At 33.6% G+C, this 57,671-nt stretch carries 48 protein-coding genes and 1 pseudogene (1 of these 49 running past the window's edge); 4 read left to right on the plus strand and 45 right to left on the minus strand.

Annotated elements, in window-relative coordinates:
* The 17 genes from AACQ14_RS05745 to AACQ14_RS05825 all read right to left on the minus strand — a co-directional run.
* The coding region (locus AACQ14_RS05745; protein ID WP_339362625.1) for a hypothetical protein at positions 1-779 on the minus strand (779 nt) is incomplete at its 3' end.
* A gap of 821 nt (positions 780-1,600) precedes the next feature.
* Entirely contained in the window at positions 1,601-2,338 is a 738-nt protein-coding gene (locus AACQ14_RS05750; RefSeq protein WP_339362626.1) for an AraC family transcriptional regulator, read from the minus strand.
* A complete protein-coding gene (locus tag AACQ14_RS05755; RefSeq protein WP_339362627.1) occupies positions 2,305-2,487 on the minus strand; it encodes a helix-turn-helix transcriptional regulator in 183 nt (60 codons plus the stop codon). The genes AACQ14_RS05750 and AACQ14_RS05755 overlap by 34 nt, the downstream gene beginning before the upstream one ends.
* A 173-nt stretch (positions 2,488-2,660) precedes the next feature.
* Positions 2,661-4,076, minus strand: a complete 1,416-nt coding sequence (locus AACQ14_RS05760; protein WP_339362628.1) for an alpha-L-fucosidase — start codon at positions 4,074-4,076, stop codon at positions 2,661-2,663.
* Between the two features lie 10 nt (positions 4,077-4,086).
* A complete protein-coding gene (locus AACQ14_RS05765; RefSeq protein ID WP_339362629.1) occupies positions 4,087-4,920 on the minus strand; it encodes a carbohydrate ABC transporter permease in 834 nt (277 codons plus the stop codon).
* 12 nt (positions 4,921-4,932) lie between these two features.
* Complete coding sequence (locus AACQ14_RS05770) at positions 4,933-5,835, minus strand: carbohydrate ABC transporter permease (RefSeq protein ID WP_339362630.1); 903 nt, start codon at positions 5,833-5,835, stop codon at positions 4,933-4,935.
* A gap of 175 nt (positions 5,836-6,010) precedes the next feature.
* Positions 6,011-7,420, minus strand: coding sequence for an ABC transporter substrate-binding protein (locus AACQ14_RS05775; protein ID WP_339362631.1), 1,410 nt, complete (start codon positions 7,418-7,420; stop codon positions 6,011-6,013).
* 108 nt (positions 7,421-7,528) lie between these two features.
* Positions 7,529-9,388 carry a cache domain-containing sensor histidine kinase gene (locus AACQ14_RS05780; RefSeq protein WP_339362632.1) on the minus strand — a complete coding sequence of 620 codons (1,860 nt, stop codon included), beginning with the start codon at positions 9,386-9,388 and terminating at the stop codon, positions 7,529-7,531.
* Entirely contained in the window at positions 9,378-11,000 is a 1,623-nt protein-coding gene (locus tag AACQ14_RS05785) for a response regulator (protein WP_339362633.1), read from the minus strand. The genes AACQ14_RS05780 and AACQ14_RS05785 overlap by 11 nt, the downstream gene beginning before the upstream one ends.
* Before the next feature lie 154 nt (positions 11,001-11,154).
* Complete coding sequence (locus AACQ14_RS05790) at positions 11,155-12,288, minus strand: glycoside hydrolase family 88 protein (protein ID WP_339362634.1); 1,134 nt, start codon at positions 12,286-12,288, stop codon at positions 11,155-11,157.
* 28 nt (positions 12,289-12,316) lie between these two features.
* Positions 12,317-14,503 (minus strand): 1,3-beta-galactosyl-N-acetylhexosamine phosphorylase, encoded by a 2,187-nt coding sequence (gnpA, locus tag AACQ14_RS05795; RefSeq protein ID WP_339362635.1) that lies wholly within the window; start codon positions 14,501-14,503, stop codon positions 12,317-12,319.
* A 534-nt stretch (positions 14,504-15,037) separates the two neighbouring features.
* Positions 15,038-15,850, minus strand: coding sequence for a sugar phosphate isomerase/epimerase family protein (locus tag AACQ14_RS05800; RefSeq protein ID WP_339362636.1), 813 nt, complete (start codon positions 15,848-15,850; stop codon positions 15,038-15,040).
* A gap of 11 nt (positions 15,851-15,861) precedes the next feature.
* Complete coding sequence (locus AACQ14_RS05805) at positions 15,862-16,689, minus strand: carbohydrate ABC transporter permease (protein ID WP_339362637.1); 828 nt, start codon at positions 16,687-16,689, stop codon at positions 15,862-15,864.
* A 2-nt stretch (positions 16,690-16,691) separates the two neighbouring features.
* Entirely contained in the window at positions 16,692-17,582 is an 891-nt protein-coding gene (locus AACQ14_RS05810) for a carbohydrate ABC transporter permease (RefSeq protein ID WP_339362638.1), read from the minus strand.
* A 92-nt stretch (positions 17,583-17,674) separates the two neighbouring features.
* A complete protein-coding gene (locus AACQ14_RS05815) occupies positions 17,675-18,952 on the minus strand; it encodes an ABC transporter substrate-binding protein (RefSeq protein WP_339362640.1) in 1,278 nt (425 codons plus the stop codon).
* Between the two features lie 52 nt (positions 18,953-19,004).
* Positions 19,005-20,015 carry a Gfo/Idh/MocA family protein gene (locus tag AACQ14_RS05820; protein WP_339362641.1) on the minus strand — a complete coding sequence of 337 codons (1,011 nt, stop codon included), beginning with the start codon at positions 20,013-20,015 and terminating at the stop codon, positions 19,005-19,007.
* 20 nt (positions 20,016-20,035) lie between these two features.
* Positions 20,036-21,052 carry a zinc-binding alcohol dehydrogenase family protein gene (locus AACQ14_RS05825; protein WP_339362642.1) on the minus strand — a complete coding sequence of 339 codons (1,017 nt, stop codon included), beginning with the start codon at positions 21,050-21,052 and terminating at the stop codon, positions 20,036-20,038.
* Between the two features lie 263 nt (positions 21,053-21,315).
* Here AACQ14_RS05825 and AACQ14_RS05830 point away from each other — a divergent pair, with 263 nt between their 5' ends.
* The gene (locus AACQ14_RS05830) at positions 21,316-22,017 is read left to right on the plus strand and encodes a GntR family transcriptional regulator (RefSeq protein WP_339362643.1); all 702 of its coding nucleotides are present in this window, start codon (positions 21,316-21,318) and stop codon (positions 22,015-22,017) included.
* Positions 22,018-23,003: 986 nt separating this feature from the next.
* Positions 23,004-23,870: a sensor histidine kinase gene (locus tag AACQ14_RS05835; protein ID WP_339362644.1), complete on the plus strand. Its 867-nt coding sequence runs from the start codon at positions 23,004-23,006 to the stop codon at positions 23,868-23,870.
* Between the two features lie 115 nt (positions 23,871-23,985).
* Here the strand turns inward: AACQ14_RS05835 and AACQ14_RS05840 are convergent, their stop codons facing one another.
* The 6 genes from AACQ14_RS05840 to AACQ14_RS05865 form a co-directional block, all read right to left on the minus strand.
* Complete coding sequence (locus tag AACQ14_RS05840) at positions 23,986-24,849, minus strand: hypothetical protein (RefSeq protein ID WP_339362645.1); 864 nt, start codon at positions 24,847-24,849, stop codon at positions 23,986-23,988.
* A 471-nt stretch (positions 24,850-25,320) separates the two neighbouring features.
* A complete protein-coding gene (gene ccsA / locus AACQ14_RS05845) occupies positions 25,321-26,847 on the minus strand; it encodes a cytochrome c biogenesis protein CcsA (protein ID WP_339362646.1) in 1,527 nt (508 codons plus the stop codon).
* Positions 26,847-28,052 (minus strand): cytochrome c3 family protein, encoded by a 1,206-nt coding sequence (locus tag AACQ14_RS05850; protein ID WP_339362647.1) that lies wholly within the window; start codon positions 28,050-28,052, stop codon positions 26,847-26,849. The genes ccsA and AACQ14_RS05850 overlap by 1 nt, the downstream gene beginning before the upstream one ends.
* 103 nt (positions 28,053-28,155) lie before the next feature.
* A complete protein-coding gene (locus AACQ14_RS05855) occupies positions 28,156-29,022 on the minus strand; it encodes a carbohydrate ABC transporter permease (protein ID WP_339362648.1) in 867 nt (288 codons plus the stop codon).
* 23 nt (positions 29,023-29,045) lie between these two features.
* The gene (locus AACQ14_RS05860; RefSeq protein WP_339362649.1) at positions 29,046-29,933 is read right to left on the minus strand and encodes a carbohydrate ABC transporter permease; all 888 of its coding nucleotides are present in this window, start codon (positions 29,931-29,933) and stop codon (positions 29,046-29,048) included.
* 111 nt (positions 29,934-30,044) lie between these two features.
* Complete coding sequence (locus AACQ14_RS05865; protein ID WP_339362650.1) at positions 30,045-31,364, minus strand: ABC transporter substrate-binding protein; 1,320 nt, start codon at positions 31,362-31,364, stop codon at positions 30,045-30,047.
* Positions 31,365-31,927: 563 nt separating this feature from the next.
* Between AACQ14_RS05865 and AACQ14_RS05870 the strand changes: the two genes are divergently transcribed.
* Positions 31,928-32,614 (plus strand): response regulator transcription factor, encoded by a 687-nt coding sequence (locus AACQ14_RS05870; protein WP_339362651.1) that lies wholly within the window; start codon positions 31,928-31,930, stop codon positions 32,612-32,614.
* 123 nt (positions 32,615-32,737) lie between these two features.
* Here the strand turns inward: AACQ14_RS05870 and AACQ14_RS05875 are convergent, their stop codons facing one another.
* From AACQ14_RS05875 to AACQ14_RS05960, 19 genes and pseudogenes are all read right to left on the minus strand, one after another.
* Positions 32,738-33,820 carry a peptidyl-prolyl cis-trans isomerase gene (locus tag AACQ14_RS05875; protein WP_339362652.1) on the minus strand — a complete coding sequence of 361 codons (1,083 nt, stop codon included), beginning with the start codon at positions 33,818-33,820 and terminating at the stop codon, positions 32,738-32,740.
* A 94-nt stretch (positions 33,821-33,914) separates the two neighbouring features.
* Positions 33,915-36,515 carry a CBM96 family carbohydrate-binding protein gene (locus tag AACQ14_RS05880; RefSeq protein ID WP_339362653.1) on the minus strand — a complete coding sequence of 867 codons (2,601 nt, stop codon included), beginning with the start codon at positions 36,513-36,515 and terminating at the stop codon, positions 33,915-33,917.
* An 888-nt stretch (positions 36,516-37,403) separates the two neighbouring features.
* On the minus strand, positions 37,404-37,988 hold the full coding sequence (locus tag AACQ14_RS05885) for an alpha/beta hydrolase (RefSeq protein ID WP_339362654.1): 585 nt from the start codon (positions 37,986-37,988) through the stop codon (positions 37,404-37,406).
* An 80-nt stretch (positions 37,989-38,068) separates the two neighbouring features.
* Entirely contained in the window at positions 38,069-38,257 is a 189-nt protein-coding gene (locus tag AACQ14_RS05890; RefSeq protein WP_339362655.1) for a hypothetical protein, read from the minus strand.
* A gap of 364 nt (positions 38,258-38,621) precedes the next feature.
* The gene (locus AACQ14_RS05895) at positions 38,622-38,870 is read right to left on the minus strand and encodes a glycosyltransferase (RefSeq protein WP_339362724.1); all 249 of its coding nucleotides are present in this window, start codon (positions 38,868-38,870) and stop codon (positions 38,622-38,624) included.
* 159 nt (positions 38,871-39,029) lie between these two features.
* Positions 39,030-39,536, minus strand: a complete 507-nt coding sequence (locus AACQ14_RS05900) for a MarR family transcriptional regulator (RefSeq protein WP_339362656.1) — start codon at positions 39,534-39,536, stop codon at positions 39,030-39,032.
* Between the two features lie 86 nt (positions 39,537-39,622).
* A complete protein-coding gene (locus AACQ14_RS05905) occupies positions 39,623-41,557 on the minus strand; it encodes an alpha/beta hydrolase (RefSeq protein ID WP_339362657.1) in 1,935 nt (644 codons plus the stop codon).
* Positions 41,558-41,810: 253 nt separating this feature from the next.
* On the minus strand, positions 41,811-43,169 hold the full coding sequence (locus tag AACQ14_RS05910; RefSeq protein ID WP_339362658.1) for a glycoside hydrolase family 30 protein: 1,359 nt from the start codon (positions 43,167-43,169) through the stop codon (positions 41,811-41,813).
* A gap of 10 nt (positions 43,170-43,179) precedes the next feature.
* Positions 43,180-44,004: a carbohydrate ABC transporter permease gene (locus AACQ14_RS05915; protein ID WP_339362659.1), complete on the minus strand. Its 825-nt coding sequence runs from the start codon at positions 44,002-44,004 to the stop codon at positions 43,180-43,182.
* Positions 44,004-44,891 carry a carbohydrate ABC transporter permease gene (locus AACQ14_RS05920; RefSeq protein WP_339362660.1) on the minus strand — a complete coding sequence of 296 codons (888 nt, stop codon included), beginning with the start codon at positions 44,889-44,891 and terminating at the stop codon, positions 44,004-44,006. The genes AACQ14_RS05915 and AACQ14_RS05920 overlap by 1 nt, the downstream gene beginning before the upstream one ends.
* Positions 44,892-44,988: 97 nt before the next feature.
* Positions 44,989-46,272 (minus strand): ABC transporter substrate-binding protein, encoded by a 1,284-nt coding sequence (locus tag AACQ14_RS05925; RefSeq protein ID WP_339362661.1) that lies wholly within the window; start codon positions 46,270-46,272, stop codon positions 44,989-44,991.
* A 115-nt stretch (positions 46,273-46,387) separates the two neighbouring features.
* Entirely contained in the window at positions 46,388-47,458 is a 1,071-nt protein-coding gene (locus AACQ14_RS05930; protein WP_339362662.1) for a response regulator transcription factor, read from the minus strand.
* Between the two features lies 1 nt (position 47,459).
* On the minus strand, positions 47,460-49,268 hold the full coding sequence (locus AACQ14_RS05935) for a sensor histidine kinase (protein ID WP_339362663.1): 1,809 nt from the start codon (positions 49,266-49,268) through the stop codon (positions 47,460-47,462).
* 361 nt (positions 49,269-49,629) lie between these two features.
* Positions 49,630-51,909, minus strand: coding sequence for a glycoside hydrolase family 3 C-terminal domain-containing protein (locus AACQ14_RS05940; protein ID WP_339362664.1), 2,280 nt, complete (start codon positions 51,907-51,909; stop codon positions 49,630-49,632).
* 109 nt (positions 51,910-52,018) lie between these two features.
* The gene (locus tag AACQ14_RS05945; RefSeq protein ID WP_339362665.1) at positions 52,019-53,251 is read right to left on the minus strand and encodes a helix-turn-helix domain-containing protein; all 1,233 of its coding nucleotides are present in this window, start codon (positions 53,249-53,251) and stop codon (positions 52,019-52,021) included.
* Between the two features lie 182 nt (positions 53,252-53,433).
* A complete protein-coding gene (locus AACQ14_RS05950; RefSeq protein WP_339362666.1) occupies positions 53,434-53,661 on the minus strand; it encodes a hypothetical protein in 228 nt (75 codons plus the stop codon).
* 21 nt (positions 53,662-53,682) lie between these two features.
* A pseudogene (locus AACQ14_RS24895) lies at positions 53,683-53,796 on the minus strand (PadR family transcriptional regulator); the annotation flags it as partial.
* Positions 53,797-54,519: 723 nt separating this feature from the next.
* Entirely contained in the window at positions 54,520-54,639 is a 120-nt protein-coding gene (locus AACQ14_RS24725) for a helix-turn-helix domain-containing protein (protein ID WP_353514011.1), read from the minus strand.
* A complete protein-coding gene (locus AACQ14_RS05960) occupies positions 54,636-54,893 on the minus strand; it encodes a response regulator transcription factor (protein ID WP_339362667.1) in 258 nt (85 codons plus the stop codon). The genes AACQ14_RS24725 and AACQ14_RS05960 overlap by 4 nt, the downstream gene beginning before the upstream one ends.
* Positions 54,894-55,079: 186 nt before the next feature.
* On the opposite strand from AACQ14_RS05960, the gene AACQ14_RS05965 reads away from it, so the two are divergent.
* Positions 55,080-55,352: an IS3 family transposase gene (locus AACQ14_RS05965; protein ID WP_339362668.1), complete on the plus strand. Its 273-nt coding sequence runs from the start codon at positions 55,080-55,082 to the stop codon at positions 55,350-55,352.
* Positions 55,353-55,508: 156 nt separating this feature from the next.
* Here AACQ14_RS05965 and AACQ14_RS05970 read toward each other — a convergent pair whose 3' ends face one another.
* From AACQ14_RS05970 to AACQ14_RS05980, 3 genes are all read right to left on the minus strand, one after another.
* A complete protein-coding gene (locus tag AACQ14_RS05970; protein WP_339362669.1) occupies positions 55,509-56,246 on the minus strand; it encodes an MBL fold metallo-hydrolase in 738 nt (245 codons plus the stop codon).
* 272 nt (positions 56,247-56,518) lie between these two features.
* Positions 56,519-56,680 carry a hypothetical protein gene (locus AACQ14_RS05975; protein WP_339362670.1) on the minus strand — a complete coding sequence of 54 codons (162 nt, stop codon included), beginning with the start codon at positions 56,678-56,680 and terminating at the stop codon, positions 56,519-56,521.
* 190 nt (positions 56,681-56,870) lie between these two features.
* Positions 56,871-57,671, minus strand: the 3' portion of a protein-coding gene (locus tag AACQ14_RS05980; protein ID WP_339362671.1) for a sodium-dependent transporter. The gene runs 537 nt beyond the window's last position; only the last 801 of its 1,338 coding nucleotides appear in the window; the start codon falls outside the window, past its right edge — the gene reads right to left on this strand; the stop codon is at positions 56,871-56,873.

Genomic DNA, 57,671 nt, shown 5'->3' on the forward strand with positions numbered 1-57,671 from the left:
GTTACCGATTTGTTTCCGTCAAAGTCGGTGTCTGTACTGCCATCGGAATTTTTTACAGTTAGAGTTATCGTATTAGCATCTCCTACTAATGAATCTAAAGATGCCGCCTCTGAAATTGCAGTTTCATGAGCTGTAACAGATAAAACTGGATCACTAACACTGATATCATCAATACACCATGCAGCAATATCAGCTACTCCATCCTGTCTTTCCATTCTAATTTCATCAATACACTCCCACTCAGCTCCAGTAAAAGAAACTTCAGTATCAGTATTAACAGGTGCCGTTATTGCTTTTTCAGCTGTAACAGGACTTCCATCTCTATACCCAGTTATAGAAATTACTATACTATTTCCATCTCCGTCTATACCTCCATCAATATGAAAAGATATAATCTTAAATTCATCTCCTGAAGTAGACTTTATTTGAACTATTTTGCCATTATTAGATGGAGTAACTTCGTCATAGTACCCCGTTATGATAAGTATATTATCACCCGAAGTAGGTGATAGTGGTGAATTGACTTCAGGCTTACTTAAAACATCTAAATATGCTTCCTCATCATTACTTCCATCCGCTTTAAATACCGCAAATGTCCAGCTCCCTATTGTTCTCGGACTGGAACCATAACCGGTTGAGGTCGAATCAAAGTTTTCATCTCCCGGCGTTGCAGCATATACCGTTATCAATTCAACATCCATGCCTAATTGACTAAAAAACATTCCAAGCACAAGTACTATTATTACCATTATTTTCTTGCTCAGTATAATCTTTTTCATCCATTTAACCTCCCATAAAAAATTTTATTTTAATCTATACACTATCCATATATAGCGAGTATCTTTTTTATGTATTTAGTTAAGATATTATATGAATTATAAAACTAGGATCCGTTCCCATCATTAGGAGAAAAAATATAGGATAAATACAGTATATAAATATTTGAAAACTACTAAAACAGAATGCTGATGTTGTTAATATTAATCAGGTATGACCCGTATAGAGCTAAACGCTAAATCTATATGTTAAATAATGATTTAACACGTTGGTAGAAGATACGAAGATTGATTTTAACTTAACGTTAAATAATGCTTGTTCTTTGTATTACTACCAACATTTTACAATAAATCAACAATTATTTCAACTAATTTCTATGAAAATTGGTATAATTATGCTGAATTATGTATAATTATATACCTTTTTCATTAAATGGAAGAAAAATTATACGTTTAATCAAATTTCCTTTTTAAAATAATTCTCCATTCAAAAAGCTGACAAGATTATTAAAATCCTATCAGCTCTAATTTACAATAGACGGCTGAGTGATTATACTGGTTTAACTACATTGAAAGTTCTTATTTATCACAGCATATTATTGCAGTATAATCACTAACTTATTTATTTTTTTAACAGCCTCAAAAGTAATTACCTTTTCTCACATATATTTATAATATCTTTTGAACTATCGAATCCTTCAACATTTAATCCTTTTTCTAAAAGAAGAATTAATATTCGACCCGTTCCTGTTGCAGGTTCAAGAATAGGTCCCTTACATGATTCTAATCATGTAAAATTCTACATCCCCAAAAGATTGACCTAATTATTCCATATTTCTTACAGGAACATAAATATCCATAACCGTATCCTGCCTGTAATGACACCGTTCATCGTAAAATTCAAAATCAAGTTTATTCTCATCATAAACATATCCACTGTCTTTAAACCAATCTTCAAAAATATATTTCCATGTTCCTGCAATAATCTTAGCAAAATCCTTTTGTTCTTTGTCATGTGTAGTATCAACAGGAATTGTTGTAAAAACAGCATATTCAGCTTCTGGAATTTCTACTGTTAACATATCTTCTTCTACCTTTGAAAAGTCATCAACAATAACACCTAAAAGATATATTGCCTTTCCATCTTCCGATAATGGAACACACAATCCCACTTCACCATGTTTAGATGGATTTAAAATATTGTACATTTTGCTTTCTAAATTTTCACCATTATAATTGCACCAGAAAGATGCAATATCTTTTGTATAGGTGACCCCAGTAATATTGATATTAATTCCATAACCAGCAACTTTAAAGGAAGGTTTTTTTACAATAACAGGATTCATCATATATCTCCCAATTTTACATGTTGCTTTTGTATCCGCGTATCCAGCCATTCGTATCATATACTGTTTAGGACTATAACCAAATGCTTTACGAAATGCTCTGGCAAAGCCACTGTGTGTTTCAAATCCATATTCCAAAGCAATATCTATAATTCTTCTACCTTCAAATAATTCTGTAGCTGCTAAAGACAATTTGCGTCCTCGAATGTATTCCATAACAGACATACCTTTACATAGATTAAAAACTCTACAAAATGGTAGGGAGAATACCCAGATTGACTAGCAACTTGCTCAATAGTGATATTTCCCTTGATATGATCTTCAATGAATTGAATACAACTTTCTATATCTTTTCTATAGTTCAATGTCCACTCCACCTTCATCTATTTTATTATAACAATAAATTTACAAGGAAACTATTCCTATTTTGCTAAATAATGATATTTATAAAATTCCCAATATAAATATTTCCATAGAAAAAGCCGACAAGATTCATTAATATCTTATCAGCTTTGCTTTAATCCGATATATTCATTTCCTAGTAAACGCCAATAAAGGCAATAACAGGGGCTACTCTATAATCCCTTATGATCAGCATCAGTTCTTTGGTTTTCACCTGATCAAGGCGTACAATCTTCTTGTACCCTACAACAGTACCTTCATAAACTTTAATGGGTTCTTTATTCTCTACAGCATATAACTCAAAACTTTCTATACGCTGACTTTTCTGAATGTTCTCTTTTATGACCACAAATGAGATATCCTGTTCAGTCTTCCAGCTCATTCGTAGAATAACAGGTTCTTTTCCTGCTGGTACCTCAAAATAACAGTCGTAATTATCTTTTCTAACTTGACTGACATCATTGGATTCAGGCGAAATCTCTGCTTCTATCTCAGCCTCTTCCAACAAATTGATTTCAAAATTCTTCCTCAGCTGATGGCCCATTTCCTTAAGGCGCTCAACATCATTCTCATGAATCAGCCCTCTCCTGTCTGGTGGCAGATTCAATAAAAAGGTAGCATTGCCGCCAACTGAATTGTAGTAAATCTCCAGCAGTTCCTCCAGTGATCTAACCTGATTATCCTCATGCTCATGATAAAACCAGCCCGGCCGTATGGATGTATTGACCTCAGCGGGGTACCAGATCAGCTTAGATTCATTCGCTAGAGCCTGCCTGCTTCCCAGATCCAGATCCATTGAAGATAGCTTCTTGAATCGGAATTCTGATACGTCCTCTTTTTGGCTGGCATCAGAAACCTTTTCAGCATCTCTGAGCTTCTCCGGTACAACACTCCATTCCGAAGGGCGTGTATCACCAGCTTCATTGCCACACCAGCGAATATCCGGACCACAGACAGATATGCAGGCCTTAGGTTGCAGCTCTCTAACAGTATTATAGTAACGATTCCAATCATAAACCTGTTTTTTACCATTATTCCCTTCGCCACAAGCACCATCTAACCATACAGAAAATATCTCACCATAATCAGTCAGAAGCTCTTTCAACTGGCTCACAAAATAATCGTCATAGAGTTTGCCCTGTCCATATCGTTTGTCATGTCTGTCCCAGGGTGACAGGTAGATGCCAAATTTGAGGCCTTCTTTTTTACAGGCCTTACTAACCTCTCTGACTAAGTCCCCATTACCACCTCTGAAAGGGCTGGCTGATATATTATGATCTGTATAGCGACTGGGCCATAAACAGAAACCGTCATGATGCTTGCAGGTCAAAATAAGTCCTTTCATCCCTGCTGCCTTCACAGCAGTTACCCATTGATTCGCATCCAATTCTAATGGATTAAACAAGGAAGGAGATTCATTACCATCTCCCCATTCTCTGTCAGTAAAAGTGTTGATAGTAAAATGTATGAAACCATAAAATTCAAGTTGCTGAAAAGCCATTTGCCTTTCAGAAGGTTTAACTTTAATCAAACGTTTATCCAACTTAATCATCCCATTACCTTTACCCTTTCACTCCAGATGTACTTACACCTTCAACAAATACTTTTTGTGTTAAGAAAAATACAATTATTATTGGCAGCAATACAAGTGTTGCACCTGCCATCTGCAAACCGTAGTCTATGACCTGACCTGAAGAAAACAGCTTAATACCTACTGACAGCATTTGTTTGTTCAGATCGCTGATGTACAAGTATGGTCCCATATAATCATTCCATGCCCATACAAATGAAAACAGCAGCATTGTCGCAATGGCTGGTTTTGCCAATGGTAAAATAATCCTTGTATAGATACGTCCATGTCCACAGCCATCAATTCTTGCTGCCTCGCTAAGAGATGCAGGTATGGCGATGAAAGCCTGACGCAACAAAAAGACAAAGTAAACATCTACCGTTGCAGGCAATATCAGCGCCCAGGGCGTATTCAGAATATGCAGCTTCTTAAAGATCATGTATCTTGGCATAATCATAATATCGCTTGGTATCATCAGCGCTGCCAACAGTATCAAAAAGATAATATCTCTACCTGCAAACTTGATTTTTGAAAAACCATAGGCTGTATAGCTGATAAAAAATACTTTTATTAACAATATCATACCCGTTACAAAGATTGTGTTCCAGTACCATCTTATAAAGTTGTAATACTCACTTGCAAATAATCCTTTAATATTATCCAGTGTAAAATGTTCTGGAAGGATATGAAAAGGAACTTTAAGCACTTCCCCACTCACTTTGAATGTAGATGATATCATAAAAATGAAAGGGAAAATACCACCGATGCCAATAAGCAACATAATGATAGTAAAGGACCATTTATATATTAATGATTTCTTATTCACACTAAACACCTCCTAATAATTGACCCATTTTTTCTGACCTCGCCACTGAATCAGCGTAATGATCATAACAATTGCAAACATCAGCATCGCCTGCGCACTGGCATAACTAGTTTCATATTTTGTGAACGCTGATCTAACAATATTCAAAGACATAACCACCGTACTTCTTCCAGGCTTCCCTTCTGTAAGGGACTGTATGATCGTAAAGTTCTGAAGAGATGTTATAATGGAGCTGATTAACAGGAAGAAACTCGTTGGTGAAACATAAGGCAATATGACATTTTTAATTTTGTGCCAGCGATTTGCACCGTCCATTTCAGCAGCTTCAAGCAATTCTCCAGGCACTTCCTGAAGTGCCGCCAAATAGGTAATCATATTTAGACCAACACCTTTCCATACAGCAATAATAGCGACCGTGGGCAATGCCCATCCCATGTCCAATAGGGGTGGTCGTTCAAGCCCCATGTTCATTAAAAACTGACCTAAAATCCCCTTTGCACCCAAAAGAAGCTTAAATATGACTGCCACAGCCACCATATTGGATACATAGGGCAAAAAGATCATAGACCTCAAAGAATTTTTCATGAAAACTCCTTTATTCAGAATTACTGCCAGCATAAAGCCCAATACCATAATAAGCGGTACATATATTAAGGAATATTTGACTGTATTAAATAAAGCTTCCATTGTATCAGCATCCTGAAACATTCTTACATAATTGTCAAAGCCCACAAATCTGACATTCTCCAGATTATTGATAAATTTAACATTCACGAATGAAAGGATAATGGAAACAACAAATGGAATGCCTGTAAATACGATAAACATCAAAACATAAGGTAATATAAATATATATCCGGCAAGATTTTCATTGTCGGATTTTTTCTTCTTTTTCTTAGCTGTATACTTCTGCATCTCTGCCTCCTTATACTAACCTATATTCTATACATCATTTTTTAAGTAACACATCAGATTGTAAAATACATTGTCTAGAAACAAAGAAACTACATCTCGTTCTGCAAGTCAGATTTGTCTCCTATAAGAAATAAAGGGACAGGTACTATGACCAGTCCCTTATTCCTTATCTTAATTAATTGTCAGATGCCATATCTTCCTTAATAGCTTTATCAGATCTCTCTTTGATATGTGCAATGGCATCCTCAAGGCTTTGTGCACCCTGACCATACATTTGACCTTCTTCTGTCCAGATTTGAGAAATAACTGTGTCTGCAGTACCAATGATTTTCTCAGAAACGATTTTACGCTCTGGATTAAACCATGCATTAACAAAATCTTCTTCTGTCACGTTATCTTTTGAATAAGCTGGTACAAGTTCATTTGTTACATAGTCAGATATCTCTTGGTCTGTCAAGTCTGTTCTTGCAGGAATACGACCATGACCTAATTTATATTGGTTTTCTGCCATACATTTGATAGCTTCAAAAGCAGCATCTGCATTTTTAGATGAAGCAGATACACCATAAGCACCTGTAACAGCTAGAGTTGAAGATTCTTGTCCTTCTGGGTAAGGCATTGGAAGAATACCGAATTCCCAATCTCTTGGGTATTTCTCAAAGTTATTCATCATGGACATAACCCATCCTCCACAAACAAACATACCCATATTACCGCTTGCTACAAAGGAGTTCCATGGATAAGCACCTGATGCATACATAATGCTGTCTGGTTGGACTTTATCAACATTACCAAGATCATAGTAGAACTGTAGACCTTTAGCAAAAAGTGAATCATCAAAATTTGAAGTACCATCCTCATTATAAGCTTGAGCACCTGATTGCATTGCCCATAAGTAGTTATAGCAATCATAGTCAAGCATAAATGATCCCCATACATCTGCATCTGCATTAGTTAGTTTCTTAGCTGTTTCAATATATTTTTCCCAAGTCCAGCCTTCTGCTGTTGGGTATTCCACACCTGCTTCATCAAAAATCTTCTTGTTATAGAATGTAAGCCATATGTCATTAAAAGCTGGTAGTCCATAGGAAAGACCGTCATCAAAGACCGGAACACTGTCCCCAAACACTGACTGAATATCATAATTATCTGCTTCAGCAAGTTCATTAAGAGGCTCAAGAACACCTGCCTGATAATATGTTTTCAGTTTCTGTGTTGTACCATAGACGATATCTATGTCGTCGCCTGCCATTAATGATACAAGCTGTTTATCAACTTCTCCGGCATTCGTATTGGGAATAATTGTGAAGTCAATCTGAATACCAGTCTTTTCTTTAACTAGTTCCACTAGTTCTACAGCCTCGCCACCAGTAGAACTGGTTTCACTGACACCATAGTGTAGTACAACGCCTTCAAATGGCTTGTCCGTTTTTGAAGCACTATCAGCATTATCATCCGTCTTCTTATCTGTAGACGTTGAACCTGAATTATTTTCTGCCTTTTTACTGCCACAACCAGCCACAGAAAATGCAAGAATTAGTGTCAAAAGGATTGCCAAGCTTCTTTTTAAGTTTGAGTTAATCATAGGTGATACCTCCTCATTTATTGTATCTTCATTATACGCTTCTTCAACCCCTCTTTCTATAGGCGAGATTTTGACTTTATGGTCTAAAATTGTCTATAGCAGTATAGATTAATCATTATCTTCCAATATCTCAATATCCTTGAATGTCATTTTGGGAATGGTGATGATGCATACCGTTCCCAGACCTTTTTTGCTGTAGATTCTCACCCCATTTTCGACACCAAAATAGAGTCTTAGCCTGTCAGAAATATTGTGCAGTCCTATGCCGGTACTTTTTCTTGGTTGGTGATTTTTCTGCTGCAAATCCCGTTTCCCGTATCTAATCTGCTCACGTACTGCTACCAGCTTTTCCTTATCCATACCAATGCCGTTGTCAGTAATAACAAATCTCACCTCATCAGAACGGACAACAACTTTAATACGCAACTTCATAGTGTGCTCCTGTTCATCTAAAGCATAGAGGAAGGCATTTTCAGCCACTGGCTGTAAAATCAGCTTTAGGGAATACAGATCCCTAATTGCCTCTGCGTCCATTAGCAGCTCACATTCAAACAGATCATCATATCTACTTTTCTGGATATTGATATACGCCATCAAGTGCTCTATTTCTCTGGATATTTTTACCAAAGCTTCGCCATCACTAATGGAGAGCCGGTACATACGTCCCAGAGAGGCGGCTATCCTGCCAATATCCTGCCGTCCCGCTTCATTGGATTTCCATACGATAGTCTCAAGAGTATTATATAGAAAATGAGGATTAATTTGATTCATCAAAACCTCCATCTCAAGTTCCTTTTTTTTCTTCTCCATGAGCAGCTTTTCTTTAATGTTATGATTGATGCTTCTAAGCATGTCATTATAGGAATCAATCATATTACCGATTTCTGAATCTGCCTTCACCTGAACATATGCATTCAGATTACCGTGATTAACTTCCATCATAGATTCACTTAGCTCAGCAATAGGGTATGTAAAGCGTTTGAAAAAGTAAAGTATCATGACACCGCATCCCAGAATACTGATAATGATAATCCATGTTATTCTGAAATAAAGTTTGTTCACATCATCCACCGCATTCTCTATAGGAACCATCAGTACTGTCATCCAGTCATTCACATCAGATTCAGCAATTGACATAGAATACCTAACGCTGTCAACTGTCATAGAGAATTGATTCCCTGATCTGTCAAGAATAGACTTTAGAATCTCCGGTCTTATCTCCTTTGAGGCAATGACATTTAGATCAGAAGATGACAGCAAAACACCGCTGTTAGTAATGATATATATTTTGCCGTCTTCCTGTGCGGCAATATCCGCATATTTTAAATAAAGGGATTCCTCCCTCAAGGCAAAAATGTGGATATATGGATAGCCGGCTCTTAAGGCTGAATAAATTCTTCTCGTGCCAAAGATGACATTATCCTTACGCAAATCATCATATGGAGTTTCCTTCAAGAAATTTTCCTGTAGTGGATACCAGAAAAAATGGGTAAGGCGTTCCTTATTGGTAATCCCCATGTTTTCCAGTCTTTTGATTTGCTCGGAACCATCGTAATTGGCATCAACAATATTAAAAAGCTCTGTATCGCCATTTTTTCTAACTGTGTAAATTGCTGCAATTTGTTCATTGTTATTGAGCCTGTTATAACCATTAAATATCTGATTGGCAATTTTTAAGACGGCTACCCGTTTTTCTATGACTTTTTCTGGTCCATAGGACTGGTCCAGCTCCTTAATAAGCCGTTGGTCTTTAGCAAAACTGTCCGAAACACTGTAAATGTTATGGACCGTCTCATCAATCTTATCTTGTACCTCTCTAGCACTGAAATCCAAAGCTTTCAATGATCTCTGCTGCATAGACGCCTTTGTCTGAAAAAAAAGTATAGTTACAATAAACAATATGGGCACCAGTATAGCAAGGATAAACCCAATAACCCTATGAACAACTTTTGTATGCTTATATTTCATCTGTATTTTTCCTTCCTAAAGTGTTACGGAAATCATGGGGGCTCAATCCATAATACCGTTTGAATACTCTGATGAAGCCTGAAGCATCTGCATAGCCAGTCATATTGGCAATCTCATAGATCTTTTTAGTATGATCCAACAGCAGTACTTTTGAAAATTCCATACGCTTGTTGAGCAAATACTCTCTAAAATTAATACCAAATTCATTTTTAAACATCTTAGAAATGTAGGCAGGATTCTTTCTTAATAAAGATGCCACATAGTCAAGGGACATATAATTGTTGTAAAACTCCTCATTAATAATGTCTCTCACCTGACTTGCCACCGTATTGTTCTTCCTTAGATCACCTTTAACACTTTGGATTTCATCAGAAAGAGCCGACAGAATCTGATTGACATAGGCCTCCTTGTCTGTCAGTAAATCAATAGTATAGATATCCGTATAGGAAATCCCCAGCTTCTGCATGATTTTCTCAAGTTGCAGATAGTATCCAAGACTCCATTTGGACATATTAAAGAGTAGTTCCAAACAAATATGATCAATGATAAAGTCTTCTTTTATTGTCTTTCTTTGAAAATAGGAAAATACGGAGGAAATTTCCTCCCTAATAAGGTCTTTCTTGTTGGCCAGAATATGTTTTTGAAGTGCCGCTATGTCAAAGGCAACACTAAAATCAAACCGCTCCTCCTTTAATTCTGCATATAAAATTATCGGCCTTTGATCTTGGTGCATACTTATCTGTTTCAAGCTCCAGTTGGCTTGTTCATAATGTCTAGGCAGATTCATTGGCTGAAGACATGAATTACTTATTCCGATGAATAAGCAATAACCGGTTTTATCCTTGATATTTTCATAAAGGCCCTCTGAAAATGTCATAATATCCTCACCATCTAAAAAGTCTTCCGAAAGAATGCCGATAATTTGTTCTTCCCTATTCAGGATAAAACGGCCTCCTCTACCCTTCACATAGTCATTGCACAGTTTAATAAACTCCAGTATATCCTTGTGTTTAATAGACTGCTCAGCAAGTGTTGGATCATAAAGCCGGCAAGCCAGAACACAGCCCCCATTAATTCTAATATTACAATGCTCTTCTAAATCTTCCATATACTCTTCTAGCATCTCTTCATCCACGTAACCATTCAGTAGTGCCACCAGCTTCTTTTCGTATAAATAAGCTTCACTCTCTTCCAGTTGCTGCTGCATACGTAGATAAGCCTGTTTTTTTTCTGCCTCTTCGTCCAATTTCTGTTTCATTTTTCGGAACAAAGCTTCAAACTCGTCAAAATCCGTTGGCTTTAAAAGGTATTCTACAACGCTGTTCTTGATGGACATATTAAGATATTCAAAGTCACTATAACCACTCAATATAATGATTTTAATCTGTGGATAATGAGTATTCAAATACTGCATCAGCTCTACACCATCCATTTTAGGCATACGAATATCCGATAAAACGATGTCCGGCTGCTCTTTTTCAATGAGTTTTAGAGCTTCCAAACCATTGATGGCCTGCCCTATCACCTTAAATCCCCATTCATCCCATGGATTCCCATATGTCAAACCGTTACGAATGGATTTTTCATCATCAACAATCAATAACTTATACACTGTCATCACCACACTTTAGTTTTTTATGCCTGTTTCTATAAGTGTATTATAAACTTGAATCACTCCTGTAACAATACCAATCATCTCTCTCCAAAAAATAACAGTAAGGGGTAGTCTCAGTTTTCCACTAAAACAGCCCCTTTATACCTAGTCTTTACCAGTACATTTGCCAGTCTTTTGTCATCCGCATCAATCCTTCAATAAAGAAATAATCCCCCCAAATCACCATCTCATTTACACCCACATGATCGGGTTTTGAATAAACACCTTCAAAGAGTAAACCATTTGCTGATGTGTTGAAGGTTGTATAATGGCGTATTAACGATGCCATTGAAGTTTTTGCCAGTTCCTTGTAAGTTTTCTGCCTGCTGTCACCATGAATATATTTATCCATCTCAAGGATGCCACAAATAGCAATGGTCGCTGCCGACGTATCTCGTTCTTCCTCTCCTTTTGTAAAACAAAGATCCCAATAGGGTACCTTATCTTCAGGTAAATGATCCTTGTAGTAATCCGTAACTTGTTTATAGGCCTCAATAAAAACGTCGTCCTTCAGGTAGTGGTAGCAAAGGGCAAAACCATATATCGCCCATGCCTGTCCACGGGCCCAGCATGAGTCATCCCCATATCCCTGAGCTGTTACACCCCTTAAAGGTTCTCCTGTCAAAGGATCAAAGTAGTAGGTATGATAAGTAGATGAATCCTCACGCATTAATACCTGTTTAGCTGTATAGGCATGGTTCTTAGCAACCACCAGATATTTTTCATCCCCAGTTGTTTCATAAGCCCAAAAGAGTAGAGGCAAGTTCATATAACAGTCAATAATCAACCGGTACATTTTAGGGTCATCAATAGGTCCCCATGCCTGTATGAAACCTCCTTTTTCCTTATAGCGCTCCAGAAGACGGTCTGCTGCCTTAAGGGCTGTTTCTTTCCCTATTACACTACCTGTCACCTTATAGTCTGCAACACAGGAAAGGGAATAAAGAAATCCGATATCATGTGTATCCATCCCCCAATTGTTTTCCAGACGCTTCTTAAAGGAGAGTGTGTGTTTCTGTCCAAGTGCTTTATACCTTTCATCTGATGTCCATTCATAAGCCAGCCATATCAAACCGCTCCAAAAACTCTGTGTCCAGTCATTCCTATTGTCATGTAACTCATACTGATTATTATGACTACTGGACTCAGGAAATCTGTTACCGCATTGCTTCACATTTTTATTAATCTTAATTAAAGCCTCATCAATGGCGCCAGCCAATAGAGATTGGTCAAATACTTTATCCATAGTAACCTCCTATCATATCATGTTTGTGTCAAACTGTCAGATTATCACTGCAATTTCTTTCATAATGCTTCCACATAATCTCATTCCCTTTGAGAGCTAGTTCTTCTTTATGACCTCTGCCATCGTAGATTACGGTCTCCTGAAGAATATCCGTATTATTGACAAGGCAGTATTTACCTGTTCCGGGATAGTAATTAACTTCAATATTATAATTTTCGCTGAACCAACACTTTATTCGGTTTTCTTTCGATGCAGCCCAGAAGATTGCCTTGTAAAATAGACGACTGTTTTCAAAAGAATAGGGCAGTCCGCTGAAATACACACTTCTACCATTACCAAATTCGTTGACTGCCATCTGTACATTGTGCTTTTCCATAGCAAGGATTCTGGCACCATCTAGGGCATAGATATTCTTGATTTCCTCTCCAAAACTTATTTTGCTAAATCCCTTAGTGATAAAGTGGTCATGAATGTCCCAGTTATACTTATCAGTAGAGAGGCTAAAGCCGACTTCTTTGTTAACACCAAGAACATTGGCCATCTGGAAGTATCTTCCTTGATGCTCACTAGCCGTAGGTTCACCAACACCGATGAATCCTTTCCCTTCGGCAACAAACCTTTTAATGTGCTCAATCAGCATTGGGTTATCCCACACATTGCCACCGCTAGTTGCCGTGTAAGCGTCCCCTATATTGATAATGACATCACATTGTTCTAGAACTTCATAGGAATCCATTACTTCCTCAAATGAAAGAAACTTAACATCAAAAGGCATGCCACTTAGACTTTCCAATATGCCTGCATAAGAATAAGTTTGTTTATAATCAATAGCATGGGCAACCATATGGGTACCCCAAGAACGGACCTGACCCCAGGCATTCAGTATCCCTACTGTCATATGGCTGTATGGCTTTTCAGAACCAATGTTATCATAGAGCATTCTGAATTCGTCACAAACCTTCTCAATATAGTCAATAAAGCCTTCCTGCTCATAAGCCAGCTTTAGATAACCGCCATAACCAATCCTGTCCAGAGGTTTTCTAAGAATCGCTCGACGGGCTGTCACCCAGTTTTCTTTGGCTTCTTTGAGAGGATTCCCGTTCTCATTGAAGACATCTGGGAAGAAGTATGGTAGGAAACGACCTTCTGTATACTTGACACCAGGGATGTCTGATATCAAACGCAAGGTTGTTCCATTGCCAACAGATCCAACAACCGCATCCAGACCGATTTCCTTGAAATAAGGGCCGAATGGTTCCGTACCAATCCAGTGATCTCCAAGAAACATCATAGCTTCTTTACCATATTCATGACAAAGATCCACAAACTTTTTCGTCAGTTTTGCTACTTCTCTCATCTGGAAATTCATAAAATCTCTGAATTCTTTGCTAGGCATGCGGAAAGTGTTATTATGGTAACCTTTATCTATAATGAACTCAGGTCTAAATGTATAGCCGACTTCTTTTTCAAACTGTTCAAGGATATAAGGAGATACACTAGCACTATAGCCAAACCAGTCAACAAACTTTTCTTTACCCTTTTCATTGAAAACTAATGTAAACTGGTGGAAAAATGTCGTAAAACGAACCACGTCCGTCCCTGGGTTTGCTTCAAGCCATCTTCTCAGCTTTTCCAGAACATACTTCTGAGTTTTTGGCTGACGGACATCATAACCTATCTGATGTTCCACGTTTTCCCAGCTGTTTACAATAAAATTGTACATATGAACCGGGTCCCACATGATATACGCAAGGAAGCTGACAGTATAGTCATGAAACGGCTCTGGTTTTTTAATCTCCACAGTCATTGTATCCTCATGATAAAGCCATTTATCAGGATCAAGTCTCTCACCGGTAACACGATCTACCACTTCCCACCATTTCCTGATGTCATCATAGCTGTTTGGTTTCAACTGTTCACTATAAAACTCTGACATTAACGGAATGAACAGAGAATCCTCATTCATGGCCGTATAAAATCTAGTCATAAGATAAACCTGTTGAATCTCATCCCGGTTCTTCATAGCCCATTCATTATCCTTGCGTGTTGTGTAGTACGTAGAATATATCTTTACCGGTAGATGTTTTAATGTCTCAGGCATTTGTGTACCATCACAGTCTCGGATGGCATCGACACCTAGCCTATCAACGATTTCCTTGGTTTCTTGAATGATATCCATATCTGTAGGTAATGTTACCTGACCTTTTCTTTTCATCCTGTTTCCTCCAACTTCTCGTTTTGCAAATATTTTTATACTTTTAATGATACATGTTATGATTAGTTAATACAATCGTCTATAATTATGCTTTGTTTGCTTTTCTTTATTATAAGAATTTCCTTCAATCTAAAACAGTACATGCCTCCCCACTTTTTAATAATAGGAAGGCATGTACTGATGTTACTTTAAAGGTTTGACCATTTCACTTATCTTTTGACTGCTTCTCGAACATTTTTCATTTAATTAATGTTACTAGAGTTACAAAATATATATTAATCATAATACACCTTGCATTTCAATCATTTATTTAATAATGGCCACAATTATATAAGTATAATAAAGTTTTCAGCGATTATTCTTCAGCCATCAACAAAATATGTTCCATACTATTCAATGGTCTATGAATCATTAATCTGCTTATTAATACGTTAATACAAAATGGCTATATATATATCACTCAACTTTGAATACAAAGCAAATACTCAAAAGTAATTTATCTTAAGTTACAACGTATCAAATCTATTGATTTATTCAAAGTAATTTTTCTAGTATGGACTTAGCTAATTTAATATCTTCTTTCTGCTTTTCTCCTGATATTTCCCTTTCAATTGTAATATCACCTTGATATCTAATTTCTTTCAATTTTGCAACAAATTTTGGATAATCTACTTTTCCTTGTCCAAGCGGAACTTCTTTACCTAAATTTTTTCCATCAATTGGATATATACCATCTTTTCCATGGACTCCCATTACATACTTACCAAACACTTCTAATGAATCTACTGGGTTTGCTTTTCCATACATTATCAAATTAGCTGGATCTAAATTAATACCAACATTTGATTCACCAATATCTTCAATAAGTCTTAATAGTGTGACTGGGGTTTCTTGTCCTGTTTCAAACAAAAAATTCTGCTCATTTTCTTTACATTTTTGGACAATCTGTTTTAATGCGGCTACCGTTTCATAGTAGTTAGTTTCTCTTGGATTTTCTGGAATAAAACCAGCATGAGTAACAATATCTCTAATGCCTATAAGTTTAGCAAAATCAGATCCCCTTTTTAGAGTTTCAATTCTTGCAAACCTGTATGCTCTTGGTACAATACCTAATGTAATTGGCCCCTCATAAAAATCCCAAGTGACCGGTCCACTCCATCCACACCAAAAAGCAGTGATATTAATATCATATTTTTTAACGGCAGCATTAATAATATCTGCATTTTCAATAGTAAAATCTTCTTCATTCCAAGATACTAATTGACAACTATTCATTCCCATATCAATCAGCTCTTTAAACTTTTCTTCAACATTTTTTTCCATTCTGATGAGCACTCCAACGTTCATATAAATCCTCCTTAACCTTTTACCGATCCAGCTGTAACGCTTCCAATAATATTTTTTTGCATTAATAAAAAGAATATCAAACTAGGAATTGCGGCCATAATGATTCCTGGTAAAGCATGTTCCCAATCAGAAGTTTGTGCAGAAAACTGCATATATAATGCATTTTGTATGTTCATATATGATTTACTACCGCCAATAATTAATTGATTCACTATGACGTCATTCCATGTAGCAATAGCATCTAGAACTACTACCGTTGCAAGAATAGGCTTAAGTAATGGCAAAATTATTCTAAAATATACTGTCATCTTTGATGCTCCATCTATATTTGCAGATTCTTCTAGTTCTTTAGGGATACCTTTTACAAACCCATGAATCATAAATACCGCCAACGGCATACATAAACCAATATTTACTAGAACATACCCTAATTGAGTTCCATTCAATTTGAATATTGATGTGAATTTTGTTAATGATATCATATAAGCTTGAAAAGGTACCATCATGGGCATTATTATCAAAATAAAAAAAACACTACTTAATTTGGATTTTGTTCTGGACAATTTATAGGCTGCCATAGGTGCAAATAAAACCACACCTAATAGAGTCAAAATAGTATATATAAAAGTATTTAGTACCAGAATAGGAAAATCAAAAACTTTCCACGTTTCGAGATACATTTTAAAAGATATAGAACTTGGTAAAGATAAAAAATGTTGCATCATCTCATTATATGGCTTAAAAGAATTAATTAGTATCAAAAACAATGGCATAATCCAAAATATTGAGAGTGCAAATATAATCAGCCTGGGGATATTATTTAATACTCTTTTTCGCATATTTACACCTCTATTTCCCTAGATTTCGTAAGTTTTAATTGTAGTAGCGTAACAACCAAAACTGATACAAAGAATAATAACGATTTTGCAGTAGCTAATCCATAATTACTATTTATAAATGCCTCATTGTAAATATTATATGCTACTGATGCAGTCGAATTAGCAGGTCCCCCTTTTGTAAATACTAAAATAATGTCAAACAACTTAAAGGCATTTATTAGTGAAGTCATCACACAAATTGTTATGGATGGCATAATGCTTGGTAATAGCACATGTTTTAGCACTTGAAACTTTGAAGCCCCATCTATTGACGCTGCTTCAAGTATATCTTTAGGAACCACTATTATACCTGCAATATACGTAACCATATAGAATCCAAGACCTCTCCATACCTGCATTATTACAACAATATAAAATGCTAATTTAGGAGTTCCCATCCAACTCCAATCGAAGAATTCAAATCCAGTTGAGGTATACATAGCCTCAAAACCTGGTCCTACTAAAAATTTCCAAATTAAGCTAATAGCGGTTAAGCTTATAATGTAAGGAATATAATAAAATACTCTTCCAATTTTAGATGATCTCATTTCCTTTGCTAGAACAAGCGCAACTGCTAACGAAATGATATTAGCCAATATTACATAAAAAAATGTGAACTTCATTGTAAATACTGCGGATTTAAGAAATGTGGAATCATTAAATATCACATGAACGAAATTCTTCAATCCTACGAATTGCATATTTTTACTTATACCGTTCCATTTGAATACTGAATAGTAAATATTCATTAGAAATGGTATATTGGTCGAAAATAAAACAAATGCAAGAGCAGGAATCGTAAACAACAAGAATTCGAATACCCCAAGAATTCTTTTTGATTGCAATCTTTTCAATTCTAATCCTCCTACTTTCAAAACTGAATCAATCTCATGATTCCTATAGTCAAAATTCTGAAATCATGAGATTGTCAGTTTTAGTTTATTTTTTATTGTTGACGTCTGTTCATCCAGTCATCCTCAAGTTCTTTAATACTCTCCTCAACTGTTATTCCATTAATCATATAACTTTGCATCAATGGACCTAATGTAGTATCAAATCCAGTTGGCATTAAAGAATGTATCCATCCATTAGTTTTTCCTGCTTTTATGTAAGCAGCAGCATCGTTAGCTAATTTACCCTTAACCTTGTGGGCACCAGCCGCAGCAGGAACACTTCCAATGTAATTTGTTATCCAATCTATACCTTCATCAGAAGTTAGAATAAACTGAAGATATTGTTTTGCCAAATCAATATTATCGCTATCTTTATTTACAATATACGTCCATGAAACAGAAGATAATAATGTTACATCATCTGGATTGTCACTAACAGGGAATGGGAGAAAACCAACATTTGCATCTGGATTAAACTTATCTAATGTGGATTGACACCAATCACCCATATGAATAATTGCCGCTTCGCCATTGGCTAACATGTTTTCTGATGTTTCCCAATCAACTTCTAGCGGTTTCGCTGGTCCATATTCTACAGCAAGATCTAGGAACCTGAAAAGATTTTTAAAATTTGGCATAGTATCAAATGTTAAGCTTCCATTATCTATAGCTTCTACTACACCTTTCGCATCTAATTTTTTATCCATCATAAAATTAGTTGCTACTTGTTTGAGTACCCAATTTTCTTTAGCTGAAATTGCAAACGGAATATAACCTGCTGCTTTAATGTCAATACATGCTTGTTCAAGTTCATCCAATGTTTGTGGTAATTTATCAATCCCCGCAGCATTGAAAATATCTTTATTATATAACAAGCCCATATTTTCATATGTCCAAGGTAGAGACATTATTTTTCCTTCAGAGTTTAAGCCTGTTTTCAACGCAGACTGGTTGAACAAGTCAAGAACATCCTTATCATTCGACCAATCATATGCAAATTCATAATATGATTGTGCATACGATCCTACCTGAATGGCAAATACATCAGGTATATCATTTGAGCTGACTCTAGCACCTAGAAGTGCGTTAGTATCATTTGGTGCATGTTGTACTTCAACAGTTACACCAGGATGCGATTCTTCAAATGATTTCACTAATTCATCGTATCTTTCCAATCCATACGCCATCGCATCAAAAACTTTCAAAGTAACTTTGTCTTTTTTCCCTTCGGTATTCGAATTATTTGAAGTATTCTCATTATTCGCCTTTGAACACCCCACAATCGACACAACCAAAATACCACATAATAAAATCGATAGTAACTTCTTCATAAACTATACCTCCTTAGAATAATTGATGGTTTATATTGACTTGGTAAACAAGTTAATATCTTTTCTCTTTCTCATTGATAGCTAGATTAACTGTTTTTACACTATCCTCGATATTTGCAATTTCTACTTCCTTATCAAGTAAAATACAATTTATAAAATACTCTAGTTCTCTCTTATAGGGTGCAATCTCACTAATATTTATAACATTAGTTGTATTGATTTCCTTAACTGAATCTTTGTATTCATATACTTGTACAGTATCGTTTTTCTTAAAAATTTGCACCTTGGGTTCTAAATTTGAATGATATATTACGGTTGCATCCTCAAAACTAGCTCTGTAATATGCTTCGAAATTAACGCATGGCGTTTCATCCCAAGTACCTTCTACAACAGCAAAAGTTTCATCGAATTTATATGTTGAAATAATCTGATTAATCATTCCATCTGTATATGATGTAGTATTCACTCGAAATTCTTTTGGCTCTCCAAGCATATATCTAATGAAATCCAAGTCGTGAATATGAAGGTCCAAAACGACACTACCACTCTTCTCTTCATTTATAAACCAATTTTCAAATCCCCATGTTGGCTTTCCACCAATTCGATGCATTATCAAGGATTTGAGTTTCCCATATGTTTTTTCTTCATAGATTTTCTTCAAAAATTGATATTCTTCAAAAAATCTAACAACATGTCCTACCATCGCCTTAACATTTGTCTTTTTTTGCGTTTCGATTAGTTTTACGCCTTCCTCTTTTGTTAAGCACACTGGTTTTTCAACAAAAATATTATAACCTCGCTCCATGGCCTTTATGGCATGTTCTGTATGCAAATAACTTGGCAAACAAATATCTATAAAATCTAATTCCATACCATCATTTATTAAATCCATACCCAAATTATATTTTTTTGCTTTAGGCCATGTTGCAGTTGCCTTTTCGAGAAATTCACTTCGGCAATCCGCTAAAGCAACTACTTCAATGTTATATTTTTCAGATAGTATTTTTAACGATCGAATATGCATCGTACCCATACCACCACAACCAATAATTGCAACCTTCATTTTCACATCTCCTTTGATTTTTAGAAATTGATAACTACTTTTAATACTTCTTCCGGATGTTGTGTAATCAGCTCTAGCGCATCAAGTATTTGGGTATAATCAAATTGATGTGTCATTAATTGTTCCGGATGAAGCTGTCCTGATTCAAATCCTTTTATTACGTCATCAAATCTTTTTTTATTAAGCCTAGAACCAATAATTTCAATTCCTTTTTTAGTAATATCAACCATTTTTATATTAGATGGTTCATTTTTCAATCCAATAACCACAACTCTAGTTCCTGGGTCAGCTAATTGTATACATTGTTCAAACGTTTTGGGAACACAAACTGTATCAACAATAACATGTATACCATCATTACCAGTAGTTTTCTTTATCTCTTTATTTAAATCTTGATTTGTTACTAAGACCGTAAAATCGGCCCCCATCTCTTTTGCTTTGTCTAATCGTTTGGGCAAAATATCGGTAATAATAACATTTGCACCTTTCATTTTTGCAACTTGCATGGTCGTTATACCAATAGGTCCGGCACCGAGAATTAATACGTTTTCACCTTTTTTTGTACGGCCTCTTTCATTTATTTCATAACCGATGGAATATGGTTCTACAAGTGAAAGCAACGAAACATCGAATTCTTGTTTTAAAAGATGCACATTACTTTTATTTACAGTTATGTATTCCCTAAAACCACCATCTCTATGAACACCTATTACTTCTAACTTATCGCACACATTATGATTATCATGAGTACACGCATAGCAACTTCCACAGCTTACTACTGGATCAACTGCAACCTTATCACCAACTTTAAAATCTTTGACACCATCTCCTAGACCTTTAATTATTCCTCCAAACTCATGTCCGATTATTCTCGGATAGGTTGCCAAAGCGTTCGTACCATTCCAAATACCTATATCAGAACCGCAAATACCACCGGATGTAACTTTTATTAGTACCTCATCTGGATTTGAAATAACGGGTATTGGCTCATCAACAACCAAAGTCTGATATGGTTCAACTACTTTTATAGAGAACAAAAAAACACCGCCTTCTTTTTTGATATATCAATTTAATGATTAACTTTCTTTTAATATAGGCCTTTTTTGTATTTTTTTCCAGAATATCATTAATTCATTTCATATCTAATATATTAGTTATCCATATGCTATCATTATTTTGTATTTCTGTCAATCATTTTTCACAACTTTTCTAAACATCAATATTAATCAATATACAACTTGACTATATTATTCAAACATGATAAATTATTAATATATTAATTATTATAGGAGATTTTAAAATGAATTTAGTTATTACCCCAAAACTTACAAATGAGAATAACCGAGAGTACTCATACAGAATCCTTCGTAAAAACATAATGTCTTTACAGTTAATACCCGGAGAAAACATTAATGAGCACGAATTATCAAATTTATTTTCCATGAGTAGAACACCCATTCATGAGTCATTAATCAATTTAAAAAACGAATATCTAATAGATGTCCTTCCTCAAAGCGGATCAAAAATCTCAAAAATTAGTATCCAAATTTTGAAAGAAGGTCTATATCTTCGATCAATTATAGAACCTGATTTGATAAAAAGTTTAATGGAAACCATCCACCCCAATCAATTATCAATATTATTCAATATACTCAATCAGCAAAAAAAAGTACTTAATGCTCCTGACAATATTGATTCTTTCTTCAAACTTGATGATTTGTATCATAAAACCATTTATGATATTTCTGGTAAACCACATATTTGGACAGCCACAAAGAAACTATGCTCTCATTTTGATAGAGTTAGATATCTTGATGCAATAATTAATGGCACTGACTTATCTACTATTTTTGAAGAGCATAATCAGATATACCACTACTTGATGATAGGAACATCTTCCGATTTTGATATCCATGCATTTTATGAATCTCATTTAAATTCATTCAAGAAGAGGTTTTATGATATTATGAAAAATTATCCCGATTATTTTGTTACTGATTAGAAATAGGCTTGCATCATCTAATTACGGCTATTCCATCTAGTAATAGACTCAACGTTACTATGTAGTTTCAAAATCGATACTGGCAAATGGAATATACTATATCACTAAACAATACAAAAACAATCTCTTCTTTATCTTTTCCGACTGCCAGCAACATTATTCTTTTTGCTTGAAATATTGAATACAAACACCTAAAATCACATAATTGTGACAAGGTGTTTTAATTATATTCACAATTCTCACTCTTCATATCAGACTCTCTTTATAATTACTCTCCTTTATAGTTTGATATGTTATAATGATTAGTGAATATTCATTTTGTCACATATCATGTAAGGAGGAATTTCATGCTTGTCATTGTAACATTTGTATTCTTAATATTTTCGTTTGTCCTTACTTATAAAAATCTTAAGAATCTATCGACTCGTTTTTTATTTGGCATCATTATTGGATGGATATTTTCACTAACGTCATTAATTTTGTATTTGAGTACTCATAACTATTACTTAAATATTGTTAATCGTTTTTTCTATTTAACACCTAATATGTGGAATTTATTAGTTTATATGAATCTAAACCCTGATATACTAATTCGTTGTTTAAATATTGGAATCTTATTATTTAACTATTCGTTAATAAGTTTTTCATTATCCTTTACGAGAACAGAAGTAAGAATATTTAATAGTTCTCATATATTCAAGCTTTTAGCGATTTGTCCTATCCTCCAGATCATAGCCTATGATCCAAAATTACAGAAATTGCTTCAAATTTATATTGGCAAACACGATTATATTAATTTCAAACAGTATTGGTTTTTTTTCAACATACTCAATGTTTTCTTTAAAACCACGAATATACTATATGTTTTCGGAGCTTTATCTATTTTAATCCTATTTTATTTTAAATATCCAAAGATTAAGTTCCTTAATAATTATACACTTTACAATATTTTATGTCTTATTCCTATAGCACTCATCCATTTTTTTATGTTTTATTGGGCACCAAGAATTCTTGTAAGAACAACTGTTATTAAAGGATTCTATAATTATTTAACCCCTAATTTAGACCGGTATGTTATGTTATATGATATCTTTCCAATTATTGAGCTTATTGTATTTGCGATCATGGTTTTTTCAATTTATCGTTATAACGCTATGGAAACATATTATAAAAACAAAGATGTTCATATTAACAAAAGTATTAATACAGCTTCAGTAGGTATGAGAGTCTTTACTCATGCTATTAAAAATCATATACAAGCCATAAAATCAGAGTCTGACTTTTTACGTGAAAAACATAGAAACGATAATGAATCCACCTATAGTTTAGATTTAATTCTTGACTCTTGTGCAAAATGTTTTGAAAGTCTTGAAATTGCTAATCATAAGCTGAAAAATATTGAACTTGATATGTATCCAACCTCTTTAGACGTGCCCATAAAAAAAGCTCTGGATAATTTTAAAACCGTACAATCAAAGATAAGAATTACCTATTGTTATGCTAATATACCCAAATCCTACATTGATGAAAATCATCTATCAGAAGTGCTTTGTAATATTATCAATAACGCTATTGAAGCCATCGGTAAAGAAAATGCTGGTGAAATACATATCTCATTAAAAGAGCAAAGCGGATGGGGCATTATAAGCATTATAGATGATGGACCGGGTATTCAGGAAGAATATCTGCCTATGTTATTTGAACCCTTTTTCAGTACCCATTCATCTGTTAATAATTGGGGAATAGGACTTTCATACTGCCATAAAATCATTACTGCTCATGATGGTAAAATCAGTGTCGAAAGTAAATCAGGCAAAGGAACAACATTTAGAATCGCTTTACCTATAATATAAAAGAGACTGTTTCATAAGAGTAGGTTTTACAGATACTTTTATGAGACAGTCACTAGTAATGCTTATAATATTAAAAAGAAATATTAACGAAAATTTTTACTTAACAACAAAATTATTATAATTCACTATATCTTACAAATTCTGTTCCTTTTGGAGAAAGTAACTCTCCATAAACTGTTATTTTATTATCATAATCATATCCCCATCTATATTCTATGAAGTATCCATTTTCATAATATCTATCAAAATGACGTGCAAGAATTTTTTTGGTACGACCATCTTCTAATTTAAATATAACTTGGTCTAATTTAGGGTCACGTGGATCCCTCTTAAATTGGTAGCTAAGTACTTTTGTTTTATTCTTAAATCGTTTATACTCTACCACATCGGCACAGGTTTCATACTTGTCATGGATAAAGCCCGCCCAAAAATAAGCTACATTGTATTTTAGTGGAGCTTCACTGGGGAAGGTATACTTCGTTCCTTCAGTTATAGTATAAGTATGTATTGTATTATATGTTTGAGAATAATTAACAGTAAGTGTCCTACTTAATTGACCTTCTAAAGCATTAAGTGTTTGAGTATGAGAACCACCTATGCTCCAAGTATAGCTAAAACTTTTTTGTACAGTTACCGTTTTTTCAGTTGTTTTTGTATGGCCACGTGGTACAGTCTCAACGATCTTGGCATGAGTAACATCACCATAATCCATTTGTACAAGTTTGATGTGGCGAATTCTATATAAGTATTTATTGCCTTGTGAATCTGTATATTTTTCGTAACCAGATTGAGAGGATTCTGGATATTTTGGGCCAAGGTATATATCAGCTCTGGTATCAGTCACTGGTTTAACGATATAATATTCTCCTCTTTTAATATATTTATCGCCAATGGGACTATTTTCTGCATAAACAGGTGCTGCCAAAATTGACACCAATGATAATAGTATTGTAAATGTTATAATTTTCTTTAATTTCATAATCTACACCTCCAGATTTTTTTGTAATGTATCTCTATAACCTATAGTAATATTTAAAAACTGTACTTTTAAATTAATAAAATGAGATAAATGAGATAATATCTAATTTTCATATTTAGTCACCTCCTATTACTTTTTATTCACATATAAAAATTAAATGTATTAGCCCTGTATCTGAAAGTATATCAAAATGTTGCGACAACTGTATGTCATATTGTATTAAAAACATATTAAGAATTTTATTAATGCTGTTTAATCCAATTAAGTTAAAATATTATTTTTTCTTAGTCTTTTCCTTTACACGCAAAAAGACAGGATTTAATCGGGACAACCAAATCCTATCTTTTATTTATAATCATGATCACTTTTATTAGGAACACAATGCAAATTTCAGGTTCGCCTATTTTCCACAAACTTAGAAAGTATATGCTTTCATCTCTTGATTTATATGATATTCCATATAATTTCTTATTAATTTACGTCTTTTCTGAATGCCTCAAAAAATCCTCCTGTGAGCATTATCCCTCCACCGATAAAAACACCAGTAATCATAGGCTTGAAATTATAAAAACCATTTTCTTGAATTACAAAATCACCAAATAGTTGGTGAATAATCATTGTCCTTCCCTCTACAACCTTCAAAGGCTCTAGCCAAAGACCCTCAGAGCCAAATAAAGAAGACACAATGATACTCACAATCATTACGGATAACCCCATATGTATTAATTCAATAAATACATTTTCGCGTTTTATTTTCTGGATGGAGATAAACTGTAATGCCAACGGTAGGCATACACATGCAAGAAGTATTGAAGCCCACAAATGAAATTGTTGAGTCATTTCAGATATTAAAATTACAATGCCTATGTCAACAACTAATCCTATTATTAGTGCTCTTTTATATTGATGCACCCTATGTATACTGAACAAAATGCTGTAAGTGACCGCCCAAACCAGTGCTACATCATTAAAGTATGCAATGGGTGTATCAACCCCGGTAATGATGGGACACAGGGTACCAATCAAAACAGCTAGTAAAAAAATGTTTAATAGGATTTTAAATAAATCCCTCAACTTAAGCGAAATCTTTTTCCTAGGAAGCCGGGGCTTCCTTTTTAGCAACCCAAGAACAATAATGAATAAGAGTCCTAGAAAAGCTATTAAAATCGGTATGCATAATTTTGATGATGCATAAGAATGCACCGAAAGCTTGTTGAGAAGACCGCTTCGCACCATAAAAGTTCCAAAGACAGCCAGTAAAAATGGGATTCTGGCTTTTAATGATGTTATATCACGCTCATGAATCATAATCGTTAGCAAGAGCCATGGCACTAGGGCTAAGTTTTCAATTGGATCCCACGCCCAAAAACCACCCCATCCTAAAGCTTGGTACGCCCAAATACTTCCGGTGATTAAACCGGCCCCCAGAAATGTCCATGAAAGGAGGACCCATTTTTTACTAACGAATTTAAAACTTTGGGCAAAAACTATAGCCATAGCCGAATAGCTAATAAAAATAATGGGTGGATGAAGTACCATCCAAGGATTTCTAAGAGCTAGATTTAACCCCTGTCCATCGAGGGGCTTGTGATTTAGTATCCCGAAAGGTTGACTAAAGCAGGTCAAGCAGATTAATCCACAACAGATGATTTGATACACTTTATTAACCTTTTCCTCATGTATTATAAAAAGATTCATCCAGAGTGTAATACACGCCCATAACATAAAGGATCCCTCTTGTCCCGACCATAAAGCAGATATCCTATAAAAAAGCGGCAAATCAGAGGAAGTATGTTGATAGACATAACTATATTGATAGTTCCCATTTATTTGATAATAAATAAGTAAAAGAGTAGCCGTTGTCATAAAAGATAACGCAACTACATATCCGATACTCGTTAAATGATTTTTATCTTTCCCTATTTTAAAATAAGGACTTAGGATAGCTATTAGGTTACCAATAAGACATCCTATAAGTAGTATCTGACCTATCTGCATTACTCTCCCTCCTCAAACCCATGAATCTTGTTACCTAATGGTTCATGACAAGCTCCACATTTCTTGATAAAGCCCACTTCATGAGTAACCTTTATTGGAAGGATATTATCAATGGGATTAAGAGAAGGCCATTCTGCATGAGGGCTGTTATGACAGGTTATGCAGGTGATAAAGCCGTTCATATCATCCGGGCCATTCATTAAAAAGGATTGGGAGTATAATTTTCCTTCATTGGATGCATACAATTCTCCATGGCAATTAGAACAATCCGGTTCCTCTAACCAGGGCACCCTGCCCATTTTTTGAGATTGGGCTACATTCTCCATATTCCCATGGCATTTTGTATTTGAACACTCTAGTCCGGCTGCAGCCATTACTCCTCTATTGCATTGAGTAACGGGTCCTGGATGGCAATTGTAACATTTTATAGCTAAATCTGATAATGACATTAATTGAGCATGGGTACTATGCATAACATATGAGACGCTATTATCCTCATGACAAGCACTGCATTTATACCTCTTTCCATTCTGTAAATCAACATATAAGTTTGTTCCTTCAAGGGAATCATGAGTCAACAAAATATTTTTATTGGTATCTGTTAAACCGTGACAATTGCTGCATAGCATTTCATCAGACACTGGAACAACAACTGCATCTTCTTTAGCAAGGATATCCCCGGATTTTGCATTTTTTACTGTCACCGTTAGTGTTTGATAGGGATTCATGGTTGTTTCATTGTCTTTATAAGGTGTGACCGGAATCATATCCGCTATGAAATAATGTTTATCTTTAGATAAGCTACATACACCACTTAAGGTATTACCCGTTATCCCTTCACCAGGCTTTAAATCATAACCATAATCCTTAGCATATTGCCAAAAGTTATTTTTATCTGCCGAAGTAGTATTATCATTAACTGAGTATTCAACAATGATACCTTTAGTAATTAACTTGGCCTTTTTGGTCCCTTTTTGAAAAATCTGTATACGAACCGTGTTTCCCGGCGGTAGTATCATAAATGCTGAATAATCCGATTGGATACAATGCATGCCCGATTCATTTGAAGCTAAAATCGTATATTCTGCTCCTTGAATTAATTCTGGAATTTTCTCTCTTGAATATAAATTATATGCGACTAAGCCAATTAAGCAAATGCTCATAATCACGCTAACTCTAAGGTATTGGGATTTATGTCCTAACATAAACTCTCTCCTTAATATTCTTTATTAATTATATTAAAAAGTTTATATATTAAGTCCATATTTTAAATTAAAATATCTTAAATGACTTTGTCGGTTATATCCATTAGCCTTTTATTCCTGTAGCTGCAATTCCTTCTATAAAGTAGTCTTGAGCAATGAGATATATGATTATAGTTGGTATCGTAGCTGAAACTGCTGCTGCCATTAGCAGAGAATAGGATGAGCTATATTCTGTCTGAAAGTTTCTCATTCCAAGCTGCAGCGTCTTCAGCTTTTCAGCATTTATATATATCAAGGGTCCAAGGAAATCATTCCATCTATCCACAAAAGTAAATACAACTAAACTAGCTATAGCTGGTTTTGATAGAGGAAGAATCATTTTAAAGTATATTCCAAATTCACTGCAACCATCGATACGTGCTGATTGGGAAATCTCTTCTGGTATACCCAAGAAAAACTGTCTGAATAGAAATACACCAAACGGACTAAACGCCCCAGTAAGTATTAGTGCTAAATGTGTGTCTACTAATCCTAATTTTCTTATGATCATAAACTGTGGAATCATTATTACTTGGTATGGAATCATCATTGTAAATAAATATCCTAAGAATAATTTATCTCTTTCAGGATAATGTATCTTAGAAAATGAATATGCCGCCAATGAACATGTTATAATCTGTAAAAAAGTTACCCAGAATGCTATTTTAAATGTGTTCCAATAATAGGTCATAAATGGTAATTCCGTCCATACTTTTACGTAATTATCCCATTTAATATGTTTCGGAATCCATCGAATTGGAAACTCAAAGACCTCTATCTCAGGTTTTAAAGATGCTGATATCATCCATAAAAATGGTATAATCATTGTTAAAGATAGTAGAATTATAATAAAGTAAAATAGATCTTTTTTTATTTTCTTTGAGTTTGTTCTCTTTTTTTTAATGTCCAAATCATTCATTACTATTTCCATTCTATCGCCTCCTTATGTTATTTCTAATAATTAACCCATTTCTTTTGTCCTCTAAATTGAATCAAAGTTATCAATACAATAATTGCAAATAAAACATAGGCCATAGCCGATGCATATCCAAGATTATATTTCTGGAATGCTTCAACGTAAATATTATATACCAATACATTCGTTGAACGTCCTGGTCCACCTTCCGTTAACGCATATATCTCTGTAAATACTTTGAAGGAATTAATGACACCGATAATAACCGCAAAGAAGATAACTGGAGATAGCATAGGTACTGTAACTTTTCTAAACTTATGCCATGAATTGGCTCCATCAATATTAGCAGCTTCATATAAATTCTTTGGTATACCTTGTAATCCTGCAAGAAAAATAATCATGTAGTACCCAATCATTTTCCATATATACATAATAATAACGGAGGTCATAGCCCATTTAGTCGAGGATAACCACCTAGGTGGATTATCTATGCCTATACTTCTAAGAAAGCCATTTATGGGTCCCATACTTGGATGATAGAGTAATTGCCAAACAACAGCTACAGCAAGAGCTGCCGTTATATAAGGTAAGAAAAATGCCATTCTATATATTTTTATGCCTTTAATCCCTTTATTAAGGGCTACTGCTACTAATAAAGCAAGAATCATGGTTACCGGTACCGAAATAGCGGTAAAATAGATATTATTCCATAAAGAAATCTGGAATGTACTGTCTGAAAATAAGTTCATATAGTTTTTGAATCCTATGAAGTTAAGCTCCCCAAAACCATCCCAATCTGTAAAACTTAATACCATAGAAACTACAACAGGCAAAAAGGTAAAGATTGCAAACCCTATAATGTTAGGTAATAAAAATGCATACCCTTTTAATCTATTACGCCTTATACTTTTTTTTCTGTTACTCATTAAGTCACCTCTTTACTTTCAATCATAATATTAATTTCGTTCTTATTAACTGAAACGATTTGAATAATGCACTTCACATAGAATGAAGTGCATTCGTTAATAAACTATTTGTTATTTGTTTAATTCAGATTTTGTTCTTTCTAAAATGACTTTCATTGTATCTTCAACAGATCTTTCTCCTGCAAAAGTTAATTCAGCCTCTTTTCCAAAAATTTCATCTTTTACAATCTTAGCACCAGGTACTGTAGGGTTTTCAAAATATACTTTTTGTTCTACTAAAATACCAATATTATTAGGTTTAGAATTTCCATCTCCAACATATATTTTCTTAATCTCGTCACTATTATATGCTGGTAATCTACCATATTCAGCAAATATTTTAGCACCTTCTAAACCAGTAGCAAATTTTATGAATTCCCATGAAGCATCAACTTTTTTGGATTTTGCATTAATACCTATAGGACTTGCCATTCCCCAAGTCGTATTTGGTGAAACACCTTCAGGATGTGGCATAGGTGCTATATCCCAGTCAAATGTAACTGTACCTTCTTTTTCTAATGTTCTTAATTGGTCGATATGCCATTCGCCAATAATGTTCATAGCAAGAGTTCCTTTAGCAAACTCAGTTTTATAATGTGCATTTGTAGCTTTTTGTTCGATGTAAGACATGATAGAGCCATCTTTTTCTAAATCCATTCTTAATTGAAGAGCATCCTTAAATGGTGTTAAATCTTCATCAACAATTGTCGCTCCAGTTTGTAAACCGGGTCCATACCAAGATTGAGGCCATGTATGTAAATAAGCACCCCATATTTTCTCATTGCCTTCTCCCCTTGTCATCTTCTTAGCTAATTCACGAAATTCTGCCCATGTCATATCATCTGAAGGATAGTCGACTCCTGCTTTATCAAATAAATCTTTGTTATAATATAATACCCATGATGATTTTGTAAAAGGTAAAGAATATAACTTATTATCAATCTTTAATCCATTGTATAATGGTCCAAATGAAGCTACTTCTAATCCATATTTTTTCACTAAATCATCTAACTGTAATAATTGGTTTTTCACAGCAATATCGCTATAATCAGCAGTATTTTTCATAGCCATTACATCAATATCTGCTCCTCCAGCTAATTGTACAACTAATTTATCTTGATGTTCTTGACTTGGGAATTCTATAAGATCAACTTTTATAAGCGGATTCTCTTTTTCAAATTCTTTAATAATTTCAGTGAAAGCATTAACAGTATCTGTCCATGTTGCCACTTTTATGGTTACTGGCTTTTTCTCTTTATTGGAATTGGATTCTGTTGTCTTTTCGTCATCATTACTTGATACATTTTTTGTTTTTGTTTCACTTTTACAACCTACCAACAAAGATACTACTAATGTTAGCAGCACTATTATTGATAATATTTTTTTACTCATGATTAAATCCTCCTCAGTATTTTTTTCTTCATATTCATTATGTTTATTATAGTATTTTTGAGATGATTTATTAAGTTGAAAAAATTATACCCCTAATTCTTGATGCTGTTGGAAACACATCTAATGATATTCAAAGTTAATCGTTGATATAGCATCTTATATTCCTTCCCTAGTCAGTCATAATGGTCGCTATTCAATAATTTATTAATGGCTAATTTACTAGTATAATGCTAGATATCCTTTATATAAGTTATAATTTTTATACTACCCTATGATTGGATTTGTGTTCAATAACCTTACTCAGTAGTCTATATACCTATAATAAGCGTCTAATTCTAACGTAAGTTTGGTTCCTTCTATCAAAATGAACTTTCTATACGATTAAGAGGGGAATGATTTATACCCCTTACTTTTTTTGCCAATTTACTTGGTCATTTGTTATAATAGGAATACATAAGATAAGGCTAGCTTAATCTATGCTTTTCTTATCCTTAGATTATAATTTCATAACCTTAATAACTATTATCCTTCATTAAATAACCAGATTACTTAGGAGGTTTATTATGACAAATGATATGATTAAAGTAATGATTGCGGATGATATGATAGCCCATAGAAGAAGACTTGAACGAATTATTGCCAAACAATCGGATATGGAATTAGTTGCTTCTGCTGAAAATGGATATGAGGCAGTTATGTTTGCTGGAATGTATAAACCAGATATAATTCTCATGGATATAGAAATGGAAAATCAGATGGCTGGTATAACAGCTGCAAAGCAAATCAATGACACTTTAAGTGCAATAAAAATTATTATGTTGACTGTTTGTGACCGTAGCGAAATCGTAGTTGCCGCATTTCAAACTGGTATTGTGGATTATATTTTAAAAACAGCCGAACCAGAAGAAATTATCGATGCCATACGTTCTGCTCATAAAAACCTTTCGCCCATAAGGCCAATCATAGCAGAAAAAATCAGAAAAGAATTTCGAGAAAGCAAAATCAAAGAACAGAGCCTTCTCTATGTATTAAAACTTATTTCCGAATTAACATCCAGTGAATTAGAAGTGTTAAAATTATTATGTGACGGCATGACTAGAAAACAAATTGCCCAACTGCGTTTTGTAGAAGTTGGAACAATAAAAAAGCAAATAAACAGTATACTAAAAAAATGTGAACAAAATCGAACAAAAGATTTAATCTATATTATAAAAGAATTAAGGATTTTTGATATTCTCAAGAAATTATGATTGTCATATATCTATATATCAGTATTAATGACTTGTTAAAATGCAATGTCCTACGACTACTATAAGTGTGTATTTATTTCTCTAGGTTTGTTTCTAACAATACTACATAGACAAGTCATTAATCTATCTTATAATCATTATTTTGTTTAATTCTTTTTCATTAATTTCAATGTCAGCTTCTTCAACTAAACTATTTATATATTCTTCATACTTATCCTTTGAATAATTGATTCTTACATGATCTTTTACTTCTTCAAAGGATTTATAGCCATTATCAACCTTATCTATGAGTCGAATAATTATGAAATAATTATTCTCTTCTATTATTTCGCTGATTTCACCTATAGCTAGTAATTTCACCGTTTTCTTTATATCTGGATATTTTTCACTATCCATTTTTGCTGTATTTTCATTTAATATTTGTTTATCAAATTGTAAATTTATGTTATTATTCTCATATTTATCAGTAATTGTTTTCAAACTCTCTCCACTATTTATATTTTTTCTTATCTTATCTAGAGTTTCAAAAACTAAGGATTTATTTTCGTTATTTATTTCTGCCGTTATTTTTTCAATTGTAAATTGATCTTCTTGCTTATATTGCAACGCTCTCGTATTATTATAATATTTTATTAATTCTGCATCATCGGGTTTAAATTTTTCTTTATTAAGTGTTTCTATTAATTCAAGAATCATCGTACTATGGGTATAGGAAAAATACTCGCTTTCTCCATATTCTGTTGGACCATATATAACTTCATTATTTTCCAAAGCTTTCTTTCTTCTTTCATTCTCATTTTTCAGTTTCTTTAAGAATTCCTTATATGTAATATCGTCTATCAACCCATTTTCCCTAGCTAAAGACTGTTCTATTTTAATTCTAACGAGCTCTTTTAGGGTCTTTTCTCTTGATACTTCTATTGGAACCTCTCCTCCGTATTCACTGGTCCAAAAGTTATTACTATCATCAACATTATACTGATTCTTAAAATAATTATAGATAATCGCTCTATGATCCTTTAGCCGGGCAATAAACTCTTTTCGTGTAATTTCCTCACCATTAATATTGGCTACCACCACATCTTCATTACTTCTTCTAAAGATTTTTATTGTAAAAATCATGGCAATGGTAAGCAGTATCATAAATATACCCAAGGAAAAAAAGTATACTCTCTTTCTATTTTCTTTATTCTTAGTATTTTTCATTTTTCTTCCTCCCAAAAGTACCTTCAAAAACAATATTAATGATAATAATCTTTAGATAAGGGACAGGCAAACTCCTATCCCTTATTTAAAAAGCTTATTCAGTTAATAGAAGTATTGGTCCATTATCTATAGCTTCTTTTGATGCAAAAGTTACATCATTTCTAGAAGTATCCATGTCTTCGTTAACGAATACTAATGAAATTCTTTTATCACCCATATTAGCATTAACATAATCTGTTATATCAATAGTATAACTCCTATTTAGCTCATTTGTCACTTCAAAACTTGTAATATATGTTCCTGATGCAGGTGAATTGTTCCATGTAAGATTGGATTCATCCCAGTTTTCATCATTTATACCATATACTTTTACTGTCCTTAATGGGTCTGTATTAACATTGGTAACAAAAAGTTTCACAACTGCTTTTGAGACATTTTGTTTATTATAAACTTGATAATCAAATAACATATAAGATTTCCTTCTATATGAGGCGGCATCACTTTTTACCATTAATCCTTCATCATTTCCATAATTTTGATCTGCATAATTGCCATCCCTTACATAAGCATCTTCATTAGGATTAATCTTGGCTGTTACAGAATCTGTTATAACTAACTCAGGTTGATAGTACCAAGAATCTTTTGAACCAAAGGTAACATCACCTTGTGAGCTAATACTTCCTTCATTGACCAACACTAATGCAAGTTTTTTATCCACCATATTATCTTTGGCAAAATCTGTTATATTGAATTCATACCACTTATTCGATTCATTAGAAACCTCAAAAGATGTAATGTAGCTTCCTTGTGTTGGTGCATTATTCCATGTGATATTGGACTCATCCCAGTTTTCTTCGTTGACACCGTACACTTTTATCGTCCTTGTGGGATCACCATTAACGTGAGAAACATATAAACGTATAACTGCTTCTTCAATGTTTTTCTTGGTATAATTATTAAAATCAAATAGGAGATAAGCCTTTCTATTATAGGAAGTTGCATCTTTTTTTACAGTCAATCCTGTATCATACCCAAAGTTATTATCAGCATAGCTACCATCTCTAACATAAGCATCTTGTAGAGGGTAAAAAACACCTTCTGGTCCTTGTTCTGGAGGAGGAACTTGACCTTCATATTCGTGAGCACCTATATCAGGTGTGGAATTATACAAGGTATTACCAAAATAATCTTTCCCTCCGTTGTTGGTTATTTTTACACCTGCATTGATACATGGTGAATCTGATTTTATCTTATAAGCTTCACCCGCACTTAATCCTAACCCTTCATAGCCTGGATTAACAAAGCCTGGATTCTCAGTAATTAAGCCTAAGTGTGAAGTTGGTCCATTAATATCGTCAATGGTGCTTGGATAAAAGCAATTATTATAAAATTCTCCTGTTACTTGATCTTTTGAAAATTTTGTAATGGTTCCATGACTTTCTATAATATTATTATAGAATTTCATTACTCTTCCTGTTCCCCATGTATTAAATATTCTAGTTGAAATACCTTCTTTTATGTATATGCTATTATTATAGATCATGGGAGCTTCTGATGGACTTGAAGGACCATAATGGAATATCTCATTTCCATTACCATCGTTTACACTAATATTATACCTAAAAACGCTGTTAGTTGAACCATTCATAAATAAACAGAAACCGCCATTGTTATCATGGCTATAATTATATTGATAGATGGTTCCATCACAATATAAATCAATGTCAAATGCTTCCCCATCATTATATCCATATCTTCCACCATAAACCTCATTAAACTGGAATACAGCATCATGACTTGTAAACACCCAGCAACCTGCATAATTTCTATTACCTACATTAGTATTGCAATGATTTTTGACCACATTATTTTCAACCAAACCACCTGAAATAGTCTCTGCAAGAACAATTCCATCACCAAGGACTTCTTCTACAAAATTATTTCGGATGACAATATTACGATTAACTTTCGGATAGTTAGTTCCATCTTGGGTTTTATTTCTGATACCCTCAATGGCAACATTTTTAACATGGTTATTTTCGATTACAACATCATTAAACCCTGATGTTACACTGGTATTCACTCCATCTATTTTTTGCTTAGAACTATATACAATTATGCCTCCACTTATCTTACTTCCATCTTTATCAGAGTTAACATCATGTACATAACAATTATTAATTCTTATATGATTTTTTGTTCCTCCACCACCATTATATATTAATATACCACATCTAACTGATTTTTCAGTACTATGGTAGTTTGTTACTTCTAAATTATTAATTTCCCAATACTCATCATTTACAATCATGACCGCTCCAGATACTAAGGTAGGTGTGACAGTCCCTTGCCCATTTATTATCGGTTTATCACCAACACCATACTTATCAACAATAATGGGATTTCCTTCTGCCCCTGAACCTTTTAACCAAAGTTGTCCGTTCCAAACACATCCAGCCTTAAACAGTATCTTATCCCCCGATTGAAACGTTGTACTGTTAACTTTATCTAATGTTTTCCATGCTGATGCTTCATTTGTTCCTGATTGACTATCATCCCCGTTTAGAGAATCTACATAGTAAGTTGTTCCTGTTGCTGCTTTTATCACAACGGGTGTGTCTATCATGATACTACTTAAGGCTATTGCAGCCATCATACAATATGAAACAAATCTCCTAACTGTTTTTTTGCTCATTAAATACGCCTCCTTAAATGCAATAATCATTATTTTTAATACTCATATATCATATTATTCTCTTTAGCCTTTTTTAACAAGATGAATGTTTTATACCCCCTAGAATAATTATTTGTTCTTCCACACCCTACTTAAATATCGTAGTTAATATGCTACCTACGCATTAACCAACACGTGTTGATTATCATTATGGTAAAATATTTTTATCAATTTTTCAATATGCAGTATTTTTTAATTTGTAGGTTAACAAACACAATTTTATTAACTGTATGAGAATGGAGATATTTTTTCTATGGTTTTTCTTGCTGCTTGATATGCAGTTCAACTATTCGGCTGATACGATAAGTATCATGCTGGCAAATATGGGAGTTGCTGGTCTACAGCATTGAGATAAAATTAGATATTAATTTTGTTCTAATTTGTTGCAAAATAAAAGCCACGAAGAATTCTTCATAGCTGTTTCACTGGTAGTGATGCCATCTTTGGTATTTTCTACACCATAAATTGCATGATGAAGCCCTAGCCTGTCTGCTCATTACATTTTAGAGCAATCACGCTTTTTGAATAAAATTTGATTCTACTTTTGTCTTATAACTATCAACATGATAAGTATAAATAAAACCGGAATTACACATATAATACTCTGTAATTTAGCACAATTTTTTCTATTTATTCTCATTGCAATCCTCCTATTTAAAATCGAAAATAAATAAATGGATTATAGGTCGAAGCAACCATATATGCTGTTGAAACAAACATTAATGCACAATAGTTCGATATCTTTTTCATACAGTGCAGGGTTTTGCCATTAGATTAAGAGATTCTAGGACATATAGATCTTTAACTTATTTTAATGGACTTAAATATTCACAAGTACTATTTATTAATTTATTGTTTACTTGCATTATTCACCCCATTTTTCATGTATAATAAATTCTCATAAATTATTGTATAGTCGTTAGGAAACTCATGTCCTAGTTTTTCAACCCACAACTTCTTTACATTAATATCTCTACCCTTTAATTCATGATATAGAATCTGACTCCTTGCAAAACAGTCCTCATCTTCCATCCCACAGACTATATAAACATTTGTACTATATCTCTCAAGTTTGTCTGACAACTTCTTCAAATCTTCATCTATCATTGGAATCCATGGCGACTGAAGTAAAAGTGAAGTACATTTAATATCATATTTTAGTAATGTTTTAAGAATAGTGTTACATCCGGAAGAAAACCCACAAAGTATTTTTTCATCATATTTTTCCCAATCCATTTTTTTTATTTCAGAACTTAACTGCTCTGAACCTGTTCCATTATCTTCCCATCTAAAAATGCCACATGAGTCAATCTCTTCTGACTGAACATACTCAACCTGAAAACCAAGATTTTCAACAAATTCCCAATCTGATTTACTGTGAACTATACTTTGCTGATTGCTATGAAGAGCAAACGCTATCTTATTACTCTTCATTTCCTTCCAAGTATTGCCGCTAAGCAATACAAAAAGTTGTAATATTGCCCACTGATTCTATAATTTGATTGTCTTTCACTTTATAAATATTCATACGCAACCGCCACACTCTTCTTACTCATTAACTGTAGAGCGTAATCTAATATCTTATTTTCATTCATATCATATTCTCCTATTAATCTAAATAATTGAAAAACCACATAAAATCCTTGTAAGCTAATCTCATTGGATTCTATGCGGCGAATATTGTTATATATTTTTACAGTCAAAGATAGAATGGTAAGCCATCCCTACTAAATTCAATATGGAAAGATTATGCTTAAGCACTCCTTCCATAACATATTAAATAAAATAATACTATTGTATTTGTAATAAGTCAAGAACAAAATATGAATATATTCTTCACCTCTGACTCATTAATTTCCTAATATAAATTTGAGTAAAAAAGCCAAAAGAATTAATTAAGAAATGTGCTATCTCCTTCTGGGGAACTTGCAGTAGCGAGCTATTTCCAAATCAGTGATTCATATAATCTAACATGATTTTTTATTGTTCCGTCCCAGTGGAATTCTTGTTTTATTTTATGGCTGTTATCTATTAGTTTCTCAAAATTATCATTACTTTGTAAAGCTTTTAAAATTTATCCTTAACCTCTTTTTCATTCTTTGCATTTACCAGTATAGCTTTATCCCCCACTATCTCAGTAAAAGAGGCTCTATTACTGCATATTGCCGGTATACCACAACTAATAGCCTCAACCGTAGTCATTGGGGATCCTTCGTAATCTGAAAGGTTTACAACACACATTGATGCATTATAAAAATATGGCATGAATTTGTATTCAGCAATACCCACAAAGATCAAATCATTTTCTATTTCCAGTTCTGGGGGTTATACCTGCTGTATATAGAAAAAGTATTCCATAAGAAAAATAGACAACAAAAGCCCTATAAACTGAGTTAATATCCGAGCCCTTGTTATCTATTCCATTCAAAACCGACTACTGGTTAATATGTTGCTTATTTGAAATGTCAAATCTACCTATTCTATCTTTATTAACTTAACCTCTTGAGATTGATCCTTGTCTAATCGAGTCATTTCACTTGATAGTTCTAGGACTTCAATAAATTTATCAATATACTGATCAGGTATTTGGTCAAGAATTTCAAACATTTTTTTAAATGCTTTTTGATAGGCGTATTCTGAATATGATTGATATATCTCTTTTCCAAAATCAGAAACTTTTATAATGACGTCTTTACGATTATCACTTGTATGGAATTTTTCCATCAATCCCTTTTTTTCCATTTTTTTTATGTTCTTAGAAAAAGCACTGGGAGAGAGGCCGAGCCTACAAGCAATTTCTGACATGTTTTGATGTCTTTCCTCATTTTCTAAAATGTATTCCATTACCTGAAGTTGTGATGCCGAAAATTTTATGGAAGTATTGTAACTATGTTCAATTTTATATGATTGTGCATAAGAATTACCAAATTTAATAATCTTCTCAACGAAGCTGCGGTACTTTCCCATCCATTCAAGTTTCATCTATCAATTCCTCCAAAAGCTTGATTATGTAAGTATATCATAATGATATTTTAAATTCAATAGAACTTAAAGATGGGATTTAATCGTTAAAACAATGAAAGCGTTGCCGTATTAGCAATACCAATCATTACAATAATCATACAATTTACAAGAGCGCCTAGCCATACTTTCCCCGTTGCTTTATATAGACTACGTCCAATATAGGCAGCTGCAAAAAGCAAAACAATAAGTGGAAGTACAACAATTGGATAAAGTCGATCTGCTTGCCAATGTGAAACCCCTGTAGTAAAAATGGTTATGTATTGAATAGCATTAATTATGATAATACCTAAAGCATTTCCTAAGCCGCATATAAGTAAATTCAGCCATTCTTTTTGGTTTCCGGCCCTACTTATTATATTGTTCGAAAGAGAAAGAGCAAAGAAAAATATTAAAAACAGCGGCCAGTATTGTAACGCAATAATAAGCTTATCCGATGAGAATGAACATACGGCCAATAGCCATATACGAAAATCAGTATTGAAAAAATATTCTGTGGCAAAAACAAATCCATAAAAACCAATAAATACACAAATGGCTAAAGCTAATGTTTTTAAAAATTCGGATAAACCAATCTTTATTCCTAACATATCAGTCGTAATTTCTTTGCTTTTCTTTTCAGATTTATAGGTAATCCAAAAAAGAATAATGCCTACAATACCATTAAAAACACCCCATAGTAAAATAAAGTTTGTTGAAGGCTGAGAGAACCATTTAGTTGATTGGAATGATGCTGTATCTGAGAAAAAATATTTATCCAGCTTTGATATGGGCATAAATGATATCCACGATATTACCCAACTTATAATCCATCTCAACCAAAAAGCGGCTTTACTTCTTCTTGTATCGAGAGCTATTAATGGTTCAGGAGCAGTACCCTTTAATCCTTTGAATACTGGAATTTCCATAAGTAATACAGCTATAGGTACTATAGCAATAAATACAGCTATAAGTCCTATTAAATTAAAAAGTTCTTTTAGAAACCATATTTGATGATTACTCTTTATAGGGCTTTCCAATTGAAAAGCTTTTTGAAAAAAGTCTACTGTATATCCTGCACTTTTGAATGAAAAATGTTGTAGAATATGAATCTCCTTTGGATTATAGATCACTCTTAAGGTTTTATTTGCTGCATCTCCATAGAACTTACCGATTTCAACGGTTTTTATTTTTTTATCGTCATCAAAAATAGAATTTATTGCAGAAAGAGACTCATAGGAGTTGCCCGAGAGGTCTCCATTCCCATTAGTTAGATCATAACAGCCTTCATCGTTTTTTGCATAGTTTATTCCCACATTAGCATGTATTGATTGAAAAATCTTCTCTGAAGACAAGCGAACATTTGAAGTTGGAAATCCAGAGTGTACTTTATTTACCCCATCTGCTTTAGCTTGTTCCTCTGAAGTAATCCGAGTTCCACCGTCTGAGTCTGGTTTTTGAGCTTTTTCAATTATGGAATAATATTGAGAACCATAGTGCATCAATGTCATCCAGACATCCATGCCTCCCATCGAATGGCCCATAATACCAATTTTCCTATTATCTATGTAATTTAGATGACTATAAGCAAAATCAACTAGAGGAATCATTCCCGTTCCCTCTTTAACAACGGAATCCATAACTGATTCTTTAGATGAGCTTGATCCTCCATGATAATATGCATCCATAGCAATTACCGCAATACCTCTACGTGAAAGCTCAATAGCACTTATATCCTGCATTTTACTGTTATTCAAATATCCATGACACGTTATGACAACCGGTACTTTATTTTCTGAAGATGCTTCAACGGGTTTAAAAATATTTCCTGACAACCATTGTCCATTTTCTGTTGGAATAGTAAATTTAATAATATCCACTTTCCCAAAAGAGGTTTGTAATACTGATGCCCCTAAGCCACTTATCAACACCAAGATAATGGTGATACATAAAATTTTCGCTGCAGTTTTTGCTGACATGCCTCTCGTTTTATTTAGTTTCATTTGATTTCCTCCTTCATTATTATAATTTCATTTGGAAATAATATAATTTCATTATTACATGTTTTTTGTGCAAAGTCAATATACAATTACTTCAACAAGTATCTTTTTTCAAAAAAACTACCAAAAGCAAGGGAACGAAATTGTTGCTTCATTCTGATTGAAGCAACAACCCCGTTCCCTTGCTTTATACAAATAGCTATTATATTCACTCAATGAGTGTAAACAATATAGAAATTACCTTTTAGATATCACCTCATAGAGTAATTACAAAAGTATTAAACGAATATCCCTTCAAGTTGACTCTAATATTTTTCTTATTTATATTAATGCTCATATCACGAGAATAATTTACATTATTAGCTGCAACAACGATAATTTCTTGGTTAGGATTTTCAAAAGCTACTGCTGCTCCTGACCAAGGACCTTTGACTTCTATACGTTTTGCTCCAGGTTTCACATAACCAGAAAAGTGTTTCATTACATAGAATTCAGGATTGTAAATAACTTCTTCTGTTTTAGGGTCAACCGTCACAAGTGAATTCTGCTTCCATCCCCAAGTACTGCTGCCACCTGGTTCTAGTACCATGTTCCAATAAGTATAGCTGCTTACACCATTACGAAAATAGTGCCGCATTAGGTTAAAGACATAACGGGCATATTCCCATGTGTTATTTCCATCGCCACATTCATTTTCGGTCTGAATCAACTTCATGTCAGGGTAAGATTCTCTTGTTCTTTGTATTGCTTCTCGCCCTGCCCACTGATATCCGACACCAGAAATGTATTTTTTAGCCATTTTGTCAAATAATACATGATCTACATATTCATCAAATATATCAAGAATAATCGTTCCAGTAGGTAAAAACTTCATTTGCTCAGGTCCATTAAGGGTTCCCAACCAAATTTGGGTATCCACATTTTCTTTTTCAAAAAGTGGTCCTAGATACTCACCGATAAATTGTCTAAATTGTTCCCCTGACCACAAACAGGAAGGGAATTTCTGATCAGCAAATGGTTCATTTTGTATGTGAATCTGATCAATTCGGATCCCTTCTTTTTCATAAGCCTCAATGAACTTCAAAAAATATAGTGCATAAGCCTTTAAATATTCTTCTTTCATAATAAGTCTTCCATAGTTATAAGCTTTAGGAAATTTCATCCAAGTTGGAGGACTCCATGGTGAAGCAAATAGTTTAAGATCTTTTTTATATTTTTTTGCACTATTAATATAGGGTATCAAATAGGAACGATCTCTCTCTATAGAAAAATGCTTCATTTCAAAATCATTTTCCTGTTCATTTAAACTATACCACTGAGCAGCATAGTCACTGGCGCCAATAGGCATTCTACAGAAATTAAACTTTGCACCATGTTCTTGATCAAAAAAATTTTTTATTACTTCTTCTCTTTGTTTGTCATCAATTTTATTTAATGCTATCCAACCGAGTTCATTAAAACAAGCACCAAAACCATCAATGGTCTGATCCCTTTTATCAGTAAGTGTAAGACAATGAGATGATGTATCTGCATCAGTATTCATCGCTATTAAATCCTTTGTATCTCTATCAACCCATTGGTTGTTAATTGTTGTTTCTTTCCATTCGATTCTCATTGTTAACCTCCTAACCTTTTACCGCTCCAGCAACAATTCCTTTAACAATATGTTTTTGGAAAAAGAGATAGAATACAACCAAAGGTGCTGAAGTCATAAGTAAACCAGCAAGTAAACTCGTCCAATCTGCTTCATATTTTCCGAAAAACTTATTGGCTGAAAGAATAAGTGTGTAATTTTTCGCATCTGTAATCATTAATAAAGGTAATAAAAAATCATTCCATATCCATAAAGCATCTAATATTGCAATTGTAGCTGTTATAGGCTTTAATAATGGAAATATAACATATAAGAACACTTTAAAAGGTCCACATCCATCAATAATAGCGGCTTCTTCCAAGTCGATTGGAATTGTGCCTACAAAACCAACATAAAGGAAAATGGCCATATTAACCCCAAGTCCAATATAGATAGCTACAGTCCCTAATAAACTTCCTTTAACATTAAAAAACATTGCAGTTCTTGTTAGAGAAATCATAATAGAGTGAAAAGGTATCAGCATAGAAGCAATAAAAAGAATTTGAAATACTGATGCTAACTTTGTTTTACTTCTTGATATTATATATCCTGCCATAGCAGAACTAATTATGATTCCACTTACAGCTAAACCTGTAATGAAAAAGGTGTTGAATGTTGTTCTTATAAAATCAAGTTTTTTAACAGAAATTATATAATTTTGAAATTGTAAAGTTTTAGGTAATGCCAGAATGGATCTTGCCATCTCGCCATCCGTTTTTAATGAATTAATCACTGCAATATAGATTGGAAAAAGCACAATAACAGCAGCTACTAGAAGAAATAACCATTGAATAACATTAACTAATTTCTTATTCATTATGCTTTTACCTCCTTCTTTCGAGTTATTCTAAGCTGGATTAATGTTATACATAACACAAACAAGAACAAAATAATCGCTTTAGCGTTGGCGTAACCATATCTAAAATAACTGGAAAATGCCTCTTCATAAATGTTTAGTGACATAACCTGAGTTGTTCTGCCAGGTCCGCCTCCAGTCAAACCGTAAATTTGATCAAAAGCTTTAAAAGAACCATTAAGCGTTAAGAAAAGATTAATCGTAACAGCATGCATAATCATTGGTAATGTGACTTTAAAAAATATTTTAATACTGCTTGCACCATCAACTTTAGCCGCCTCTTTGTATGCTGTCGGCACACCTTGTATTGCAGCAATATAGATAACCATGGTATATCCAACAGTTGTCCATAAGGACATCATTACAATTGCCAAAAATGAAAAATTTGGATTACCAAGCCAAGGCTGATCTAAAAACCCTAAAAAATTATTTTGAGCTAATTCACTGAAAACTTTTCTAAAAATAAACTGCCATATATACGCTCCAATAATAAAACTAATCATATTTGGAACGAAGAAAACAGTTCTAAAAATATTTTTTGATTTGTTTCTTGAATCAATTAAGACTGCCAATAATAACCCGATGACATTCGTTAAAATAACCATAGCGAGTACGTATTTTAAAGTAAATTTAATTGAAATCAAAAAGTTCTTATCCTTCGTTATTGCATCTATAAAGTTTTTCAGCCCGACAAAATTATAATTAGGATTTAACCCGTTCCAATCAGTAAAACTGTAAGATAGTCCAGTTATAACTGGTATAATCATGAAAAGGCTGTAAAATATCAAAGCAGGTAATAAAAACAATAATAAGAGTCGTATTTCTTTACTATTTTTCTTTTTTTTCATAACATACTCCTTTCTTCTGTCATAAAATCCAGTATGATGTCTACACTTTAATATATATATTTCTTAAAGAAAAGTGGGCCAAGTGACCCACTATTAGTTATTGATTGATTTCATTGAATAATCGCCAAGCTTCATTTAATGCAGCAATCACATCATCAGCTGTAGCTGTATTTGAGTAATATCCTTGTAATGCTTTACCCGATTCATCCTTAACCGCTTGAGGAATACTTGGGTCAACATAAGATTTCCTTTGTTCCACATAAGAAACTGCTTCATTAATCCAAGGATACGCTTCAAACGTATGAATATTTGAAATTGGATTAAACTGGCAAGAAGTAAAAAATTCTGTAGACGTTTCAGGATTCAAGAAATAGGCTACTAACGCTTTCGCCACTTCTTTATTTTTACTAAATTTACTTACTCCTAAAGATGTTGATACAGAAGCATTAATCATTGCAGCTTTAGGATCATCATTAACTGGTAAAGGTGCTACACCAATATTAAAATCAGGATTTGATTCCAATATAGTTGATGAATACCAAGGTCCTTGTACCCACATACCATATTCTCCGGATGCAAATTCAGCACATCCATCCACTCCGCCGACTTCAAGACCATTTTTATTAGCGTTAGTATGTATCAGGTCAATGACATTAAACATATCTTTTATTTCTTCAAAGGAACTTTCACCGACATACATTTTATCAATAAAATCCGGATTACTTGTATTAACGTATGCACCAACGGTAAGCGGTAAAAGTAACTGTGGTATCCATGCTTCATTATAAGCTGTTAAAAACGGCGTTTTACCTGCCGCTGCAATTGCCTCTGTATTAGCTTGAAGGTCACTCAATGTTAATGCTGGCTGAAGTTCTAATTCTTCAAAAAGATCTTTGTTATATAATATTCCCCATGTCAAACTTTCAAGTGGCAAAGCAACAACTTTATCCTCATATGTTACCGCTTGTTTAGCAGTATCATATAAATCAGCCGTCCATGGTTCATTACTTAAATCTTCAAGATAGCCTGCTTTATAATATTGAACTTTTTCATTAATTGCATTGAATGCGAATATATCTAAATCATCACCTGTTGACAATCTAGTTTTTAAAATCTCTTTCGCAGTATCAGCACTTGGCATTTCCAAGCTATAAGTTACTTTAATACCTGTTTCTTGTTCATACTCTTCAGCAAACTTGTCAATATAGTCTTCATATATTTCTCTAAATCTTGGTTGAGCAATAAAAAGTTTTAATTCTACTTCCTTAGCTTCAGTTCCTTTAGTAGGAGATTCTTTCTTAGTTGAATCATTTTCTTTAGCAGAACCGCACCCCATTAGTACCATGGATAAAATTAACAAAACTGCAATAACTCTTTTCATGTCTTTCCTCCTTATAATTGTTAGCGTTAAGGTTTTTTGTTAACCTGTAATGCAAGTATAGAACTTTTTTGAAAGAAAATCATTAGATAATATTAATGAAACTCACTGTAAAATATTAAGAATTATATTCACCAGGTGTACAACCATAATATTTTTTGAAAACCTTATAAAAATAGGTGACATCTTTATATCCCAAATGCTTTGATATTTCTTTGTGGGCATTTCCTTTCTCAAGCAATTTGACTGCCTCTTCCATTTTCCTCTTCAAAATATAGTTACCTAAAGTGATACCATAATGACTTTTAAACGAGCTGCTTAAGTATTCTTTACTGATAAAAAATCGTTCAGCCACATCACTTAAACTAATTTCTTCTCTATATGCCACATCAATATATTCTTTTGCTAAATCTACAATAGGCTTTTCTGTTTCTTTTATCTCATTATATCGATGATTAATTCCTGCTATGGTCAATTCTTCAACCCGCTCAAAATAATTGTTAATAAGCATTCCCTCTTTAACATCCATCTTCAGTTGATCATAGATTGCTCTAATCTCTTCATTTCTTTTAAGAACATCCATCATCTCTTCCCTTAGCACAGGTAAAAGGTAGTCATGTAAGAGTCGAACAAAGATGCTTTGATCTTCACTGGTGTAATTTATTCTTTTTTTTAAATCTGCAAGCACAGTAGTCACCTTTGTTTTATCTGTACCTTTTAAAACTGAACGAAAGGCCTTAACTTTCTCAATAATATAGACAATAACTTCTTCTTCAAACAAATCATGAAGAGCCAATGTGGATGTGCTTTTTAGCAATGTCATTTCTTTTACACATCTTTTCAATGCCTCATTCAACTCAACAGCATCAACTGGCTTTAGAATATACTCAATAGCTTGTGAGTGTATAGCCTGCCTCATATAGTCAAAGTTATCATAACCGCTTATAACAATAATCTTTATCTCTTTAACTTTATCCTTTAAAGTCTTAAGAAAGTCTACACCATCCATATTGGACATTTGCATATCCGTAATAACTATATCTGGATGTTCTTTTTCCACTAACTGAAGACCATCTATACCATTTTCTCCTTCCCCTACAATTTCAATTCCTAATTCATGCCATTGTCCCAAATTACGGATAATGCTTCTTGCCCACTTTTCATCATCAATAATAATTGCTTTTAGCATATCAAGCCTCCTCTTTTTTCTTAGTAGCTTTCATAATCATTGTAATTGTTGTATATTGACCTTCTTCACTTTCCACCTTTAAACCATAAGTTCTACCAAAATACATCTTTATCCGAGCATCAATATTTTTAAGTCCCAGGTTTTCGTTTTTATAAAAAGGAGCTTCTTCATCACCAATCAAATTTCTTTGAACCTCAAGCAGTCTACCTGCTGTAATCCCCTGACCATTATCTTTAACAGATACATATAGGTCACCTGTGTCTTGCCATATTCTCACATCAATTATCCACTCTCTTTCCGTTCTAACAAAACCATATTTAAAACAGTTTTCAACAATTGGCTGAATAGATAATTTGGGCATAAGAATTTGTTTTGTATTTTCAGGAACGTGAATATAAACTATTAACTTCTTGTCAAAACGCTTCTTCTGAATTTGCAGATATTGTTCAACATTGGCAAGTTCCTGTTCCACTGTAACCAATTCTTCTGTTAGCTGCATATTATAACGCATCATTTTGCTGAAGGCACCAATGATCTCATATATTTCCATTGCCTCTTTTTCTACTGCCATTGCCCCAATCATCTGAAGCGTATTATACATAAAATGAGGATTAATCTGAGCTTGGAGAGCCATTAACTGAGCTGATTGAATTTCTATCCGCTGTTTATACTCCTTATCAATAAGATTCCTTATTTTATCAATCATAAACCGATAACTTTGTTCCAACACTTTTATTTCATCATTTGTCTTTGCAATGGTTTCAGGTAATGCATCACTCACAAGTAAATCATCAATATTTTGCATAGACTTTGTTAAAGATCTAATAGGTTTCATTAACTGAGCACCAAAAAACAAAATAATCCCAATAATTATTATCCCCGTTAGAAGAATAATAACGAGTTGAGAAGACATTGTTTTCCTATAAAATTCTGTAGCAATACTGGTAGGAATGGTTTTAACTAGATAAAGTTCCTCGGATAATCTACGATGAAAAACATATTCATCATTTATAATCAAATAACCTCCTTCATCTGATTCTTTTACGTATTCATAAATCTCATCACTATTATCTCGTTCTAATCCTTTATGTGTTTCATAAATAATCTTGCCTTCTCCATCAAGGAAGAATTCACGACTATTTTTTTCAGTATTAAGGAGCCCAGCGGCTCTTTCAAACAAGTTCCAATTCAGCTTAACGACTAATGCACTTATCACTTCCTGATTATCAAATCGTCGATATATTTTCGTTAAATAAGGACCTTCAATTACCTGTCCCTTTTCCTTTTCTTTTATATTATATAATAACCCACCTTCATTTTTAAACAATTGATTTGTTTTGAATTCATCATCGCTAATTTCATTAATTAAAAAATCTTGCTCATAGGAAGCACTAAATACCTTATTACTTTCAAAAGAATAATACCTCACAGTAATAAAGTCTCTAAAATTAGCGAATAAATATGCTTTTAGCTTTGTTCGAAAAAACTGAATACCTTCTTTTTGCCAAGAATCATTTTGATCTACTTTTGACGTATAAAACTGTACATTATTATCGAAAAAAAAGGCGGTAAGCGACTCGTCAATACGCTCCACATTACCATAGAATTCCCTATTCACCCATTCCATCTTAGATTCATTCTGAGTTAATATTTCCTGTTCCATAGCATCCTGAGAATTTTGTCTTGAAATAACTGCTGCCACCATTAAAGGAACGATGGCAACTGTCAAAGTCAATACAAACAGTTTCATACGTATGCTACGAACCAATGGTGTTAATATGTATTTCTTTAAAAAGTACTTTAATCTCATTATTTTGACACCTCTTATTAAAGATTACATTCCTTGTGAAACTTCTAAATTTATCCTATTATATCAAAATTACTGACTTAATACTATTTGGTAATATTTTAACATTACAAGCTTTAATATTCACTTCTTCGTCTTCATAGAAATTTTCATACATGTGCTTTCGTATTCATAGTATGCAACAAATAAATAAAAGTATTAATTTACGTTAATTTCATTCTACTTGATGATGCAGAATCATGATTGTTTTCTATAAAAATGCAGAAGGTTTATATTCAACCTCCTGCTTCTATTTATACATATTTATTTATCTTACTTAGATATATATAATAGTAAGAACGCTAATACAACTATATCAGCATTTTTATCTATTGAGTTCCTTCAAAAGCTCATTGATTTCATCCATCGAAATTGAGCCTCCAGCGAATCCTACTAGAGTTCTTAATGGTAAATCCTTCATCATGGCAGTCTTCATCTCTTCTGTGATTGCCTCCGATGCAGCTTCTGTCTTATCGTAACTATCATGTGAACCAAAAACTGCCTCCATGGACTCTAAATATGGCATGATTGCTTCTTTTCCCTTTTCATCACTTTGAATTTCACCTAATGTACTATTAAGTGAATATGTTCTAAGAAGTTTTCTTGTGGATTTTATAAATACAGTTTCATAACATCTGGCATCTCTTGATGATGCTCCAATTTCAATTCCATAATTACCCTGCTCAACATACCAATCATTTAGCATAGTATTGAAGTAAGCGAATGAACGCTTGTCAAGAATAAACTCAACTTCTCTGCTCTCACCTGGATTCAATGCTACTTTCTCGTAACCTTTCAACTCCTTGACTGGTCTGATAGCATCTCCATCATCTGAAGGTGTCACATAAAGCTGGACAACCTCTTTACCAAATACATCGCCAGTATTTGTAACAGTGACTTTTATCATTAACTCGTCTTGGTCTGTCATCTCACTCTTGTCTAGTATAAGATTATCATAAGTAAACGTTGTATAACTTAACCCATGTCCAAATGGAAATAACACATCCATTTTTTTTGTTTCATAATAGCGGTAGCCAACAAATACACCTTCTCTGTATTCCACTATATCTTTTTCTCCTGTATAGTAGAGGAAGGATGGATTGTCTTCAAGCTTGATAGGAAATGTTTCTGCCAACTTACCGCTAGGATTCACATCACCAAATAATATGTCAATGATTGCATCACCAACAGCCTGTCCCGCCAGATATGCTTCGAGAATACCTTTAACCTTGTTGACCCAAGGCATTTCAACTGGCGATCCGTTGTGTAGGACAACAACAGTGTTTGGTTGAAGGTTTGTAACCGCTTCAATCAGTTGATTGTGGCTTTCAGGTAATTTCATATGACGGCGATCATACCCTTCACATTCGTAACTATCAGGTAACCCTGCAAATACAACAGCTACATCGGCATTTTTTGCTGCTTCTACAGCATTATTAATTAATACAGCATCTATTTCGTCCTTATCTAGATCATATCCTTTCGAATATATCACTTCAATACCTTTGATTGCTGATCCCGAATCTACTACATTACTGATTTTATGGCTATTGATGTGGGAGCTTCCTCCCCCTTGAAATCTTGGCTTTATTGCAAATTCACCTATAAAAGCAATTTTTTGGTTTACCTTCAATGGAAGGATACCTTCATTTTTTAAAAGCACCATGGATTCTCCAGCAATCCTGCGAGCAATCTCATGATCTGCATCTCTGTCAAATACAGCATCATGATTACGATTGTTCTCGAAATGCTCAACTATATTCAAGATTCTTTCAACTGATGTATCAAGCACTTTCTCATCAAGTACTCCATCTTTTACAGCAGTCACCAATTTGGCATCATTTATACCACCTGATGAAGGCATCTCAAGGTCAAGCCCTGCCTTAACACCCTCAACACGGTCATTGACTGCACCCCAGTCACTTACAACAAATCCGTCAAAATCCCATTCATCTCTAAGAACCTCTGTAAGAAATCTTCGGTTTTCAGACGCATAAGTACCATTAATTTTATTATATGAACACATGACAGTCCAGGGTTTTGCTTCTTTGACTGCATTTTCAAAGCTGGCAAGATAAATTTCTCGCAACGTTCGCTCATCCACTCGTGAATCTGACGTCAAACGACGATATTCCTGATTGTTAGCAAGAAAATGCTTTATGCTAGTTCCGACTCCCTGACTTTGAATACCATTGATTTGTGAAGCTGCCATTGTCGATGAAAGATAAGGATCTTCTGAAAAATACTCAAAGTTCCGTCCACAAAGTGGTGAACGTTTGATATTCACTGCCGGTCCAAGAATGACTGCAACACCTTCAGCCTGGCATTCATTCCCTAATGTTCTTCCCATTTCATAAATCAGTTCTCTATCAAAAGAGGATGCTACCGTACATCCTGTTGGAAAACAAACAGCCTTAATACTGTCATTAATTCCCAAGCTATTCCATTCTTTATCCTGTTTTCGAAGTCCGTGGGGACCGTCTGATACCATAATTGCATGGACATTAAGTCGTTCCACTTCTTTTGTGTGCCAAAAGTCAGCACCTGAGCACAAACCGGCTTTTTTTTCAAGTTTCATTTTATTGATTAATTTCTTCTTTTCCATTAATATTCCCCTTCTAATAATATTAAAATATAATCTATTATTATTTTACTGAAGATAGGAAATGAATTATATCAGAATTTTTCACTTATTGTCATGATTTTTACGAGCTTCAAAATTCTGCTGGATGATGCTTCCTTCTGTATTCCCTAGGCGTCATACCTGTAGTGCTCTTAAACACATAACCAAAATGACTCTGAGAACTATAATTCAGGTATTCTGCAATCTCTGCTATTGTCTTGTCGGAAAACTTAAGCATTTCTTCTGCAATCTTTATTTTTTGTTTATGAATGTACTCGGAAAACGTCATACCCACATGTTCTGAGAAAATTCTTGAAAGGTATGCCGGATTCATTCCAAGATCATTGGCCATATCTGACAATCTTATCTTATTAAATATATTCTTTTGAATGCCTTTCTTACAATCTTCAACATAGATATTAAGTGTTTTACCTTCATTACTATTTTTGACAAGCTTTGTGAATTCCAGTAACGACTCTGACCTTATTTTCATGAACTCACTAACATATCTGCATTTAGATATTTTTTTGAGAAACATATCACTCAAAAGAAAACTCTCTGAAGAAGAGACACCCGCTTCAATAGCAATTCTTGAAATAACTGCTATACCTACTACCGCCATATATTCCTCATTCTTTAAATAGTCGTTATCAATTACAAGTGGATACTTAGGTGCGGGAAAGTTTACGTATTCTTTCATCCTCTCTACATCACCATTTCGTAAAATCTCCCAGAAGAACTGTTCTTCTGAATAGGCGTGATTCATCTGAAGTTCATCTTCTATTCTTAATCGGTATTTAGTCTTATTCGTATCCCTTTCATATAGTTTATCTGAATGTTCCTCATCTTCTTTCTTGCCACAAACAGATATGTCCGCTAGTTCAAACAATTGGTCAACTGTAATGATTTTATCATTCACCACTGACATAAAGAAGGATACTGTAGAAAAAATTCTTCTCATACTGCACATGAAAATCTTGGAAACGCTGTCTTTATGCTCTATTATTCTGTTAAATAAATTCACTTCATGAAAGTTCATATTCCTATAACATACAGGTCCCCAGAAGAAATAACTGTCACTGTTATCTGGTCTGAATCCGCACATACATATAGGTAATTTTTCAAGTTTTGTATAAGCTACATTGCTGTCTTTCAGCTTAGAGAATAACGTATCAACCATCTCACGGTGGTAGTGCAGTAATTCTAAGCTATCTGGACATGAATAGCACCGCAATAATTCCCCTGCACTGCTGTATTCATATGAAGGAATATCACTCAAATCAGATAGCATTGTTGCCAAATATCCATTATTAATGAGAATCACCTATTTCTTCAAATTATTCAAGTATTCAACCAAGTCTATGATCCTTATATTATCACCTAAAGTAACTACAAGTCAAATAAATACTTTCCACTGCTCTTATGGCTAGTATAGGCATTTGCAAATAACTATTATATTAATTCTGAACGCATTTTCTCTATCCAATCCAGTTCATTTTGAAGAGATTAAAAAATATTTTCATATATTTTTTCCCAAAGAAATTTTTCTCTTGAGGATCTGTTAGGAATATAACTTTCTCTCCTTTTCTTTTCCTTTTCCATGAGCAGCGTGTTTCTTATTTTTTCCTCATACTTTACTAATAGTTGAACAAGTTCCTCATCAGTAATCATATCTGCCCAAGCCAACTGAATTAAAAATGTCTTCCTCCACTCAGGCTCATCAGGAATATCCAATATAGCCTTTCTTAGTTCTTTAAGTCCTTTTTCTGTTATAGAATATACTTTTCGTGACGGCGTATTTTCCTGATATTGGACTTCGGTTATTGCAAGCCCGTCCTTACTCAGTCGTGTTAAGGCTTTATATATGATTGCTCAAATATTTTTTTTAGGTCATAGCCAGATAATGACTTCCAGCTCAAAAGACCTAAAATTGCACTTTCAATGTTCATATCACCACATCCTTCTTAATTTTTAGTAATTATTTCTTACTCCACTTATTCTTAATTTTACCCGATAAGCTTAGTCACCATACCAGCTCCTACTGTACTTCTGGTTATCAAGATTTCCTATTGAGCTTTCAGGAGGGGAGCTTCTGCGGTTTTGCATTGTAAGAGCTTTGCATCCATATATAATAGCCGATGAAATGACCACAATGCTTGATGCTGTTACTCAAGCAGCCATATGGAGAGAGTTACAGTAGTACAATGATCTCCATAACGAAAAACATTTGTAAAGATATTGTCAAATAGTCTTTTCTTCTATATCCCCTCCTTTCATATGGTGAATACAATTAATGATATAGTCTAAATAGGATAAACGTCTTTTTATAATGATGCTTATAAAACCTATATAAAGAATAGAGCAAAGAATCATGTTTAAAATTAATAGCATATCCTTTAACTATAAGTATCTGTATGTCTTAGGTTTAAAAAATTGTCAATATACTAAAATGATAATTTATGTAATATGAAGAAAGTCACTACGAATAAAGGTAAAATTTTAAGAGAAACCAATAAAAACCACTTAATGATTTTTTTATATTGCTTATGCTTAATAGACAACATAACCATTTCCCCATACAGTATGAATATATTAGTATTCTGAATCGATGGCTTGCAGCTTCTTTCGTATATTTTTAATGTGAACCACCACATTATTATTTGAAGACAGTATAAATTTCTCTCCCCATACGTTTTCAAAAATTTCCTTCACACTAACACTGTTGCTCTATTACTAACGAGGTAGAGTAAGGTCTTGTATTCAATGTCAGTAAATCTAACTTGAATGTGATTTATGGTAACTTTATTCATATTTTTACTGATAAAAAGATTGTGGATACGTATTCCTGATAATTGCCTGTTAGCCTTTTCTCGTCTTGACAACGCAAACACTCTTTCAAGTAATTCTTTCGACGAAAAAGGCTTTATCATATAATCATCACCACCACATAATAATCCTTTAACCATATCTCCTCACTTGATTTTGCAGAAAAAAACGAAAGAACTTTATAAAATCTACACCTTAAATAACTGCTGAAAATGTATTGAACAGAGAGTTCTACGCAGATGATTTCGGGAAGAAATGGCTAACTGACGTTACGGAAATGAAATATGGACTAGGAAGCAAAGCTTATCTTAGTGCCATACTTGATCTTGCAGACAAGATCCTCAAAAAAGTTTAAGAAAAAACTGAATGATGCCGGAATGTCTAGAGTATCCAGATGCATAGACAACGGACCAATGGAAACCTTTTGGGGAATGATTAAATCAGAAACGTATTACTTGAAGGAACTTAACACATACGATGAATTGGAACAAGCAGTTATCGATTACATAGATTATTATAACAACTACCGATATCAAAAACGCCTTAACTGTATGACACCGATGGAATACAGAGATTATTTACAAAACAAAGCAGCATAAAAATATCTCCAACCACTTCATAAAATAGTTGGAGATATAATAACCTTTTATTTTTTCCACTGTCTACTTGGCAGAAATCCATAACTTCTAGTATAGACAAAGACACAAGTAATCATTCAAGATAGAAAATATAAAAACTATCATTATCAATAATAATTATTTGCTATATCCTTTATTAATAATATTCCTTAATTCCTCTTTTATCTCATCACTTGCATACTCTCCACCATGATAGCAAATAATTTTTTCAATATCATAGTTGAAAACTTTTTCTAGTGATTTTATTTCCTCTTCTTCATCTAACACAAAACGTTTATCAGCAATACCCAGCACACCACCCTCAGAAATTAACATATCTCCGCTAATCAAAGTTTTTTCAGGCTCAATATATAATGAGATATGTCCTGGCATATGCCCCGGAGTCTCAATAACTTTTACTCCCTCACTTATTATTTCACCATCAGATAATGTGGTAGCATGCTCCAAATATTGGACGCTTCTCAACATTTGGATAAACCCATCATTGTATGTTTTAGCCTCACCTTTTAACGACTCTCCATTTATTTCAGCCTGTTCTAACCGTAATGATTTCTTCTTTCCTAAAACATAGGGTATTTGATTATTGGAACATTTCACTTCAACATTAGGATATTTTGTAACAAGTTCTTTTATAGCCCCCATATGGTCATGGTCATGATGTGTCAAAATGACTTGACTAAGATTATGTATATCTAATCCTAATTCATCAAAAGTTTTTTCAATAGCTGGCAAAGACATTGGATATCCTACATCAATCATTATTAAATTATCATTATTTTTTATTACAACAGGATAGATATAAAATCTCATTTGCCCCATTTCAAATAGTAAGCGTAGCGTAATTATTTCTGTCATTAGTATACCTCCATTTAAATAATTTTTCTAACTTCTTGTTTTTCAACATTCCATTTCCAACAGCAAGTACTTATATTATTATTGTAAATAATACTGTTTTTTTCTATTCCTTCGTCTTCTTTTATTAAACATTTTATTTAACATATGTATATATTATCCTAAGATACTATATACTTTTTGCTGCTTTCTTAGCTTTCTATAAATTTTAATCTCTCTTCGTTTTCATCTTGGATGTCATACTCTTGTAAAAGAGCAGCAATAATATCATTATTCTATCTTATAACGATTATTTTGTTTAATTCTTTTTCATTAATTTCAATGTCAGCTTCTTCCACTAGACTATTTATATATTCTTCATACTTATCCTTTGAATAATTGATTCTTACATAATCTTTTACTTCTTCAAAGGATGGTAGGTATGTATTTGTCAGCAATCTTTCTAAGATAGCTTTTGGCTAACAGAATTCCCTTGTTTAATTTATATCAAGTCTCCAACAAAACTGATGGCATATCTGTATACCTCACTACAAATAAGTTTTTCTTCCTAACCCCTCGATTACAATGGCTCCTTTCCAAGTTATCCACTTTTTTATTCTTGCATCTATGGCTTTTTCTAAATTTATATTAGAAAGCTACTTTCATAAATAAAGCTACGCAACAAAGGATAATGACAAATGGAACATAAATATAGCGCCCGATAAAATACCATGTATTTCCCTGCTTTTTAGTTCTACCTTTATTGATTTCAATAAATAAGTCTTCTTTTTTCATCACCCAAAACCAACAAATAGCACCTAATGTTGCACCAATAGGGATAATATAAATTGATACAAAGTCCATCCATGGACCCCACTGGAAGATAGCTTCCATATTTATTCCAAATCCCAAACATATTAAACACAAAATGGAGAGAACTCCTTTACGATTGAGTTTAGGAAATTTATGCAGCAAAGATTCACCAACTGCTTCAAACATATTTTGCAAAGAGCTGATACCTGCGAAAATCATAGCAATATATAAAATAATTGCAAAAATACGACCCATAGGAATATCTTGTAAAATGGTAGGGAGTGTAACAAAAAGTAATCCCGGACCTGCTCCAACATCAAGGTCATAAGAGAAACATGCAGGAATAATTACCAAGGCTGCAATCAATGCTGCAATGGTATCAAAAAGAGCAGTTTTTCGAGCCACAGAAATTACATCCTCATTTTCTCCTAAATAAGCACCATAAACAATCATGCCACTTCCGGTAATAGATAGTGAAAATAGGGCTTGCCCCATAGCCCAAATCCATACCATTGGATCTTTGAGTACCTCCCAGCGTGGAATAAGCATAAATAAGTAACCTTCCATTACATTTGAAAGCATTGCAACACGTACTGCCAAAACAATAAATATTATAAAAAATATAGGCATCATTAT

Origin of the sequence: Vallitalea maricola, assembly GCF_036985595.1 — a bacterium.
GTDB lineage: Bacteria > Bacillota > Clostridia > Lachnospirales > Vallitaleaceae > Vallitalea > Vallitalea maricola.

Excerpts from the sequence above, each read along its gene's own strand:
- AACQ14_RS05750 (WP_339362626.1), bottom strand. The coding sequence starts at position 2,338 with ATGGAATACATTCGAGGACGCAAATTGTCTTTAGCAGCTACAGAATTA.
- AACQ14_RS05760 (WP_339362628.1), bottom strand. The coding sequence starts at position 4,076 with ATGATTAAGTTGGATAAACGTTTGATTAAAGTTAAACCTTCTGAAAGG.
- AACQ14_RS05770 (WP_339362630.1), bottom strand. The coding sequence starts at position 5,835 with ATGCAGAAGTATACAGCTAAGAAAAAGAAGAAAAAATCCGACAATGAA.
- AACQ14_RS05775 (WP_339362631.1), bottom strand. The coding sequence starts at position 7,420 with ATGATTAACTCAAACTTAAAAAGAAGCTTGGCAATCCTTTTGACACTA.
- AACQ14_RS05780 (WP_339362632.1), bottom strand. The coding sequence starts at position 9,388 with ATGAAATATAAGCATACAAAAGTTGTTCATAGGGTTATTGGGTTTATC.
- AACQ14_RS05790 (WP_339362634.1), bottom strand. The coding sequence starts at position 12,288 with ATGGATAAAGTATTTGACCAATCTCTATTGGCTGGCGCCATTGATGAG.
- gnpA (WP_339362635.1), bottom strand. The coding sequence starts at position 14,503 with ATGAAAAGAAAAGGTCAGGTAACATTACCTACAGATATGGATATCATT.
- AACQ14_RS05800 (WP_339362636.1), bottom strand. The coding sequence starts at position 15,850 with ATGAACGTTGGAGTGCTCATCAGAATGGAAAAAAATGTTGAAGAAAAG.
- AACQ14_RS05805 (WP_339362637.1), bottom strand. The coding sequence starts at position 16,689 with ATGCGAAAAAGAGTATTAAATAATATCCCCAGGCTGATTATATTTGCA.
- AACQ14_RS05815 (WP_339362640.1), bottom strand. The coding sequence starts at position 18,952 with ATGAAGAAGTTACTATCGATTTTATTATGTGGTATTTTGGTTGTGTCG.
- AACQ14_RS05820 (WP_339362641.1), bottom strand. The coding sequence starts at position 20,015 with ATGAAGGTTGCAATTATTGGTTGTGGTGGTATGGGTACGATGCATATT.
- AACQ14_RS05830 (WP_339362643.1), top strand. The coding sequence starts at position 21,316 with ATGAATTTAGTTATTACCCCAAAACTTACAAATGAGAATAACCGAGAG.
- AACQ14_RS05835 (WP_339362644.1), top strand. The coding sequence starts at position 23,004 with ATGTTTTATTGGGCACCAAGAATTCTTGTAAGAACAACTGTTATTAAA.
- AACQ14_RS05840 (WP_339362645.1), bottom strand. The coding sequence starts at position 24,849 with ATGAAATTAAAGAAAATTATAACATTTACAATACTATTATCATTGGTG.
- ccsA (WP_339362646.1), bottom strand. The coding sequence starts at position 26,847 with ATGCAGATAGGTCAGATACTACTTATAGGATGTCTTATTGGTAACCTA.
- AACQ14_RS05850 (WP_339362647.1), bottom strand. The coding sequence starts at position 28,052 with ATGTTAGGACATAAATCCCAATACCTTAGAGTTAGCGTGATTATGAGC.
- AACQ14_RS05855 (WP_339362648.1), bottom strand. The coding sequence starts at position 29,022 with ATGGAAATAGTAATGAATGATTTGGACATTAAAAAAAAGAGAACAAAC.
- AACQ14_RS05860 (WP_339362649.1), bottom strand. The coding sequence starts at position 29,933 with ATGAGTAACAGAAAAAAAAGTATAAGGCGTAATAGATTAAAAGGGTAT.
- AACQ14_RS05865 (WP_339362650.1), bottom strand. The coding sequence starts at position 31,364 with ATGAGTAAAAAAATATTATCAATAATAGTGCTGCTAACATTAGTAGTA.
- AACQ14_RS05870 (WP_339362651.1), top strand. The coding sequence starts at position 31,928 with ATGACAAATGATATGATTAAAGTAATGATTGCGGATGATATGATAGCC.
- AACQ14_RS05875 (WP_339362652.1), bottom strand. The coding sequence starts at position 33,820 with ATGAAAAATACTAAGAATAAAGAAAATAGAAAGAGAGTATACTTTTTT.
- AACQ14_RS05880 (WP_339362653.1), bottom strand. The coding sequence starts at position 36,515 with ATGAGCAAAAAAACAGTTAGGAGATTTGTTTCATATTGTATGATGGCT.
- AACQ14_RS05885 (WP_339362654.1), bottom strand. The coding sequence starts at position 37,988 with ATGAAGAGTAATAAGATAGCGTTTGCTCTTCATAGCAATCAGCAAAGT.
- AACQ14_RS05900 (WP_339362656.1), bottom strand. The coding sequence starts at position 39,536 with ATGAAACTTGAATGGATGGGAAAGTACCGCAGCTTCGTTGAGAAGATT.
- AACQ14_RS05905 (WP_339362657.1), bottom strand. The coding sequence starts at position 41,557 with ATGAAACTAAATAAAACGAGAGGCATGTCAGCAAAAACTGCAGCGAAA.
- AACQ14_RS05910 (WP_339362658.1), bottom strand. The coding sequence starts at position 43,169 with ATGAGAATCGAATGGAAAGAAACAACAATTAACAACCAATGGGTTGAT.
- AACQ14_RS05915 (WP_339362659.1), bottom strand. The coding sequence starts at position 44,004 with ATGAATAAGAAATTAGTTAATGTTATTCAATGGTTATTTCTTCTAGTA.
- AACQ14_RS05920 (WP_339362660.1), bottom strand. The coding sequence starts at position 44,891 with ATGAAAAAAAAGAAAAATAGTAAAGAAATACGACTCTTATTATTGTTT.
- AACQ14_RS05925 (WP_339362661.1), bottom strand. The coding sequence starts at position 46,272 with ATGAAAAGAGTTATTGCAGTTTTGTTAATTTTATCCATGGTACTAATG.
- AACQ14_RS05930 (WP_339362662.1), bottom strand. The coding sequence starts at position 47,458 with ATGCTAAAAGCAATTATTATTGATGATGAAAAGTGGGCAAGAAGCATT.
- AACQ14_RS05935 (WP_339362663.1), bottom strand. The coding sequence starts at position 49,268 with ATGAGATTAAAGTACTTTTTAAAGAAATACATATTAACACCATTGGTT.
- AACQ14_RS05940 (WP_339362664.1), bottom strand. The coding sequence starts at position 51,909 with ATGGAAAAGAAGAAATTAATCAATAAAATGAAACTTGAAAAAAAAGCC.
- AACQ14_RS05960 (WP_339362667.1), bottom strand. The coding sequence starts at position 54,893 with ATGGTTAAAGGATTATTATGTGGTGGTGATGATTATATGATAAAGCCT.
- AACQ14_RS05970 (WP_339362669.1), bottom strand. The coding sequence starts at position 56,246 with ATGACAGAAATAATTACGCTACGCTTACTATTTGAAATGGGGCAAATG.